This window comes from Mitsuaria sp. WAJ17 (assembly GCF_014174515.1).
Classification (GTDB): domain Bacteria; phylum Pseudomonadota; class Gammaproteobacteria; order Burkholderiales; family Burkholderiaceae_C; genus Roseateles_B.
Genome location: NZ_JACJUG010000019.1, coordinates 1 through 55,537, shown reverse-complemented (window position 1 = coordinate 55,537; position 55,537 = coordinate 1). Strand labels below are relative to the sequence as shown.

Below are 55,537 nucleotides of genomic sequence, written 5' to 3'. Positions count from 1 at the left end.
GCCTACAAGGACTCGATCGATGGGCTGAGCTGGATGTCGCCGGCCACCAAGGTCCAGGCCCAGGACAAGCTGTCCAAGTACATGACCAAGATCGGCTACCCCGAGACCTGGCGCGACTACAGCCGCCTGGTCGTGAAAGCCGGTGACGCGCTGGGCAACAACCAGCGTGCCGGCCGCAACGAGTGGCTGCGCATGGCCGCCAAGGCCGACAAACCCGTGGACCGCAAGGATTGGGGCATGACGCCGCAGACCGTCAATGCCTACTACAACCCCTCTCAGAACGAGATCGTGTTCCCGGCCGCCATCCTGCAGCCGCCGTTCTTCGACATGAACGCCGACGATGCCGTGAACTACGGCGCCATCGGTGCGGTGATCGGCCACGAGATCAGCCACGGTTTCGACGACCAGGGCAGCCAGTTCGACGGCGACGGCGTGCTGCGCAACTGGTGGACCCCTGAAGACCGCAAGGCCTTCGACGCCATCACTGCCCAGTTGGTCACTCAGTACAACGGCTACGAGCCCATTCCTGGCAAGCACGTCAACGGCCAGTTGACCCTGGGTGAGAACATTGCCGACCTGTCCGGCCTGCAGATCGCCTTCAAGGCCTACCAGCGCTCGCTGGCCGGTCAGCCCGCACCCGCGATCGGCGGCTACAGCGGCGAACAGCGCTTCTTCCTGGGCTGGTCGCAGTCCTGGCGCGTGAAGGCCCGCGAGCAGCGCCTGCTGCAGCTGCTGGTGATCGATCCGCACTCGCCTGGCGAGTACCGTGCCAACGGTGCGGCCATCAACCATGACGGCTTCCACCAGGCCTTTGGCACCAAGCAGGGCGACAAGATGTTCAAGCCCAGCGAGGAGCGGATCCGCATCTGGTAAGCCGGGCCGGCATCCCGCCGTACAGCCAAGGCCGCCTGCGGGCGGCCTTTTTCATGGGACGCACAAAAAAAAGCGCCCGGCAGGGCCGGGCTCAAGGGAGGACAAGGGAGGGCGGCGGCGGTAGGGCCGCCTGCCCTTGATCGGGACGCTTCGTGGGCCGCAGATCAGGCCTGCGGCGCGGCATCCTGGGCTGGCGTGGCCTGAGCCAGGCTCAGCGAGGGCAGTTGCATGGCCGGCGCACCCAGGCAAGGCTGACCACCGGTGGCATCGGCCTGGGCGAGCGTCAGGGACGCGGCGCTGGCGATGGCAAGAAGGGCGGTGAGCAGGGTCTTGGTGGCGGCTTTCATGGCATGTCCTCTGTGGCGTTTCGGTGTTGGCAGGCCTCATGGCTTTGTCGATGAGAGGAGTGTGCGCGGTGGCGGCCCGGGCTTCCAGGTGCCTGCGACGAACTGACGTCGTGGTGACGTGAACGGTCGCTGGCTGCGATCGATGCCGGGCCGGGGCGGCTCAGGCCAGGCTGGCCAGCCAGTCCTGCATGTGGGAGATCAGCCGCTCGGGTTGGTCCTTGTGCGGGCTGTGGCCGCAGTCGGGCAGGGCCAGCAACCGCGTGTCGGCGTGCAGTTTGGCGATGGCCTCAATCTGGCGCAGGCTGCCGTACTCGTCCTGCACGCCCTGGATCGCCAGCACAGGGCACTGCAGCCGGCCTTCCAGCTCCGCCTCGATGTTCCAGTCCTCGAAGCCTGGCCGCAGCCAGGCGTCGTTCCAGCCGTAGAAGGCCGAATCAGTGTCGGCGTGGTGGCGGGCCAGGGCCGTGCGCAGGGTGCCGCCCTGCTCGTAGGCCGTCCTGGCGGCATGCAGGCCCAGCAGGGTGATGGGCTCCACGAAGAGATGCGGCGCCATCGCCACCAGGCCCCGCAGCTGCTGCGGCGAATGAGCCGCGTAGAGCAGGGCAAGACTGGCGCCATCGCTGTGTCCAAAGAGCAGCAGCGGGCGATTGGACAGCCCGAAGGCCTCGAAGCAGGCCGGCAGCAGACCGCGGGCCTGGCGTTGAAGATAGTCCGGCGGCCAGGGGGCCGTGCGCGGCGTGCTCCGGCCATAGCCCGGGCGTGAGAACACGAGGCCGGGCAGTTGCAGAGCTTCGCACAGCCGCGCAGGGAAGTCCCGCCATTGGCTCAGCGAGCCCAGACCCTCGTGCAGGAAGACCAGCAAGGGCTGGCTCGCAGCCTGTGCGTCGCCCAGCCATTGCGATTCGATGTGCAGGGTCTCGCCGTCCAGCACCAGAGGCTGGAGGAAGGGCGGGCTCGGCGGCTGGGGGCTCGGCGTGCTCATGGCGGAATTCTGCCCCCATCGGAGCGCGGGCGGCGACGCTGCGATACTTCGCTCATTACAAGGAGTTTCACGGTGGAGACATTGCATATTGCGGTGGACGCTCGCGGCGTGGCGCGCGTCACCATGACCCGTCCGGAGGTGTTCAACGCCTTCAACGAGCAGATGATCGGCGAGCTGGACCAGGCCTTCGAGCGCCTCACCGCCGACCCCAAGGTCCGCGTCATCGTGCTGGCCGGCGCAGGCAAGGCTTTCAGCGCCGGTGCTGACATCCAGTGGATGCAGCGCGCCGCCCAGGCCAGCCAGGAATGGAATCTGCAGGACGCGCGGCGCTTCGCGGCCATGCTGTACCGCATCCAGTCCTGCCCCAAACCCACCATCGCACGTGTGCAGGGCGTGGCCCTGGGCGGTGGCGTCGGCCTGACGGCGGCCTGCGATATCGCGGTGGCCAGCCTGGACGCCCGCTTTGCGGTGAGCGAGGCACGCTTCGGCATCCTGCCCGCCGTGATCGGCCCCTATGTGGTCAATGCCGTGGGCAGCCGCCAGGCCCGCCGTCTGGCGCTGACCGGCAGCCGCATCCCCGCCAGCGAGGCGCTGGCTCTGGGGCTGGTGCACGAGGTCGCGGCACCCGACGCCCTGGACGAGGCCCTGGAGCGCTGGCTGACCGAGCTGCTGGCCAACGGCCCGCAGGCCCAGGCCGAGATCAAGCAGTTGCTGGGCCAACTGGCCGTCGGCGCGGTGACCGAGGAGGTGCGCGAGCTGACCGCCCAGACCATTTCCCGCGTGCGCGTGGGCGAGGAGGCGCGTGAGGGCTTCGCTGCCTTCATGGCCAAGCGGCCGGCAGCCTGGGTGCCGCAGGGGGAGGGCGCATGAGCGAGGTCCTTCAATGGGCGGTGGCAAGCAAGCCGGCCGCCGAGGCCCTGGTCGGCGTGATCGGCGCGGGAGTAATGGGGGCCGGCATCGCCCAGGTGGCAGCCCAGGCCGGCCATCCGGTGCGGCTGATGGACGTCCGCGAAGGCGCAGCCGCGGCGGCGCATGCCCAGATCGCCAAAGCCTTGGAGGGTCTGGTGGTCAAGGGCCGCATGGACGCGACCGAGCGGGAGGCCGTGCTGGCGCGCATCCACCCCGTGTCTGCCATGGCCGATCTGGCTGGCGCCGCCCTGGTGGTCGAGGTCATCATCGAGAAGCTGGAGCCCAAGCAGGCCCTGCTGCGCGAGCTGGACGCCCTGCTGCCGCCGGATGCCTTGATCGCCTCCAATACGTCCTCGATCAGCATCACCGCGCTGGCCAACGGCCTGCAGCGCCCTGGGCGGCTGGTGGGCATGCACTTCTTCAATCCCGTGCCGTTGATGAAGCTGGTGGAGGTGGTCTCCGGGGCGGAGACGCAGGCCTCGGTGGCCGATGCCATCTACGAACTCTCGCGGCGCTGGGGCAAGTCGCCCGTGCATGCGAAATCGACGCCGGGCTTCATCGTCAACCGCATTGCCCGCCCTTACTACGCCGAGACCCTGGCCCTGTTGCTGGAACAGGCCGGTACGCCGGCGCAGCTGGACCGAGCCCTGCGCTCGGTGGGCTTTCGCATGGGCCCCTGCGAGCTGATGGACCTGATCGGGCACGACACCAATTTCCTGGTGACCCAGTCCGTCTTCGAGGCCAACTTCGGCGACAAGCGCTACATGCCCTCCCTGGTCCAGAAGGCTCTGGTGGATGGCGGACGCCTGGGCCGCAAGGTCGGCAAGGGCTTCTACGAGGGCGTGCCCGCTGCTCCGGCGCCGGTCGAGCGCCAAGGGGCCGAGGACTTGCCGACAGTGCAACTGCTGGGCGAGGGCCTGCTGGTTGATGGTCTGGCACAGGCACTGCAGGCGGCGGGTGTCGCCTTCCAGCGCCAGGCGCAGGCTGTATGGGCGGGCCTGGCTCTGGGCGAGCTTCAGCTGCGCCTGAGCGACGGCCGCTGTGCCGCCGAGCTTGCTCAGCAGGCCGCCCATGCCGAGCTGGCCGTGATCGACTGGCCCGTGCAGGGCCCGCGCACCGAGGCCCTGGCCCTGGCCTTCGCCCCGCGCTGCAGCGAGTCCGGTCGGGCCCAGGCACTGCAGCTCTTCGCCGCCCTGGGCTGGGCGCCCCTGGTGCTGCGGGATGCGCCGGGCCTGGTGGTCGCCCGCACCCTGGCCATGCTGGTCAACGAAGGTGCCGATACCGTCTGGCAAGGCGTCTGCGACGAGGCCGCCGCCGACCAGGCCATGAAGCTGGGTGTCAACTACCCAGCCGGGCCTTTCGAGTGGCTGGCGCAGCTGAGCGTCGCCCGGGTGGTTCAGACCCTGGATGCGCTGTTCGAGGCCTGCCGCAATGAGCGCTACCGCGTCAGCCCGCTGCTGCGGCATCGCCTGTGGGCTGACTGAGCGTCGGCCACTGCAAAGGAAAAGCCGCCCTTGAGGCGGCTTTTTCCAGGGCGGTGACCCGTTCAGAGCAGCATGCGCAGGTGCTGCTGCGCCTGAAGCAGGGGAGGCAGTGCGTGCTCGACCAGTTGCTCCATGCTCATGCGCGAGGCGTGGATGGAGATGTTGAGCGCCGCGACCACGTCGCCCCGGTAGTTCTTCAGGGGCACGGCCAGGGTGCGCAGGCCCAGTTCCAGCTCCTGGTCCACGCAGGCGTAGCCCAGGGCTCGGGCGCGGGCGACCTCGGTGCGCAGGCGGTCCGGGTTGGTGATGGTGTGGGGGGTGACCGGCTCCAGCGTCTGGCGGGCGATCCAGGCGTCGGCATCCTCGGGGGCGAGCGCGGCCAGCAGGGCGCGACCGTTGGCGGAGCAGTAGGCCGGCACACGCCCGCCGGACTGCAGGTGCTGGGAGAGCACGCGGCCGGCGCTGGTGGCGGCGATGCAGATCACGTCATTGCCGTCCAGAACGCCGGCGGCGCTGGCTTCCTTCAGTGCAAAGGCCAGCTTGTGCAGCTCGGGTTCCACGATGCGGGGCAGGCGAGCCGAATGCATGTAGCTCTGGCCCAGGCGAAGCACCTTGGGTGTGAGGGCGAACATCTTGCGATCCTGGGAGACGAAACCCAGGTAGCTCAAGGTCAGCAAGTAGCGGCGGGCGGCCGCACGGGTCAGTCCGGTGCGGGCGGCCACCTCGCTGATGGTGAGGCGGGGGCGTTCCTGATCGAAGGCTTCGATCACGGCCAAGCCCTTTTCCAGGCCGGCCACGAGGTCACGTTTTAGCGGAGTTTGTGGTTCCTGCGAGACAGTCGGTGCCGGGCTGGGCGGAACTGCGACGGAGGCGAGATCATCAAGGGCGCGAGCAGCAGACATGGCGTTCCAGGGTCCGATGAGCGCCCAAAGAGGTCTGAGCGCGATCAATTCAAGCGCCGACTATAGAAGTCTGTCACTACAACGTGTGACGACTTCGCAAGCATTGGGCGACGAACGCACATGTATGCACCATTTTGGTGATTTTGAGGCGCGCGCAACTGACGGCCTGGTGCAGGTCGCTTCGAGCGGGCCCCAGTCACCTTGCGGCACCGGGTTGCGGATCATCCCCCTGTCTTGCTTCTTGTTTGCCGGCAAGTCTCGGGAGGGGCCTTGAACGTCCGCATATGACTTTCGACATATGTGTGATATATGGCCCCGTCAGACCCAGTATCACACGATCCCGGGCCGTGCAGATGTCCTGTCAGTCAGCCCAATGGGGGGGGGGCCCCAGGCCGGGCGTTCGCATAGCGGGCACCCGTCGCTGGAGACCTGTCCGCCAGGGGGGGGCGCCCGTCAGACCCGCTCGAGAACGAGGGCGATGCCTTGGCCGACGCCGATGCACATGGTGCACAGCGCGTAGCGACCGCCTGTGCGCTCCAGCTGGTTGGCGGCCGTGAGAGCCAGACGGGCGCCGCTGGCACCCAGGGGATGGCCCAGGGCGATGGCGCCGCCGTTGGGGTTGACGCGAGGATCGTCGTCCTGGAGCCCCAACTGGCGCAGCACGGCCAGGCCCTGGGCGGCGAATGCCTCGTTCAACTCGATCACGTCCATTTGCGCCAGGCTGAGGCCGGCGCGGGCGAGCACGGCCTGCGTGGCCGGGGCCGGGCCGATGCCCATGATGCGAGGAGCAACGCCCGCCGTGGCCATGGCCACGACCCGGGCACGGGGCGTCAGGCCGTGGCGCTGGACGGCCGCCTCGCTGGCCATCAGCAGCGCCACCGCGCCGTCATTGACGCCGGAAGCATTGCCGGCCGTCACCGAGCCCTCAGGCGTCACCACGCCCTTGAGCCGGGCGAGCGCCTCAAGGCTGGTGTCGCGTGGGTGCTCGTCCTGGCGCACCCACAGGGAGTCGCCCTTCTTCTGGGGAATCTCGACCGGGCAGATCTCGGCGTCGAAGAAGCCGGCCTGCTGGGCGGCCAAGGTCTTCTTCTGACTGGCCAGGGCCATGCGGTCCTGGGCCTCTCGCTCGATGCTGAATTCGCGGGCCACGTTCTCGGCGGTCTCGGGCATGGAATCGACGCCGTACTGGCTCTTCATCAGCTTGTTGATGAAGCGCCAGCCGATGGTGGTGTCGTAGACGGCGTTCTGGCGCGAGAAGGCAGCGTCAGCCTTGGGCATCACGAAGGGGGCGCGGCTCATGCTTTCCACGCCGCCGGCGATCAGAAGGTCCGCCTCTCCAGCCTTGATGGCGCGCGCAGCACTGCCCACGGCATCCAGGCCTGAGCCGCACAGCCGGTTGAGCGTGACGCCCGGGGCACTGAGGGGCAGGCCGGCCAGAAGGGCGGCCATGCGGGCCACATTGCGGTTGTCTTCGCCCGCCTGGTTGGCGCAACCATAGAAAACATCCTCCAGCGCCTGCCAGTCCAGCTGCGGGTGGCGGGCCATCAGGGCCTTGATGGGCAGGGCGCCAAGGTCATCGGCGCGTACGCTGGAGAGCGCGCCGCCATAGCGGCCGAAGGGGGTGCGTTGGCCGTCGCAGAGATAGGCAGTTTTCATGGGGTCCTCAAATGGCTTGAGCAATGGATCGGGCTTGCATCACCGGCAGCCGGGCAAGCGGGGTGGCATTTGACGATAGTTTGATGTGAAAAGTTCATTAATAGAACAATCGTTCATCAAATGAACATGCTAGGCCTGTGCGATCTTTCCAGTCAAGCGATGGCCTGTTGACGCACATACGTCAGTGAGGTGTATCCGTCCGTGTAAAGTTCCCTAGTGCGTCGCTCAAGTTCTCCGGACCCGCGGCCGATGCATCGCAAGAGGGCGCCCCGGGAGGAAAGGGCGTAGGACACGCATGAAGGACAACGCAACAGATCCGCTGATTGACGTGGCCCAGCTGAAGGTCGGGATGTTCATCCATCTGGACCTGGGCTGGATGTCGCACCCCTTTCCGCTGAGCAGCTTCAAGCTGAGCTCGGAGGACCAGCTGCTGGTGCTGCGCCGCCTGGGTCTCAAGCAGGTGCGCTGGAGTCCCGCCAAGAGCGAGCTGCCTGATGATGCGCCGCCGGCCCCGGCCGTGGTGGAGGCCAGCAATCCGGCGCTCAGTCCCGAGCAGCAGCTGAAGGAGGTCCATCGCAAGGCGCTGGCCGCCCAGCGCGAGGCGCTGTCGCTGTGCGAGAAGCAGTACGCCGAGGCCGCTGCGGCCTTCAAGAGCATTGTCGATCTCGTCCCCCGCGAGCCCGTCAATTCTCGGGACCAGTCCACGGCGCTGGTCAGCGCCCTGCTGGACAAGATGCTGGTGGAGGGCGATCTCAACATCCGCCTGCTCAACGAAGGCGCCGGCGACCGCGGCACGGCGCATGCGCTGAACGTGTCCATCATTTCCCTGCTGCTGGGCCGGGCCTTCGGTCTGGGGCGCGACGAGATGATGGACCTCGGTGTGGGCGCCCTGCTGCACGACATCGGCAAGCTGGAGTTGCCGCCGCGGCTGCGCCACCGTGACGAGGGCTTCACCTCCGCAGAGAGCCAGGTCTACCAGACCCATGTGGTCAAGGGCGTGGCCCTGGCCAAGCAGATGGACCTCGCGGCCGGGCCCCTGCTGGTGATCGCCCAGCACCATGAGAATGCTGACGGCACGGGCTTCCCCCAGCGCATCAATGTGGACCGCATGAGCGCGGCCTCGCGCATCGTGGCCCTGGTCAATCGCTTTGACGGTCTGTGCAATCCGCTGCTGGTTTCCAAGGCCATGACGCCGCACGAAGCTCTGTCCCTGATGTTTGCGCAAGGGCGCAACCGCTTCGACGCCACCATGCTCAACGCCTTCATTCGCATGATGGGCGTCTATCCGCCGGGCTCGACGGTGCAACTGACGGACGACCGCTATGCGCTGGTGGTGGCCGTCAACTCCTCTCGCCCGCTGAAGCCGCGGGTCATGGTGCATGACGCCAAGGTCGCGCGTGACGAGGCCCTGATCGTCAACCTGGAGGACCATCCCGACCTCGGCATCCGCCGCAGCCTGAAGCCCGGCGCGCTGCCTCGGGCCTCGCTGGATTACCTCAGTCCGCGCGCCCGTGTGGCCTATTTCTTTGAGTCCGTCGCTGCCACGCCGTCGGGAGAGGTGTCGGTGTGAGACCAGCCCGGCGGGAGACGCAGGCGAGCCAGACGGACGAGACGATTCCCGGAGCATTGAATGCGGCGCGGTATCGCAGCCTGCTGGACTCGCTGCAGGAGGCGGTCTGGCTGGTGGATGCCCATGGCCTGACGGTGCTGGAAGCCAACGAGGCGGCCCAGCAATTGCTTGGGTTGTCGTCGGATCAACTGGTCGGGCGGCGCATCGAGTCCCTGTGCGTCACGCCGGAGGACTTGCTGTTCTGGAGCGAAGTTGCGGGCGGTGCCTGCGAGGGCGTGCACACTGAGACGCTGATGCGTCATGCCGACGGCCATACCCTCTGGGTGGACCGCCGTGCCCGCCGCTTGCCGGCCGACGACGCCCATCCGCTTGGATCGGCCCTGTGGGTGGTCAGCATGCGGGACCTCAGCGCCCAGCGCCGGGGCGAGGAAGAGCGCGAGGCCCTGCTGGTGGACCTGCGCAGCACGCTGGAATCCACAGCGGACGGCATCCTGGTGACCGACTTGGCTGGACGCCTGCGCAACTTCAACCAGCGCTTCGCCACGCTATGGGGCATTCCCGAAGACCTGCTGCAGCAGCGCGATGACGCGGCTGTGCAGGCCTGGATGCGGCGCAGCGTGCCGGATGGTGTGGCCTATGCCGCGCGTCTGGCTGCCCTGCTGGATGCGCCGCTGCTGCAGAGCAGCGATGTGATCCAACTGCTGGACGGCCGCGTGCTGGAGCGCGTCTCGCTGCCGCAGTGGAGCCGCCAGCGGCCCGTGGGCCGGGTGTTCTCCTTCCGCGACCTCAGCGACCAGCTGGCGGCCAGCCAGCGCATCGAGGAGCTGTCCCACACCGATATGCTCACCGGCCTGCCCAACCGGCGCGCTCTGTCGCAGCGCGTGGAGTACGCCCGCGCCATCGCCAAGCGCGAGGCCTCGGGCTTTGCGATGCTCTTCGTCGATCTCGATCGCTTCAAACAGATCAACGACACCCTGGGCCATGCCTTCGGCGACCGCGTGCTGCGCGAAGTGGCGCAGCGCCTGCGTGACTGCTTGCGCGAGGTGGACACCGTTGCCAAGCTCTCGGGCGATGAATTCGCACTGCTGATCCATGAGGCCGATGCCCGCGGCGCCGAGCACACGGCGCGGCGCGTGCTGGAGGCCATGGGTCGCCCCTTCAGTTTCGACACCCTCAGCTTCACCGTGACGGCCAGCATTGGCATCGCCCTGTTCCCGGTAGACGGTGAATCGCTGGACGAACTGGCCTCCAGCGCCGAGCGCGCCATGCAGGGCGTCAAGGACAGCGGCCGGGCAGGCTTCCGTTTCCATCAGCCCCGCAAGGACGTCGATCTGCTGGCGCGTATGCGCCTGGATCACGCCATGCGCCAGGCCCTGCTGGAGGAGCGCTTCCGCCTGCACTACCAGCCGCAGTTGGATCTGGCGAGCGGGCAAGTCATCGGCGCGGAGGCCCTGATCCGATGGCAGGATCCGCTGCGGGGCGAGGTGTCTCCGGGCGAGTTCATCCCGGTGGCCGAGGAGAGTGGCTTCATCGTGGCTATCGGGGACTGGGTGTTGCACGAGGCCGTGACGCAGGCGGTGAGCTGGTGGCAGCAGGGGCGGCGCATGCCGGTCGCGGTGAACGTGTCGGCCCTGCAGTTCCAGCAGGCGCAGTTCGTGGACAGGGTCCGCCAGGTGCTGCAGTCGGCCGGCCTGCCGCCGGAGCTGCTGGAGCTGGAACTCACCGAGTCCATTCTGCTGCGGGATGCCGACGAGGCCCTGCGGCGTTTGCAGGCCCTGGCCGAGTTGGGCGTGTGCCTGTCCATCGACGATTTCGGCACCGGCTATTCCAGCCTGGCCTACCTCAAGCGCTTCCCCATCCAGCGGCTCAAGATCGACCGCAGCTTCGTCCAGGGACTGCCGGCGGATGCCAGCGATGCGGGCATCGTTCGTGCCGTGGCCCAGGTGGGACGGGCGCTGGCCCTGCAGGTCATCGCCGAGGGGGTGGAGAGCGAGGCGCAGCGCGCTTTCCTGCAGGAGGCCGGCTGTCATGAGTACCAGGGCTATCTTTTCTCCCCGGCCCTGGATGCGGCGGCCTTCGAGGCCCGGGTCTGGGGCGCGGAGCGGCCGGTCATTCGCCTGATCCGCGGTGGGGGCTCCTGAACCGGCATGGGCGAGGACCACAATAGGCCCTACTCTCTCTTGATCTTGACTGCGCCATTGCTGCGCTCCGGGGGGCCCATGTACCGATTCAAATCCAAGGCTGCGGCCGATGTGATCTACCTGCCGGAGGCTGCCAAGCAGGTGCTGGCGGCATTGGGCCGCGAGTCGTCACCACAAGGCATCATCGAAACGGCCGACCTCCCTGCGGCTCAGCAGGCCTTGCTTGCGGCTGTGGAGGCTGACGAAGCTGCCTTCGCAGCGCTGGTGGCCGAAGCCGAGGCGCAAGGCGAGGCTCCGCCTCGGCGCCAGGGCATCACCCTGAAGCAGCGGGTCTGGCCCCTGCTGGACATGCTGCGCCTCAGCGAAGCTGAGCGGGTCGATGTCGTCTGGCTGGGCTGAAGCCCCGTGGATGGACTGGATGAGGTCACCCGGCTGGTCTGCGTGCGCCACGGGCAGACGGACTGGAATGCACAGGGGCGCATCCAAGGGCAGTTGGACATCGACCTGAACACGCAGGGGCATGCCCAGGCCCAGGCCCTGGCCGCCGCCCTGCAGGACGAGGACTTCGACCAGGTGGTCTGCAGCGATCTGCAGCGCTGCCGCCAGACCCTGGCCCCGCTGCTGACACGGCGCGCCCTGCCCGTGCGGTGGCACGCCGGGCTGCGGGAACGCTCCTTCGGGGATTTCCAGGGACACACCTGGATAGAGCTCGGGGAGCGCGAACCCGAGGCGCTGCAGCGCTGGAAAGCCCGGGACCCGGAATTTGCGGCGCCCGGAGGCGAGTCGCTGCAGGTGTTCAGCGCGCGCGTGCTGGCCGTGGTTCGCGAGCTGGCGGCGGCGCATGCCGGGCAGGCCTTGCTGCTGGTGACCCATGGCGGGGTTCTGGATTGCCTGTACCGGGCCGCGTTGGGCCTGGATCTCCAGGCAGCCCGCAGCTGGCGGCTGGGCAATGCGGCCATCAACCGGCTGATGGTCTCTGGCGGGCGGCTGCACCTGGTGGGATGGGCCGATGAAGCCCATCTTCCGGCCTGACCTGACGCCCTGACGCGCCCCCGGCGACAAACCCCCCCGCCCGACCTGCCAGAAGTGACTGTTGCGAATTCGCGTCGCAGGGGCTTCGGTCAAACCCTAGGCCTCCTATACTGCCGCCACATTCCGCGTGACAAGACCGGGTGATTCAACCCGGCACAACCTCAACCTACAAAGGCAAATGATGAAGAAGATCGCTCTCGTCGCCGCTCTGGCCGCTGTGTCGGCTTCGGCTTTCGCTCAAAGCTCCGTGACCCTGTGGGGCCGCGCCAACGTGACCGTGGAAAGCCAGAAGGTCGGTACCGGCGACCGTAAGGTGGTGGTGCAAGACAACCGTTCGCGCCTGGGCGTGAAGGGCCAGGAAGACCTGGGCGGCGGCCTGAAGGTCAGCTTCGCTCTGGAGCATGGCCTGGACCTCGACACCGGCAAGCAAACCGGCGGCACCTTCTGGAACCGTGAATCTTCCGTGCAACTGAGCGGCGCTTTCGGTGCCATCCGTCTGGGCAACTGGACCAATGGTTCCTACTTCGCCACCGCTGACTACGTCAGCATGCACAACCACGACACCGGCACCTCCGACGACAAGCTGTACTCGGGCGCTGGCTGGACCTCGGTGAACAAGGTCGGCTACTTCACCCCGAACATCGACGGTTTCTCCGGCGAAATCACCATGCACGCTGGCGAAGGCGCTGACAAGCGCGCTTTCGACCTGTCGGGTAACTACGACCAGGGTCCTCTGCACCTGGGCGCCGGCTACAGCAAGCAAGACAACCAGAAGCAGTACGCTGCTCGCGCTCTGTACGAGCTGGGCGAGTTCACCGTCGGTGGCTACCTGCAGCGTGAAGACATCGCTGGTGCTACCCGCAACATCTGGCGTCTGGCCGGCATGTACACCATGGGCGCTTCCGAGTTCCACGTGAACTTCGGCGGTGCTGGTCGCAGCGCTGCTGGCGCCAAGGCCAACCAGTTCACCCTGGGCTACAACTACAACCTGAGCAAGCGCACCAAGGTGTACGGCTTCTTCACGAAGCTGGACAACAAGGACAACAACGCTGGCGACCTGAACAGCCTGGCTGCTGGTATCCGTCACAACTTCTAATCCCTCGGGATCAGAAAGTGCAAAAGGCGACCTTCGGGTCGCCTTTTTTCATTCTGCTTTTCGTTCTGTCGCGCCGTATGCAGCGGGGCGCTGATGTCCCCATGAGCGCCGCGGATCCGGCAAGGCATGCCGGATCCGCGGCGGTGCTATTCGTCGAACAGGCCCGCCGTGTTCTTCGGCGGCGCCACCCCCAGGTGCCTGAATGCCGCCAGCGTGGCGATGCGCCCGCGCGGCGTGCGCTGCAGAAAGCCCTGCTGGATCAGGTAGGGCTCGATGACATCCTCGATGGTGTCCCGTTCCTCGCCGATGGCCGCAGCCACGTTGTCCAGCCCGACCGGGCCGCCGTCGAAGCGGTGCACCACGGCCTCCAGCAACTTGCGGTCCATCAGGTCAAAGCCTTGCGGATCGACGTCCAGCATGGCCAGGGCCTTGTCGGCCATCAGCTTGGTGATGCGGCCGTCGCCCTTGACCTCGGCATAGTCGCGAACGCGGCGCAGCAGGCGGTTGGCGATGCGGGGCGTGCCGCGCGAGCGCCGGGCGATCTCCAGCGCGCCTTCCGGCGCGATGGGCGCATTCATCAGGCCGGCCGAGCGCGTCACGATGCGCTGCAGTTCGTCCGGCGTGTAGAACTCCAGCCGGGCCACGATGCCGAAGCGGTCGCGCAGCGGGTTGGTCAGCATGCCGGCGCGCGTGGTGGCGCCCACCAGGGTGAAGGGCTGCAGGTCCAGCTTGATCGAACGGGCTGCGGGGCCTTCGCCGATCATGATGTCGATCTGGTAGTCCTCCAGTGCCGGGTAGAGGATTTCCTCGACCACGGGCGAGAGGCGGTGGATCTCGTCGATGAAGAGCACGTCGTTCTTCTCGAGATTGGTCAGGATGGCCGCGAGGTCTTTGGGCTTCTCCAGCACCGGCCCCGAGGTCTGGCGCAGGTTCACGCCCAGCTCGGCCGCGATGATGTGCGAGAGCGTGGTCTTGCCCAGGCCCGGCGGGCCGAAGAGCAGCACGTGGTCCAGGGCTTCCTCGCGCTTGCGGGCGGCGCCGATGAAGATCTCCAGCTGCTCGCGGGCTTTGGCCTGGCCCACGTACTCGTCCAGCAGCTTGGGCCGCAGGGCGCGCTCCAGGGCCTCTTCATTAGGATTGCCCGGGGAAGCGCTGACCACGCGGGGCGGCTGGGGAGCGAAATCGTCGGTCTGGATGGGCATGGCAGCTCAGGAGGGGGCGAGGGCGGGTTCAGCGGTTCAGGGACTTCAGAGCCAGCTTGATGCCCTCGCTGACGCCCACATCGGCGGGCAACTGCTTGAGCGCGGCGGCGGCTTCCTTGTCGCTGTAGCCCAGGGCCTGAAGGGCCTGGAGGATGTCGGCCTGACTGTCATTGGCCACGCTGGCGGGAAGTGCGAGGTCGGGGCCCAGCTTGCCCTTGAGCTCCAGCAGCAGGCGCTCGGCGGTCTTCTTGCCGATGCCCGGCACCTTCACCAGGCGGCCGGCCTCCTGCAGGCTCACCGCCTGAGCCAGGTCGCTTACGCTGAGGCCAGAGAGTATGGAGAGGGCGGTGCGCGGCCCCACGCCGCTGATCTTGATCAGCTGGCGGAAAGTGGCGCGCTCCTCGGGGCTGAGGAAGCCGAACAGGATCTGAGCGTCCTCGCGCACCACGAAGTGCGTCAGCAGGCTCACCCGCTCACCCAGATTGGGCAGGTTGAAGAAGGTGCTCATGGGCACGTCGACTTCATAGCCGACGCCCTGCACGTCAATGAGCACGAGCGGGGGCGATTTTTCCGCGATGACGCCGGTGAGCCTTCCAATCATCAGGAGATTATCGGCGGCTTCCGGCCCGGGGCCGACCGGGGATGAGGATCCGGTCAGTTCCGGCCGAACAGGCCCAGGCGCTGCGCCTCCAGCGCGGCCTCGGCCCGCGATGAGACGTTGAGCTTGCGGTAGATCTGCTTGACGTAGTCGGCGATGGTGTGGCGGGACAGGCCCAGCTGCACGCCGATCTCAGGCAGGGTGAAGCCCTTGGCCACGCGCAGCAGCACCTCGGTCTCGCGCTCGGTGAGGGAGACCTCGATCAGCTGTGGCGAGGCCTGCGGGCGGCGCTGTGAGTTGAAATGGGCGATCACCTTGCGGGCGATGGAGGGCGACAGTGGCGGCTCACCCTGGCTGATGCGCTGCAACTGCTCCACCAGCAGCTCGCGAGCCTGTTCCTTCAGTAGATAGCCGAAGGCACCGGCCTGCAGCGCGGGGAAGATGTGCTCGTCATCGTCATGGATGGTGACGATCACCGACTGCACCTCAGGTTGCTTTTCGCGCAGGGCGGCAACCACGTCCACGCCTGAACCGTCCGGCAGGCCCAGGTCCAGCAGGGCCAGGGTGAAGCGCTGGCTGTTGATGTGCTGCAGGGCGTCCTGCACCCGCGAGCATTCGGTGATCACGGCATTGGTGAAGACCTGGCTCACCAGGGTCTTGAGCCAGGCGCGGATTTCCGGAATGTCTTCGAGCAGCAGGATGTTGTTCATGATGTTTTCTAGGTGTTGGCGGGCACTGTGCGTGTCCCGGGCCTGACGATCTGGCAACAGTATGCCTTTTGGCGGGCGGGCGCCAGTCCCGGGCAGGCCCTGAGGGGTGGATCAGAGCGGAATCGTCAAGCGGATGATGGTGCCCAAGCCCGCTCCGGATTCCACCAGGCACTGGCCCTGCATCTGCTTGGCACGGGCCTTCATGCTGGCCATGCCGTGGCCCTTGTCCAGGCGTCCGTCCAGCTCCATGGGGATGCCCTGGCCATTGTCCTGGATGATCACTTGGAAGTCGCCGCCCTGCACATTGCAGCTGACGGTGCAATGCGTGGCGCCGCTGTGCTTGATGATGTTGCTGACGGACTCGCGCAGGATGCGGGTCGTCTGCACATAGGCTCGGGCAGGTAGCGTGTGCTCCACGTCCTCGGCGGGGGATTTCCATTCGGCATTGATATTGGCCTGGCCCAGGCGCGAGACCAGCTCGGCCCGCCAGTCGCCCAGGGCGTCCAGCAGATGCACGGGCTTGCCGGTGAGACCGCGCACCGAGAGCCGCATCTCCTCCAGCGCCTCGCGTGCCAAGGTGGAGATGCGGTCGGACTCGCTGGTGTGGACAATGGTCAGCAGCTTGGCGCCCAGGTCATCATGCAGGTCGGCTGCGATGCGCTTGCGCTCGCGCTCGGTGACCTGTTCCAGCTTCTGCTCGGCCATCAGCGCATAGCTGCGCTCGATCTCGGCCAGTTTCTCAGCCATGCGCTGCTCCAGCTGCACATGCTTGTGCTCGGCGACCTTGCGGGCGCGGGCCACGCAGACGGTGGCATGCAGGCCCAGGCCCATCATCAGCAGCGGGACGGCCAGCGGCGTCATCGGCACGATCAGCGGTGCCTGCAGCTGCGAGAGCAGCAGCTCCAGCAGCACCGCCGCGATGGCCAGGGCCAGCAGGGTGCAGACCACGGCGAAGTCGCGGCGCTGCACGCTGCTGTCCAGCGGACGGGCTTGCACGGCCTTCCAGCGCAGCCACAGATGAAAGCCCATGCCAGCCGTCAGCTCGGCGGCCAGCAGAGCTGTCCAGAGGCTCGCCACGATGAAGTGCAGCGTGGGGCCGACCGCGGCGAGGCTCAGGGGCACCAGGGCGCACTGGGCCAGCAGGGCGGCGTTGAGCCTGGCATTGCGCCAGCCCATCTCCCTCAGCAGGAACTGCAGCGCGAACAGCGTGATGAGGGGCAGGCAGGTGGACAGGCCGATCTCCAGCCAGTGACGCTGCAGGGGTAGCGAGCCGATCCAGAAACGGGTGGACAGCAGCACCCAGACCAGCATCAAGCCCGAGAGGAAGAGCAGGTGCCGCTCGCGGCGGTACAGGATGGCCAGCACGCCGGTGGTGACGGCCATCATGACCAGCATGGCATTGAGTGCCTTGGGCAGCCCCTGGCGCCAGAAGCTGGCGCGAGTATGGCGCTGGGCCAACTGCTCGAGCGGGCCGATCTCTATCTCGCTCAACCTGGCGCTGCGCTGGCTGGAGTTGAGTTGCTGGCGGGCATAGCCGGCCAACTGGACGTCCAGCAGATTGCCCTGCGGCCTCAGTAGTTCGGGGGGCAGGGGCACCAGAAGGGGTTCGTAGCAGTGGTCGGTGATGGGATCCATCATGCGGCCCTGAGCCAGCAGGCTGATGCCGTTGAAGCGCACCCGCACATTGCTGCAGGCCTGGGCGATGTAGACCGCCATCGGCCTGGAGTCCTGGGCGGTGAGCAGGTCGAAGGCCATCCGATACCACAGCGGATGCTGCGCGTACTGTGAGGGTGCTTCCTGGCGGCTCTGGTGCCAGTCATGCGGCAAGGCCTGGAGGGAGAGGGCGGCCTGCTCGGGGAACTGCGTCTCGCTGCCTTCGGCCACCAGGGCCTGCTGGAGAACCAGGTTCTGGGCCTGGGCCTGGGCCGGCAGCAGCCCCGGCAGCAGGCTCAGCAAGGCTACGCCCAGCAGGAGAGGAAGTCGCAGGAGGAAGGGGTGGATGCTCATGGGTGGTTGAGGGCGTGCCAGGGCTGGGCCGGGACCGATTGTGCCGAAGCTCCGGCGACAGCCACCGGGCCGTCCTCCGACATGGGGGCAAGGGCGGACGCAAGGCCGGCAGGAGCGCGGCGACAATAGCCGCCTGATTCCGATCGCGACAGAGGGTCCGTCTTGATACTGCGCCACGTTTTTACCCCCGCCGACAACAAACGTCTCTCCCATCTGTGCGGGGGGCTGGACGACCACCTGCGCCAGGTCGAGGCCGCCATGGATGTGCGCATCACACGCCGCGGCGAGGCCTTCCGCATCGAGGGGCACAAGGCTGCGGCCGAGCACAGCCTGCAGCTGCTGCAGAGCCTCTATGACGCCGCCCGCAAGCCCATCGCCCCGGAAAGTCTGCAGCTGGCCCTGCTGGAGGCGACGCAGCAGCTCGCCGAGGCCCTGGGCGCCCGCAAGCCGCGCCGCGCCGAGTCGGCCGAGGCCCTGCCGGACCCGCAGGGCGTGGTGTTGCGCACGCGCCGCGCTGACCTGGCCGGTCGAACGCCCAACCAGCACGGCTACCTGCGCAACATCCTCAACCACGACATCACTTTTGGCCTGGGCCCGGCTGGCACCGGCAAGACTTTTCTTGCCGTGGCCTGCGCAGTGGACGCGCTGGAGCGCTCCCAGGTGCAGCGCATCATCCTGACCCGCCCAGCCGTTGAGGCTGGCGAGCGCCTGGGCTTCCTGCCCGGCGACCTGACCCAGAAGGTCGATCCCTATCTGCGCCCGCTTTACGATGCGCTCTACGACCTGATGGGTTTCGACCGCGTCAGCAAGGCCTTCGAGAAGGGCCAGCTGGAGATCGCGCCCCTGGCCTTCATGCGAGGCCGCACGCTGAATCACGCCTTCGTGATCCTGGACGAGGCCCAGAACACCACGCCTGAGCAGATGAAGATGTTCCTCACCCGCATCGGCTTCGGCAGCAAGTGCGTGGTGACGGGCGATACCAGCCAGATCGACCTGCCCAAGGGCACGCTCAGTGGCCTGGTCGATGCCGAGCGGGTGCTGAAGAAGGTGCGCGGCATTGCCATGACGCACTTCACCTCGGCCGACGTGGTGCGCCACCCGTTGGTCGCCCGCATCGTCGAGGCCTACGAGGCACGCACCAAGGCTGAGAACAGGAAGCAGGCCGCCGCCGGCAGCCATGGAGCCCGCGCATGAGCCGCCCTGACCTGAGCCTGTCCCTGCAGTTCGCCGACGCCCGCCACCGCGAGCAGCTGCCGCGTCACAAGGTGCAGCGCTGGATCCGCGCGGCGCTGGAGCTGCCGGGCGAGATTGCCGTGCGCATCGTCGATGCCGAGGAAGGCCGCCAGCTCAACAAGGAATTCCGCGGCAAGGACTACGCCACCAATGTGCTGACCTTCGACTACAGCCACGAGCCCGTAGTGGGCGCCGACCTCGTCATCTGCGCCGAGGTGGTCGAGCGCGAGGCCCGCGAGATGGGCCTGGACCTGGTCGCGCACTACGCCCACATGCTGGTGCACGGCACCCTGCATGCGCAGGGCTACGATCACGAAGAAGACGACGAGGCCGAGTGCATGGAAGCCCGGGAGACCGAGATCCTGCTGGCCCTGGGCTTCGCCGACCCCTACCAGCGCTGAGGCGGCGGCGACCTCAGCTCTGGCTGCTGAGGTAGCGCTTGCGCCAGAAGAAGAGGCCCAGCCCCAGGCCCACGCCGCACATGACGCCCACCGCGATCCAGAAGCCGGTGGCCTTGTGGATCAGGGGCAGGGTATCGAAGTTCATGCCGAAGATGCCGGTGATCAGGTTCAGCGGCAGGAAGATGGCGGTGAGCACCGTCAGCGTCCGCATGATGTTGTTGGTGCGGTGCCCCAGGGCCGAGAAGTGCATCTGCACGGCGGACTCCGCCGAGCTCTCCAGGCGCCGCACATGGCTCAGCACCCGTTCCACATGCTCCAGTACGTCTCGCGAGCGCACACGCAGCAGCTCGCGCTCGCGCTCGGCGCGGGCGTCGTTTTCCGGCGGCCATTCGGCGAGGGCGTCCAGCCATTCCTGCACGGCGCTGCGCTGGTCCTCGCAGATGTCTTCGAGCCTGTGGAGCGTGTCCCGGGCGGTCAGCAGGGCCGGCCATTCGCGAAAGTTGCTGTGGGGGTCGAAGAGCTGGCGCTGCAGGCCGGTCAGCTGGCGCGTCAACAGGCGGCGCAGATCCAGGTAGCTGTCGACCATGTGATTGAGCATGCGCAGCATCAGCTCGGCCGGGCTGGCGGGCAGGCGGTTGCTGCCGCGCAGATCGCGGCCTTCGTGCATCTGACCCAGGCGGTTGGCAAAGAAATCGCGCACCTGGCAGTCGCCGGGATGCACGCTCAGCAGCACGCGGTCGAAGACGGCGAAGCCCACCGGGCTGGTGTCGATAGCCTGCAGCGAGCGCTCGATGACCGCGGCCGAGACGGGGGCCTCCTCGTCAGGCGTCTCCGTGCCTGGCATGGTGGCCAGGCGGCGGAAGATCATCAGGTCGTACCAGGAGGTGTAGTCGAAGTGCGAGGGGAGCTGGGCGTTGAGCAGGTCCGAAACGTGCAGGTCCACCAGCGGCGCGCCGCACCAGCGCTGCAGGGCCAACTGCAACTCCAGGCTGCGCAGGCTGAATTCCTCGCGGCTCAGGCCCACCCACAGATAGCCTGAGGCAGGCAGGTCTTGGGGCAGTTGGGCGAGCTCGCTGAGTTGCTCGCCGTTGAGCAGGAAGAGACGCAATTGCGGGCCTATGGGCGAGCGATGGCGTTCACTTCTTTAGCAGCCGTGCGGCATCGAGGGCGAAGTAGCTGAGCACGCCATCGGCGCCTGCGCGCTTGAAGGCCAGCAGCGACTCCATCATCACCACGTTATGGTCCAGCCAGCCGTTGGCGGCCGCAGCCTTGAGCATGGCGTACTCGCCGCTGACCTGGTAGGCAAAGGTGGGCACGCGGAACTCGTCCTTCACGCGGCGCACCACATCCAGGTAGGGCATGCCGGGCTTGACCATGACCATGTCGGCGCCCTCGGCCAGGTCCATGGCGACCTCGCGCAGGGCCTCGTCGCTGTTGCAGGGATCGACGTAGTAGGTGTTCTTGTCGGCCTTGCCCAGGGCGCTCCTGGAGCCCACGGCGTCTCGGAAGGGGCCGTAGAAGCCGCTGGCGTACTTGACGCTGTACGCCATGATGCGGGTATGGATGTGGCCCGAGCCTTCCAGCGCGTCGCGGATGGCGCCGATGCGGCCGTCCATCATGTCGCTGGGGCCGACCATGTCGGCGCCGGCATCGGCTTGCGTCAGCGCCTGGCGCACCAGCAGTTCCACGGTCGCGTCATTGATCAGGTAGCCGGTCTCGTCGGGCAGACCGTCCTGGCCGTGGCTGGTGTAGGGATCCAGGGCCACATCGGTCAGCACGCCCAACTGCGGGAAGCGTGACTTCAGCGCGCGCACGGCGCGCGGAATCAGGCCCTGCGGATTGAAAGCCTCGGCGCCGTCGATGGCCTTCAGGCTGGGGTCGATGGCGGGAAAGAGAGCGATCACCGGGATGCCCAGAGAGACCGCTTCCTCGGCCGTGCGTAGCAACTGCTCGATGGGCAGGCGCGACACGCCGGGCATGGAGTCGATCGGATGGGGCTGGCTGCCCTCGTGCACGAAGACCGGCAGGATGAGGTCGGAAGCGTCGAGGCGGGACTCGCGGACCAGGGCTCGGGTGAAGGGATCGCGGCGCAGGCGGCGCGGGCGTGCCGCGGGAAAGGGGGCGCTGAGGGTGCGGGACAAGGCGGACTCTCCGAGGCAAACCCCCTCAATCTAGGGGTTTGGTTGTGGGGCCGCCAAAAACGTGCAGTTCTACGCAGTGACCCGTAGAGACGGCCCGGTGGCGGCTCTGTTAAACTGGTTCCCGAATGATAGCCGCAAGGTGGTCATTCCCTGCTTTTCCTCCCTGAGCAGGAGCCTTAACGTGATGACAGCGATAAGGCTTTCCCGCCCCAGCCCATTGGCTGGGGTTTTTTTTGTCGAATCGTTGTTGCCGGCCCGTTTCGCGTCCTTCGCCCATGTTCCTGGTCGGAGGGGGCCTGGTTCAGGCCTGGATCATGCCCAGGCGCTTCAGCACCAACTGGGCGCACAGCAGATCGGCCAGCGCCGTGCCCACGGATTTGAACAGGGTGATGGATCCCGGCGCACGCACCGGGGGCAGGGTCATGCGGCACAGGTCCGCCAGCTCACCCAGGATTCGATGCACTTCAAGATGTCCTTGTTGCATGGGGATGATCAGCTCGCCGGCCTCGCGCAGCGCGTTGGCCCGGCTGTCCACGTAGACGCGCGCCCGCTGCACGAGTGCGGTGTCACATTCGCGCTGGTCGGGGCGGTGGTTGCCCAGCAGATCGACGTGGCAGCCCGGTGGCAGGAGCTCGCCGAACACCAGGGGCTCGCCGGAGCCCGTGGCCGCCACGATGATGTCCGCGGACTGCTGGGCCGCCTTGAGGTCCTCGGCGGCGGCCAGGCGTGCCCTGCAGCCCCGCGCCCGCAGGGCCTCGATGCGTGCCTGCACCTGCGCCGGGCGGCGGCCCCAGATCAGCACCTCCTCCAGCGGGCGCACGCTCAGGTGTGCCTGGACCAGGGGGCAGGCCAACTCACCCGTGCCCAGTAGCAGCAGGCGGCGGGCGTCCGGGCGGGAAAGCAGGCGAGAGGCCAGGGCCGAGACCGCCGCCGTGCGCCAGCGCGTGAGGCTGCGACCCTCCAGTTGGGCCAGGGGCCGGCCATCTCGGCGATCGAAGACCAGCACCTGGGCATGCAGCACGGGGGTCCCGCGGGCCGCGTTGCCGGGCAGGTAAGTGAAGGCCTTCAGGGCGATCAGGCGCTCGGTCCAGGCCGGGAGCAGGCCCAGGCAGTCATGGCCCTGCTCCGGCGCGAGCTCCAGCATCTGCCGGGCCGGCATCTCGAAGGGGGCGGCGAAGCCTGCGGACAGGGCATCGACGAGATCGGGAAAGTTCAGGGCGGCATCGACCTGTTCGGCGCTGATCACTTGCATGGGGAAGGCGTCCTGTGGAGGGGATTCAGAGCGCGAGTTCGAAGTCGCGATGGGCGCGGCTCAGGATCTCATGGCCACCGTCCTGCAGCAAGGCGTCGTCCTCGATGCGAAGGCCGCCCTGGCCGCGGATGTAGATGCCGGGCTCGATGGTGACGACCTCGCCCTCCCGCAGCACGGCCTCGCAGGCCGTGTTCATGAAGGGCTGCTCATGCAGGACCAGGCCTACGCCATGGCCCAGGCCGGGGCCGGCATGCTCGGCGAACTCGCTGGACGCCAGCACGGTGCGGGCCGCCTCGTTGAGCGTCCGTCCGCTGACGCCGGGCTTCAGCAGGGCCAACGCCGCCTGCTGGGCGGCGCTGACCGTGTCGTGCATGCGCTGCTGCCAGGGTTGGGCGGCGCCGGCCACATGGCTGCGCGTCATGTCCGAGCGGTAGCCGTTCACCACGGCGCCGAAGTCCAGCACGATGAGGTCGCCTCGTTGCAGCGGGCGGTCGGAGGGCGCGCTGTGCGGCAAGGCCGAGCGCGGTCCGAAGCCCAGGATGACGGGGAAGGACAGGCCCTGCGAACCCAGGGACTGCAGCAGCTGCTCCAGGCGTGTGGCCAGATGCCGCTCGCTCAGGCCGAGTCGGATCTCCGGGCGCAGGGCCTCCAGCGCGGCATCGGCCAAGGCCGCGGCCTGACGCATCTGCTGCTGCTCCCAAGCGTCCTTGACCCGGCGGGCCTGCACCAGGAAATCGCTGGCAGGAAGCAGGGTCAGTCCAGCCAGGTCGGCACCGATCTCCATCCATTGGGCCACGCTGACGTGGCTGGCCTCATAGCCCAGGCGCTTGGCGCCAAGGTCCGAGAGCAGCCGGCCCAGCACCTGCCCCAGGCGCTCGTGCTGTCGGTCGCGGCACAGCAACTCGGTCGCCACGCCCTGGCGCCACTCGTGCTGCAGGCACTCCTCCTCGGCCTGCTCGATGAAGCGGTAGTCGGTGATCAGGCAGCTGCCACGTGCGCTGACCAGCCCGCAGGCCGCTTCACCGCTGTAGTTGAACAGGTAGCGCAGGTGTTCGGGGGCGAAGACCAGCCAGGCGTCCAGGCCGCTCTCCGCCATGTGCGAGCGCAGCCGTGCCAGGCGCTGGGCAAATAGGGGTTGCAGGGCTTGGTGGATTTGGAGTGGGGCGTTCATCGCAGCAGGAATCCTTTGACCAGGGGATCGTCGGGGTAGAGAAGGAACTCGTGGCGGCCAGTGACGTGGGCCTCGCCCTCGATGCCTGGCACGATGGCGCGGTGGCGGCCGCAGCGGGTCTCCCGTTCGGACCAGACCTCGAAGCGCGAGCCCAGCACGCTCTCAATCGCCAGCCGCCGCCCGCTGGGCAGTTGGCCACGCGCATGCAGCAGCGCGGCGAAGCCGGAGACGCCGCTTCCGGTGGGGCTGCGGTCCAGCTCGCCGTCGGCGAAGACGCAGACATTGCGGTAATCCGCCCCCGGCTCCAGGGCTGTGCCGGTGAAGATGGTGCCGTAGAGGAAGCCCAGGTCCGGGCTGTCGGGATGGACGATGTCGTCCCTGGCGCGCGCGATGGCATTCTTGATGGCCCGCCCCACCTCGATCAGCCGGGCATGGTTGCTGGTGGCCAGGGACAGGCCCAGCGAGGCTGCATCCACATACGCATAGAAGGCGCCACCATAGGCCAGGGCATAGTGCACCAGGCCCAGACCCTCCACGGGCAGGGTCTGGCGGTCGGCCAGCACGAAGGAGGGCACGTTCCAGAATCGCACCCGGCCCACGCGCCAGGCCTGGTCCTCCCCTTGCACGCAGTCGGCCTCAAGCCGGATCTGGCCGCAGGGGGCGTCGATGCTGAGGCGGGTTCGCGGGCCGGTGGCTGCTACCCACCCGCTCTCGATGGCCAGTTTGGCCAGTGCGGGCATGGCATGGCCGCACATGGTGCTGTAGCCCTCGTTGTGCAGGAAGAGTGCTCCAAAGGCGCTGTCTTGGCGCTCCGGCGGGGTGATCACTGCGCCGTACATGTCCGCGTGGCCGCGCGGTTCCCACATGAGGGCCTGGCGCAGGCCGTCGAAGCGCGCCTGGCAGTCGCGCCGGCGCGCCAGCATGGTCTGCCCCCGCAGGTCCGGAAAGCCCTCGACGATCACCCGCAGCGGTTCGCCGCCGGTATGGCAGTCGATGCTGCGCAGGCGCAGGGCGTCTGCAGCGGGCTGCCAGCGCCCAAGGGGCGACCCTCCGGGTTCATGCCTTGCGCGGTTCATCATTTAAGAAATATCATAGAGATTCTTGAAATATATTAACAGAGGAGATGCTGATCATGGGGATGAAGACGAGGAGCCGCTCCGGCCTGCTGGGAATCGGTCTGCCGTTGGTTCTGGGACTGGCGGCCTGTTCCGGGCGCCCGGCCCTCAGCGAGGATGCCGTCCAGCGCGTGCTGGGCCACGAGCACCGCTGTGGCTCCAGCCTGGTGCTGCGCTCGCAGGCCCTGAACAGCGAGCAGGAGGCGCGCATCTGCCAGGATCTGGGGGCCGTCGAGCAGCGCTTCCACGCCCTCTTCGGCACCGCCGGCCGTCCGGTGGCGCACGATGGCAACGAGGCCTTGCGGGCCAATATCTACCGCAATGTGCAGGAGTTCAAGCGCTGGGCCGGCAAGCACTTCGACATGCCCGTAGACAACGGCGGCATGTACCTCGAAGGCCTGCCAGACAAGCCCGGCAACCAGGCCGAGTTCGTGGCTTACCAGCAGGCCAGCGGCGCGGTCCACAACCTGGCCCACGAGTTCACCCACTACCTGGACGGGCGCTTCAATCTGCAGGGTGACTTCTGCGCCAACCTGCATGACTCGCACTCGCCGCCCGAGAACTGTGCCCAGCCCACGCCGCTGCGGCCCTTCCTGGTCTGGTGGACCGAGGGCGTGGCCGAGTACGTGGCGCATGGCGAAGCGCATCCGCGTCTGAAGCAGATCGCCCAGGCCCAGCAGCTGCCGCTCAGCGAGCTGTTCAACACCGGTTACGAGACCCAGGGCGGCACCGAGCGCATCTATGGTGGCGGCTACCTGGCTGTGCGCTTCATGATGGAGAGGCAGCGCGCCCGCATCGACCAGATGCTGGTCCTGACCCGTGCGGGCGACTTCCCCCGCTACCAGGCCCTGGTGCGCAGCTGGGGGCAAGACATGGACGCCGACTTCGCCGCCTGGCTGGCAACGCTGCGCACCTGAGCCGGGGCGAGGTCAAGACCTGACCCCGCCCGGCGCCGGGAACCCGGCCCGAGCGCGCTGTGTCAGGGTCGCCAGTCCATAATCCCCGCATGCTCTGGATCAAAGCCTTCCACATCGTCTTCGTGGCCTCCTGGTTTGCGGGCCTGTTCTACATGCCGCGCATCTTCGTCAACCTGGCTGCGGTGCCGGCGGACAGCCATGCCGAGCGCGAGCGCCTGCTGCTGATGGGGCGCAAGCTCTATCGCTTCATGAGCCTGTTGATGATCCCGGCTCTGGCCCTGGGCCTTGTGCTGTGGCTGTATTACGGCATTGGCCGGGGGCCCGGCCAGTATTGGATGCATGCCAAGCTGACCGTGGTCATTGGCGCCGTGGGCTACCACCACGTCTGCCGCAGCCTTCTGCGGCAGTTCGAGGCCCTGGCCAACCGCCGCAGCCACCGCTGGTACCGTGTGTTCAACGAGGTCTCGGTGCTGCTGTTCATGGCCATCGTGATCCTGGTTGTGGTCAAGCCCTTCTGATCCATGGGGCGGCGCAGTTCGGCCAGCTGGCTGGCCCTGATCTATGCGCTGCTGGTGGTCTACGCGAGCCTGTACCCCTTCTGGCCCTGGCGCTGGCCGGCTGGGGTGCAGGGGCTGGGCGTCCTGGTGCTGCACTGGCCCCGCTACTGGCTGAGCTTCGACATCTGGGCCAATGCCCTGGGTTATGCGCCCTTCGGCCTGCTGCTGTTCGCCGCCGTGGTGCGCAGCGGCGGCACGGAGCGTGCCGCCTGGCTGGCCGTGCTGCTGGGCCTGCCGGCGGTGCCCTACTTGATGGAGACGCTGCAGTACTTCCTGCCCGGGCGTGTGCCCTCGCTGGCGGACTGGTGTCTCAACAGCGCCGGCGCTGTGGCGGGGGGCGTGCTGGGCTGGCTGCTGCATCGCCTGGGAGGGCTGGCGCGCTGGCATGGCTGGCGCGAGCGCTGGTTCGTGCCGCAGAGTGCCGGTGCCCTGGCCCTGCTGGCGCTGTGGCCCGTGGGCCTGCTGTTCCCTGCGCCTCTGCCCCTGGGCCTGGGCCAGTGGCTGCCTCGCCTGCGGGAGCTGAGCGCCCAGGCCTTGGACGGCACGCCCTGGGCCCTGCAGGACACCGATTTCGCCAACCTGGTCGAACTGCCCCTGCCGCCAGGGCAGGAGGCGATCGCGGTCGCGCTGGGGCTGCTGGGGCCGGTGCTGCTGGCCCTGTCGGTGGCGCGGCCGGGATGGCGCCGCCTGCTGCTGGTGCTGGGGGCCACGCTGACGGGCGCGCTGGTCACGACGCTCTCCACCGCGCTGAACTTCGGCCCCCAGCATGCGTGGGCCTGGATCGGCCCCACCGCCTGGCCCGGCCTCTGCGCGGGCCTGGTGTTGAGCCTGCTGGCCTGCCTGATGTCGCGCCGGGCCAATGCGGCCTGGGGCCTGGTGGCGCTGACGGTGCTGATCGCCCTGATCACGGAAGCGCCCACGGACCCCTACCTGGCCCAGACCCTGCAGACCTGGGAACAAGGGCGATTCATCAACCTCTACGGGCTGGCGCAATGGGTGGGCTGGGTCTGGCCCTTCGCGGCCATCGCCTGGCTGCTGTGGGGCGTGACGCAGCGCGAACGCTGAAATGCCAGGCGCCATCGGGGCAAACCCGCGCGGCCTACAATCCCTCGCCATGAGCTATTACGAGCGCCACATCTTTTTCTGCCTCAACCAGCGGGACAACGGCGACAACGCCTGCGCCCAGCATGGCGCGCAGGCGGCCTTCGATCACTGCAAGAACCGGATCAAGGCCGAGGGCCTGGCCGGCAAGGGCGGCGTGCGCGTCAACAAGGCGGGCTGCCTGGACCGCTGCGCTGGCGGACCAGTGGCCGTGGTCTATCCAGAGGCCGTCTGGTACAGCTTCGTGGACAGCACGGACATTGACGAGATCGTCGAATCCCACCTGAAGAAAGGCCAGGTTGTCGAGCGCCTGGTGCTGCCCGAGTCCGTGGGGCGCTGAGGCGCTGGAGCACAATGAATTCTCAGACTCGGAAAGTGCTGATCGATGGTCCTGCAGGCCCGGTCGAGTGCGCCATCGACCAACTGCTGGGCCTGCAGGCCCCGCGCGGCACGGCGGTGATCTGCCATCCCAATCCCACCCAGGGCGGGACCATGGACAACAAGGTGGTCCAGACCCTGGCCCGTGCCTTCGTGCAACTGGGCTACCAGGTGGTGCGCTTCAACTTCCGCGGCATCGGCCAGTCCGGCGGCGGCTGGGACGAGGGGCGCGGCGAGGTGGACGATGCGCTGGCCGTGGTCGCGCACTTCCGCCAGGCCGGCCTGCCCCTGGTGCTGGGCGGCTTCTCCTTCGGCGGCTACGTGGCCTCGCGCGCCGCGCAGCGCCTGGAGGGCGAGGCGGCGCCGGAGCGCCTGGTGCTGGTGGGCCCGGCGACCTCACGCTTTGACATGGCGACGGTGCCGGCCGATTCGCTGGTGATCCACGGCGAGGTGGACGACGTCGTGCCGCTGAGCTCGGTGCTGGACTGGGCTCGTCCGCAGCACCTGCCTGTCATCGTCGTGCCCGGCGTGGGCCATTTCTTCCATGGGCAGCTCACCCTGCTCAAGAACCTGGTGCTGCGCAGCTGGCATTGAACCGCCCGGCCGCGCCGCACGTCTTCCTCCCTTTTCCGCATCCCCATGAAACGACTGATTGCCCTGGCCCTGGCTGGCGTGGCCTGCGTGTCCGCGCAGGCCCAGGCGCCACAAGCCCCCGAGATCGCCGCCCGCAGCTATGTGCTGCTGGACATGACCACCAACCGCATCCTGGCCGAGCGCGAGGCCGACGTTCCCAACGACCCGGCCTCGCTGACCAAGCTGATGACGGCCTACCTGACCTTCCAGGCGCTGAAGGAGAAGCGCCTGACGCTGGAGCAGGAACTGAGCGTCTCCAAGCGCGCCTGGGACGAGCGCAAGGGCGATCCCTCGCTGATGTTCATCGACACCACCATGCGCCCCAAGGTGGATGAACTGCTGCGCGGCCTGATCATCCAGTCGGGCAATGACGCCTCGGTGGCCCTGGCAGAGGGCGTGGGTGGCACGCTGGACCAGTTCGTCGCAATGATGAATCGTCAGGCCCAGGCCTGGGGCCTCAAGAACACCCGCTTCAGCAATGTCACCGGCCTCAGCGAGGCCGGCCACAAGAGCAGTGCGCGTGACATCGCGGTGATCGCCTCGCACATCATCCGCGACTTCCCGGAGTACTACCCCTACTATTCGCAGCGCGAGTACACCTTCAACAAGATCCGCCAGCACAACCGCAACCTGCTGCTGACCCGCGACCCCAGCATCGACGGCATGAAGACCGGCTTTACTGACGCCGCAGGCTACTGCCTGGTGGCCAGCGCCCAGCGCGACTTCCCCAACGGCAAACGCCGCCTGCTGAGTGTGGTGATGGGCACGGCTTCCAAGGAAGCGCGGGCCAACGAGAGCCAGAAGCTGCTGAACTGGGGCTACTCGGCCTATGACGCCGTCAAGCTCTTTGACGCTGGCCAGGCGGCCAGCACGGTCAAGGTCTGGAAGGGCGCAGTGCCCGAGGTCAAGCTGGGCGCCGAAGGCCCCGTCTTCGTGGCCGTGCCGCGCGGCGAGGGCGGCAAGCTGCAGACGCAGGTCCAGCGCACCGACCCGCTGGTGGCGCCGCTCAACAAGGGCCAGCGCGTGGGCACCATCAAGGTGACGACCACCTCGGGGGCGGCCGTTGCCGAGGTGCCACTGGTCGTGCAGGAGGGCGTGGAGCAGGCCGGTATCCTGGGGCGCGCCTGGGACTCCATCCGTCTCTGGATCAAATAAGCCGGTCTTTGCGCAGGCCCGGGCTGCCCAGTCCGGGTGCGGAGGCGTAAGCTGCGCGGATGCAGGCCAGTCTGCAAGGAGCCCGCGATGAAGCTGATGCCGCCCGGAATCTGTTATCTGAACGGCGCGATGCTGCCTCTGGCCGAGGCGCGCATCTCGCCCCTGGACCGGGGCTTCCTGTTCGGGGACGGGGTCTACGAGCTGGTGCCGGTCTATGGCGGGCGCATGTTCCGCGTCGAGGACCACCTGGAACGCCTGGACCGCAGCCTGGCCCGCCTGCGCATCGCCAACCCGCTGAGCCGCCAGGAATGGCAGCAGTTGGGGCGCAGCCTGATCGAGCAGGCCGGTGGTGGGGACCAGTGGTGGTATCTGCAGGTCACCCGGGGCGAGGCCCCGCGGGACCACGTCATGCCGCCAGACATCACCCCCACCGTCTTCAGCTACTGCATGCCGCCTGTCTGGCCCACGGCCGAGCAGCGGCACCATGGCGTGGCCTGCATCACGGCGCGCGACTTCCGCTGGCAGCGCGGAGACATCAAGAGCATCTCCCTGCTGGGCAACGTGCTGGCGCGCCAGATCAGCGCGGACCAGGGCGCACAGGAGACCATCCTCTTCCGCGATGGCTTCCTGACCGAGGCCTCGGCGTCCAATGTCTGGATCGTCAAGGAAGGCGCGCTGCTGGGCCCGCCGCGCTCAGAGCTGCTGCTGGAGGGCGTGCGCATGGGGCTGCTGCATGAGTTGTGCGAGGAGCTGGGCATCGGCTATAACCTGCGGCCCATCGCGGAGGCCGAGGTTTTTGCGGCGGACGAGGTCCTGTTGAGCTCCGCCACCAAGGAGGTCCTGCCGGTGACGCGCCTGGACCACGAGCCCGTTGGCCACGGGGCGCTGCATGGCAAACCGGGGCCGGTCTACGCCAGGCTGCACGAGGCGTATCAACGGGCCAAGGCCTTGCAGTCCGTCTGACAGGCCTCACCTGAGATTGAGTTTTTGAAGGAGGGCGCATGGCGCCGACGATTCCCCCCGAGCAGTCCCTGATCGAGTACCCGTCCAAGTTCCCCATCAAGGTGATGGGCGCGCATGTCGAGGGCTTTTTCGAGGCCATCGTGATGGTGGCCCAGCAGTTCGATCCGGACTTCGACGCCGGCACTGTGGAGCGCCGCCCCAGCAGCAGCGGCAACTACCTGGGGCTGACCATCACCATCACCGCCACCAGCCGCGAGCAGCTGGACGAGCTCTATCGCACCCTCAGCACGCACCCGATGGTGAAGGTCGTGCTCTGAGCTTCAGGCGCCGTCCTGCAGCTGCCGATCGGATTCGATGCGCACATCGATCTCCTTCAGCTTGAAGGGCGCGGCTTCGTCGCCGTTGCGGGCGGCCATGTCGTACCAGTAGCGCGCCAGGCGCAGGTCGCGCGGCACGCCATCCCCGTGTTCATAGAGCGAGGCCAGCAGGTACTGGGCACCGACGTCTCCGCCGGTGGCCGCCTCGCGGAACCAGCGCGCGGCCTGGGCCATGTCCTTGGGGGCGCCCCGACCCAGGAAGAAGGCGGTGCCAACCGCCACCTGACCGTCCACGCTGCCATGCTCCGCCGCGCGCATGAACCAGCGCTGGGCCTGGGCCAGGTCCACGCGCCCCAACCGGCCTTGCTCGTGCAGCTCGCCCAGGGCCAGCTCGGCGCGCACGAAGCCCTGGCCGGCCGCCCGCTCCAGCAACAGCCGGGCGGCCTGGACGCTGCTGCGCGGCAACTCATCGCGCAGGTGCATCATCGCCAGGTTGTAGCGGGCGAGGGCGTTGCCCTGCGCCGCGAGCTGCTGGAAAGCTCTCGCTGCCTCGGGCAGGCGGCCTTCGGCATAGGCGGCGATGGCGCGGTCCACAGGCGCGGCGGGCGGCGCGGCCGCTGAGCAGAGCAGGGGCAGGGCGAGCAGGGCGGCCATCAGGAGGGCGTGTGCATTCATGGTCGATTCATCCGTACTGTGCGACTTGTAGCGCAATCTCCGTCGTGCCCGGGGCGTGGGGCCTTACAGGCGCGGCGCTACCATCTCGACCATGCTGATCAAGACCCTGGGCCGCATCGACTATGCGGCCACCCTGGCCGCCATGCAGGCCTTCACCGCGGAGCGCGGCCCGGACGCGCCGGACGAGCTCTGGCTCTGCGAGTTCGATCCCGTCTACACACAGGGCCTGGCTGGCAAGGCCGACCACGTGATCGATCCGGCCGGCATTCCCGTGGTCCAGACCAACCGCGGCGGACAGGTGACCTACCATGGCCCAGGCCAGGTGGTGGCCTACCCCCTGGTGGACCTGCAGCGCCTGGGCATCTATGTGCGCGAGTACGTCTTCCGCCTGGAGGCGGCCGTGATCCAGACGCTGGAGACCTTCGGCATCACCGGCCACCGGGTGAGCGGCGCGCCGGGCATCTATGTGCGCCTGGACGATCCGTCCTCGCATGCCGCGCTCACGGGCCCCGCCGATCCCACGGACCCGTTCAAGGGCCTGGGCAAGATCGCGGCACTGGGCATCAAGATCAGCCGGCACTGCAGCTACCACGGCGTGGCGCTCAATGTCGGCATGGATTTGCACCCTTTCGATGGCATCAACCCTTGCGGATACGCAGGACTGAAGACGGTGGACCTCGCTACACTTCGGGTTTTCTCCGACTGGACCACCGTGGCCCAGCGATTCGGCGAACGGCTGGCCGCCCAGCTCACGCCATGAAGCTGCACTGAGCCTGCAGCGAGCCAGCCCTGAGGACGAGGCGCCATGCCCACCGAGAACATCACCCACGAAGCCAAGACCGGCGAAGCCTACGACGCCAGCGCCAAGCAGAAAGCCCAGGCCAAGACGGCGCGCATCCCCATCAAGATCGTGCCGGCCGAGACCCTGAAGAAGCCGGACTGGATCCGTGTGAAGGCCGGCTCGCCGAGCACCCGCTTCTACGAGATCAAGCAGATCCTGCGCGAGCACAAGCTGCACACGGTCTGCGAGGAAGCCTCCTGCCCCAACATCGGCGAGTGCTTCGGCCACGGCACGGCCACCTTCATGATCATGGGTGACAAGTGCACCCGTCGCTGCCCCTTCTGTGACGTGGGGCACGGCCGCCCGGACCCGCTGGATGTCAATGAGCCCGAGAACCTGGCCAAGACCATCGCCGCGCTGAAGCTCAAGTACGTGGTGATCACCAGCGTGGACCGCGACGACCTGCGCGATGGCGGGGCCGGCCACTTCGCCGCCTGCATCAGCAAGGTCCGCGAGCTGAGCCCCTCGACCCAGATCGAGGTCCTGGTGCCCGACTTCCGCGGCCGCATGGACCGCGCCCTGGACATCCTCAAGGCCGCACCGCCCAACGTGATGAACCACAACCTCGAGACCGCGCCGCGCCTCTACAAAGAAGCGCGCCCGGGCTCGGACTACGAGTTCAGCCTCAACCTGCTCAAGCGCTTCAAGGAAGAAGTGCCCGGCGTGCCGACCAAGAGCGGCATCATGGTGGGCCTGGGCGAGACCGACGAGGAAGTGCTGCAGGTGATGCGCGACATGCGTGCCCACAACATCGACATGCTCACCATCGGGCAATACCTGGCCCCCTCCGGCCACCATCTGCCGGTGCGCCGCTATGTGCACCCGGACGTCTTCAAGATGTACGAGGCCGAGGCCTACAAGATGGGCTTCACCCACGCAGCCGTCGGCGCCCTGGTGCGCTCCAGCTACCATGCGGACAAGCAGGCTGCGCAGGCGGGCGTCGGCAGCGCCTGACGGCCCATCGCGCCAGGCAAAAGGCCCGCAGAAGTTCGCTTCAGCGGGCCTTTTGCATTGGTGGGCGCTCGTTCAGAACAGCGCCATCGACAGCTTGCGACGGTATTGGTCCAGCAGCGGGTCCGCGGGCGCGACCGTCGCGTGGCCGGCCAGTTGCAGGCTGCCCTTGGGCTCACCGGCGGCCGGCGCGCTGGCCTTGGGCTGGGGCTTGGTCAGGATCTCCAAGATGGCGACGTAGGTCTTGCGGGCCAACTCGCCGTTCCAGGCCTTGTCGCGCATGATGATTTCCAGCAGCTCCTCCATGGCGTCGGTGAAGCGGCCGGCAGCGAAGTGCAACTGGACGAGGCCGTAGCGGGCGTCGAAGTCGCGCTTGTTGGCGGCGATGGCTGCCTGCAGGACGCTGGCGTCCAGGCCGCGCTGCGCGGCCTCGGCGGCCTGCAGCCACAGGGCCAGGGCGGCGAAGCGGGCGTGCGGGGTGATGGTGTCGGCGGCCTGCGCGGCCACCGGCTCGAAGGCTGCACGCGCCTCGGCCACGCGGCCGGATTCCAACAGCGCCTTGACCAGGTCGAAGCGGGCGGCCTCGTTGGTGGGATCCGCTTCCAGGGCGGCGATGAACTTGGACAGGGCGGCGTCGGCATCGCCGTCGGCCATCAGGTCCTCGCCCTCGGCCAGGTCCTGCTCGGCCTCCAGTTCGCCGGCCTCGGGCACATGCTTGGCCAGGAACTCGCGGATCTGGGACTCGGGGATGGCCCCCACGAAGCCGTCCACCGGCTGCCCGCCCACGAACATCACGCAGAAGGGGATGCTGCGTACACCGAAGGCCTGGCTCAGTTGGCTGGCGATCTCGGGCTGCTCGTCGCTGTTGAGCTTGGTCAGCAGGAAGCGGCCGCCGTAGTCGGCCTCCAGGCGTTCGAGGATGGGGCCCAGGCTCTTGCACGGGCCGCACCAGGGCGCCCAGATGTCCAGCAGCACCGGCTGTTGCATGGAAGCCTGCAGCAGCTCGGTCTCGAAGTTCTGAAGAGTGATATCGATCATGGTGTGGGGTGTGTTCTTGCCGGATGTCGGCGCCTCATGGTCCGGCCGTCCGGCGGCAGATGGGGCGCGCCGCCTACAATTCAAGGTTTTCCAGCCTATGGAGCGAGCCGTGAGCAGCGCCTCTCCCCTGATCGGCGTGGTGATGGGATCCAGTAGTGACTGGGAGACCATGAAGCACGCCGCAGACATTCTCTCCGAGTTCGGGGTGCCCTTCGAGGCGCAGGTGGTCTCCGCCCACCGCATGCCGGACGACATGTTCGCCTACGCCGAGCAGGCCCAGGCCCGCGGCCTGCGCGCCATCATCGCCGGTGCGGGTGGTGCGGCCCACCTGCCGGGCATGCTGGCGTCCAAGACCCTGGTGCCCGTGCTGGGCGTGCCGGTGGCCAGCCGCCATCTGCAGGGCGTGGATTCGCTGCATTCCATCGTCCAGATGCCCAAGGGCATTCCCGTGGCCACCTTCGCCATCGGCACGGCCGGCGCCGGCAACGCGGCGCTGTTTGCCGTGGCTATGCTCGCCCAGGACGACGCCGCCCTGCGCGAGAAGCTGGCGGCCTACCGCCTGCGCCAGACCGAGCATGCCCGCGGCATGAGCAAGGACCTGATCTGATGGCCAAGCGTCTGGAAGCCGGCACGGCCACCCTGGGCGTGATGGGCGGGGGCCAGTTGGGCCGCATGTTCGTGCACGCGGCCCAGGCCCTGGGCTACCGCACCGTGGTGCTGGATCCGGACCCGGAAAGCCCGGCCGGCCTGGTCGCTCATGAGCATCTCCAGGCCGATTACCTGGATGAGGCCGCACTGGACCGCTTGGCAGCGACCTGCGACGCCATCAGCACCGAATTCGAGAACGTGCCTGCCGAGGCCCTGCGCCGCCTGGCGCAGCGGCGCTTCGTGGCGCCGGCCGGCGACTGCGTGGCCATCTGCCAGGACCGGGCCGATGAAAAGGCGCATTTCCAGCGCAGCGGCGTGGCCTGCGCGCCCTATGCCGTGATCCGCAGCGAGGCGGACCTGGCTGCGGTGCCCGCGAGCCTGCTGCCCGGCATCCTCAAGACGGCCCGCATGGGCTATGACGGCAAGGGCCAGGTCCGAGTCAGGACGCTGCAGGAGCTGGCCGAGGCCTTCCGTGACCTGAAGGGCGTGCCCTGCGTGCTGGAGCAGATGCTGCCCCTTCAGCTGGAGTTGTCCTGCATCGTCGTGCGGGGCGATGACGGCGAGATCGTGCACTTCCCCGTGCAGCAGAACCTGCACCGCGACGGCATCCTGGCCGTCACTCAGGTGCCGGCGCCGGCGGTGTCGGCGGCGCTGCAGCAGCAGGTCGTGGAGTCGGCCTCGCGCATTGCGGCCGAGATGGGCTATGTGGGCGTTCTGTGCGTGGAGTTCTTCCTGCTGCAGGATGGTTCCCTGGTAGTCAACGAGATGGCCCCGCGGCCGCACAACTCCGGTCACTACACGATGAATGCCTGCGATGTCTCGCAGTTCGAGATGCAGGTCCGCGCCATGGCCGGCCTGCCGCTGCGTCTGCCGCGCTTGCATTCGGCGACGGTGATGCTGAACCTGCTGGGCGACCTCTGGTTCGATGCCGCCGGCGCCGAGCGCACGCCGCCGTGGGGCGAGGTGCTGGCCCTGTCGGGCACGCATCTGCATCTCTACGGCAAGCAGAGCGCCCGCCCGGGGCGCAAGATGGGCCACCTGAACATCACGGCCGCGACGCCCGAGGCCGCCGAGGACTTGGCCCGCGCCGCCGCCCGCCTGCTGGGCCTGCCGGATTCGTGGTGAACCTGCCTGCGCCGGAGCTGAAGCCATGCTGCTGAACGGAGCCGATCCCGCCGCCGTGCGCCAGGCCGCCGAGGCCCTGGCCCGGGGCGCCCTGGTCGCCCTGCCCACCGAGACCGTCTACGGCCTCGGTGCCCGGGCCGACGATGACACGGCCGTCGCCCAGATCTTTGCCGCCAAGGGACGCCCCGCGGACCATCCGCTGATCGTCCACGTGCCGGACATGGCCGCGGCCGAGCCTTTCGCTGCGCGCCTGCCGGAATCGGCGCGCAGGCTGATGCAGGCCTTCTGGCCCGGCCCGCTGACCGTCATCGTGCCGCGAGCCGAGGGCATGGCCGCCGCCGCTGCAGGCGGGCAGGACACCGTGGGCCTGCGCTGCCCCGCGCACCCGGTGGCCCAGGCCTTGCTGCGCGAGGCCCTGCGCCTGGGCGTGCGTGGCGTGGCCGCCCCTAGCGCCAACCGCTTCGGGCGGGTGAGCCCCACGCATGCGGCCCATGTCCGCAGTGAATTCGACGAGTCCCTGATCATCCTGGATGGCGGGGACTGCGAGGTGGGCATCGAATCCAGCATCATCGATTGCAGCCGCGGCCATCCCGTGCTGTTGCGCCCCGGGGTGCTGACTCAGGCACAGATCGAGGCCGTGCTGGGCGAGCCCCTGCGCGCGCGCGATACCGCCGCGCCGCGCGCCTCGGGCACGCTGGCTGCCCATTACGCACCGAGTGCGGTGGTGCGCCTGCTGAGCCTGACGGCCATCGAATCGGGCCTGGCTCAAGAAGCGCCTAAGGGTGTGGCGGTATATTCGCGCACCATGCCGGCCCGGTCTCCCGAGGTCTGGCGCCCCATGCCCGATGATGCGCGTGCCGCTGCACACGACCTGTTCGCCGTGCTGCGCGAGCTGGATGAGGCTGGGGTGCGCGAGATCTGGGTGGAGGATCCCCCCCAGGGCGCAGCCTGGGATGGCGTTCGCGACCGCCTGTCGCGTGCTGCCGCGGCTTTCGCCACTGGGGCTGGCAATTGATTTCCCGTGATGGAGTGTTCATGAAGAGTTTGAAGCAAGCTGCACGAGGCAGCGCCCGTGCCCTGCTGATGAGCCTGGTGGCCGCGGCAGCCCTGGCCGGTTGCGGAGGGGGCAGCGAGCCCATCGAGGCTTTTGCGCCGACCCGGCTGGTCGCCTTTGGTGATGAGGCCAGCGTCCTGACTGCGGACGGCCGCAAGTACAGCGTCAACGCGATCAACTCCGTCAGCAATACGGTGGACTGCGCCAGCAATCCCCTGTGGATCCAGGCCCTGGCCAATCGCTATGGCATGGTGTTCCCGCAGTGCAATCCCAGCAACCTGGCCGCGCCGCAGGGGCGCATCATGGCCGCCGTCGGCGCCAAGGTCGATGACGTCCGCGCGCAGCTGGACCGTTATCTGGCCAGCGACGTGATGACGGAACACACCCTGGTGACCCTGTTCGTCGGCACCCACGACATCCTGGGCCTGTACGCGCAATACCCGGCGCAGTCCGAGGCTGACTTGATGAAAGCCGCGGGCGATGCCGGCCGCCAACTGGGCGAGTTGGCCGTGCGCATGATGCGCACGGGCGGCCGCACGCTGGTGGTGTCGCTGCCTGACGTCGGTGCCACGCCCTTTGCCTTCCAGGAGCGCAACAACCGTCCGCCGGTACGCGAAGGGCTCAACCGCGCCCAGTTCCTGACGGCCCTGACGACGGCCTTCAACACCGAGCTGTACCGCGCGCTGGGCGCCCTCAACGACGGTCGCCTGGGCGCGCTGGTGCTGGGCGACGACATGTCGACATCCCTCACGAAGTACCCCAGCCAGTACGGCCTCACGGACATCATGAACCCGGCCTGCCAGGCCTCGGTGAGCCTGCCCAACTGCTCGATGAGCACACTGGTCGGCGGGGCAACGGTCCAGACCTATCTGTGGGCCGACGACCGCCGCTTCGGCCCGGCCGGGCATTCCACCCTGGGCAACCTGGCGCTGTCCCGCGTGCTCCGCAATCCGCTCTGACGGCAGCGTAGGCACTCCCCGTTGGCGCGGCCTCCAGGCCGCTCAGCAGGGCATCCTCAAGTTCGCTGATTCCGCCCCGACACCGGCAACGGTGTCGGGGTTTTTACTTCTTAGGCTCGTGATCCGGGCAGCCTATAGTGCTCGACATTAAAAGCGAACGATCGTTCGTTTTTGTTCTTGAATCCCGATCCATGCCATTGCAGAGGTACGCACGATGAGCAAGTTCAATTTGGCGATGCTGGCAATCAGCGTCGCAGCCCTGTCCGCCTGTGGAGGCGGCACCAGCGAGAACCGCGATGACCCGCCCGCCGCACGCGGCACCATCATCTACGGCACGCTGGCGGGCCATGCCACGCAGGCGCAGATTGACGCCGGTACCTCCGCCAGCGGCCTGCAGCCCCTGTCAGGCAAGGCCAAGTGCGAGGTTGACGTGCGCTATGTCTACTACATGACCCGCGACCCGCAAGGCCAGCCGGCCACGGCCTCCGCGGGCGTCCTGGTGCCCACCGGCAGCGATTCCGCCTGCTCGGGCAGCCGCCCCGTCCTGCTGTACGCCCATGGCACCGCCACGCAGAAGAGCTACAACCTGGCTGACGTCGCCAACAATCGCGAAGCCTCGCTGATGATGGCCATGTACGCCGCCCAGGGCTTCATCGTGATCGCTCCCAACTACCTGGGCTACGAGCGCTCCAGCCTGGGCTACCACCCCTACCTGAACGCCGAGGCGCAGGCCGTGGACATGGTGGACGGCCTGCGCGCCGGCCTGGCTCACCTGAAGGCCGAGAGCAGCACCAAGCCCTCCGACAAGCTGCTGATCTCCGGCTACTCGCAAGGCGGCCATGTGGCCCTGGCCACGCACAAGATCATCGAGAGAGACTACGGCAGCGAGTTCAAGGTCACGGCCTCCGCGCCCATGTCCGGTCCCTACAACCTGGTGGGCTTCGGTGACGCCGTGGTCAACGTGCAAGCCAATGCCGGCGCCACGATTTTCTCGGTGCTGCAACTGACCAGCTACCAGAAGTCCTACGGCAACATCTACGCCACGCCCGGCGAGGCCTACCAGGCGCCCTTCGATGCCTCAGCCGAGACCCTGCTGCCCACGGACACCCCCATCGCTGACCTGATGGCCTCCGGCAAGCTGCCCGCCGATCCGACCTTCACCAAACTCTTTGGCGCGGGCGGCCTGCTCAAGGACAGCTTCAAGGCCAGCTACGCCACCTCCAACTTCCGCAAGGCCCTGCAGACCAACACCCTGCTGGGCCTGAACACCAAGCGCCCCATCGCCCTGTGTGGCGGCAAGGCCGATCCCACGGTGTTCTACGACCTCAACACCAGCGTTGCGGCGGCTGACCTCAAGGCCCGTGGCATGCCCCTGATGGGCACCTATGACCTGGAGAACCTCAGCAGCCTGCCCGCTGGCGTCGCGGGCCAGACCGTTTACTACGGCTTCCAGCAGGCCAAGGCAGCGGCCGGCGCCTCGGCCCAAGCCCAGTACCACGGTGCGCTCGTGCCGCCGTTTTGCAACGCCCTGGCACGCGGCTTCTTCCAGCAAGTGATGGCCGCCGGCATCTGAAGACGACATCCAGGAGCATCAAGACATGAAAGCAAACCACATCCTGTGTGCCGGCCTGCTGGCCTTTGCAACTGCGGGCGCCCAGGCTCAGCACACCGTTTACCTCGGCGGCGCGCACGTCGACGTCGATGCCACCATGCCCCCGCTGTCCGGCGGCCCGGTCATCCCCTCGCCGGGTGCCCTGCTGCGCATCGGCTCGGCTGAGACCCTGGGCTTCGGCTACACCTACCGCTACTCGCCTGAATGGAGCGCCGAGCTGGCGCTGGGCCTGCCGCCCTCGCACAAGGTCTATGGCGTCGGCTTCATCCAGGCCTTCGGCCAGATCTCGGTGGTCGAGCAGATGCCCCCCACGGTGTTCGCCAACTACCACTTCGTGAACCTGTGGCAGCGGGTCCAGCCTTTCGTGGGCCTGGGGATCAACTACACCCGCTTCACCAGGACGCGCAGCACCCCATCGGGCGATGCGGCATCCGGTGGCCCGACCCGCATCAAGCTTTCGGACTCCTGGGGTCTGGCCGGCCATGTGGGCCTGACGGTCCTGTACGACAAGCACTGGTCCTTGGTCGCCACCGTCGCCCGGGCCGACGTCAAGAGCGACATGACCGCCGTGACCCAGACCCGCGAAGGCGAGATCACCCGCAGCACGCGGATCAACTTCCGCCCCACGGTCTACTGCTTGTCGCTGGGTTACAGCTTCTGATCGTGTCCTGAGCCCGGAGGCGCCGCCCGCCGCGGCGCCCATCCCCTGACGATGGGGGAGGCGGCCTGCTTCGGGAGAGGTGGGCCGCTACACTGCATCCATGTCTTCTCTGCTGGCTCTGGATAGTTCCACCGAAACCCTGGTCGTGGCCTTGAGCCTCGAGTCCGGGCTGCACGCCCATGAAAGCGAGGGGGGGGGCCGCGCCAGCGAGCAGATGGTGCCGCAGGCCATGGCCCTTCTGGCTCAGGCCGGCCTGGAGCTGGCGCAGCTGGATGCCATCGCGTTTGCCGCCGGCCCTGGCGCCTTCACCGGCTTGCGCACCGCCTGCGCCGTGGCCCAGGGGCTGGCCTTTGGTGCTGCCAGGCCCGTCATCCCCGTTGACAGCCTCCTGCTGGTGGCCGAGGACCTCCGCCTGCAGCAGGGCCCTGCTGGCCTCCCGGGCATCTGCTGGGTGCTGATGGACGCTCGCATGAACGAGGTCTATGCCGCCGCCTATTGCTGGCAAGGTGATCGCTGGGATACCTTGCGTGCACCGGCCCTGTATGGCCTGCCGGCCTTGATCGAAGCCCTGCGCGATCTGCCGCCGCAGGCTGCCGCCGGCAATGCGCTGACCGTCTTTGCCCAGGAGCTGGCACCGGTACTGCCGGCCGGCCTTGTGCAGGCCTCGCAGGCGCGTTCGCGCGCCGCAGCCCTGGGCTCGCTGGCCCGCCAGGCCTTCCTGGCTGGCACTGCGATCGACGCCGCCGAGGCCGTGCCGGTCTATGTGCGAGACAAGGTCGCCCAGACCACCGCCGAGCGCCAGGCCGCCAAGGGGGTGGCATGAGTTCCCGCCTGGACAGGCCGCGGCTCGCCGAGGGCGTGGAGGCTCGCACGTGAGCGCCTGCCTGGCCGCGTCGCCTGCGCCCTTGCTGCGACGCATGCAGATCCCTGACCTGGACGCGGTGCTGGCCATCGAGAACCAGGTCTATGAGTTCCCCTGGACCCGCGGCAACTTCATCGATTCCCTCGTAGCCGGCTATGAGGCTTGGCTGCTGGACGACGGTGATACGGCGGCGGGCTATTTCCTGGCCCTGCAGGGCGTGGACGAGATGCATCTGCTGAACATCAGCGTGGCGCCCGCAGCGCAGGGGCGCGGCCATGCCCGCCAAATGCTGGACGCCCTGTGCCGGCTGTGCCGCCAGTCCGGCTGCCTGCAGCTGTGGCTGGAGGTGCGGCAGGGCAATGAGCGGGCGCGCCAGCTGTATCGCCGCTACGGCTTTGCCGAGGTCGGCCAGCGCCGCGCCTACTACCCCGCCGCACAGGGCCAGCGCGAAGATGCCGTGCTGATGAGCCTGCAGCTGGCCGCACAGCCCCTGAATCCGGAGGCGCAGCCTTGAGACTTGCCGCCCGCCAGCCCGCCTCACACCTGCCCCGTGCCGCGCTGAGGGCCCGCCTGTGAGCTGGGATGCCCGTCAACGCGCAATGCTGGAGGCCATGGGCCTCAAGGTCTGGATGCCGCTGCCCGACGCCTTGAGCGATCCGGCCCCGGCTTCGGAGCAGCCCCTCGCCGAGCGCCCAGCGCCGTCTCGAACGCTGCGCGAGCCGGCGCTGGAGGCTGCCGGTGGTGGTGGTGGTGCCCGCCAGGCCGCGCCCGCCCGCCCGGTGCTGGCGCCAGCCCCCGCGCCCATGCCAGCGCCGGCCGAGCCGCCGGCTGCGAGCCCTCTGCAGACCCTCCTGCCTGCAGCGTTGGTTGCGGCGCAGGGCGAGCGCGCCCATGCCATCCAGACCATGGACTGGGTCCAGCTGCGCGACAGCGTCGCGTCCTGCCGCGCCTGCGGGCTTTGCGAAGGACGGCAGCGGACGGTCTTCGGCGTGGGCCACGAGCAGGCCCACTGGATGATCATCGGCGAGGCCCCTGGCGAGCAGGAGGACCTACAGGGGGAGCCTTTCGTCGGCCAGGCCGGCAAGCTGCTGGACAATATGCTGCGCGCCCTGGGCCTGGGCCGCGGCAGTGCCGAGGCGCCGCAGCAGGTCTTCGTCGCCAACACCCTCAAGTGCCGACCGCCGCGCAACCGCAATCCCGAGCCTGCCGAGCTGGCCCAGTGCCTGCCCTATCTGCAGCGCCAGATCGAGCTGGTGAAGCCCCGCATCATCCTGGCGCTGGGTCGCTTTGCCGTGCAGACCCTGCTTCAGCGCAGCGAAGCCATTGGCCGGCTGCGTGGGCAGGTGCATGACTACCAGGGCATCCCCGTGGTGGTCAGCTACCACCCGGCCTACCTCCTGCGCAACCTGCCCGACAAGGCTCGGGCCTGGGAGGACCTGTGCCTGGCCCGCATGGTCTACCAGCAGCGGCTGGGCGAGACGGGAGCAGGCTGATGGCCGAGGGCGACACGGCACTGGACGAGCTGCAGCGCGCCCTTCGCGGCGCTCTCGAAGAGGCGCAGATGCTGCGCCTGCTGGCCGACAACGTGCCCGTGCTGATGGCGCTCTACGAAGCCCGCACCTTCCACTGCCGCTTCGCCAACCTCGCCTATGCCCGCACTTTCGGCCACAGCACCCAGTCAGTGCTGGGGCGGACCTTTGCCGAGGTCATCGGCGAGGAAGCCGCGCGCCAGATTCAGCCCTATGTGGACCAGGTCATGCAGCGCGGCGAGGCCGTGCGCTACGAACGGCAGATGCAGGCGCCGGACGGTCGCCCGCGTTGGCTGGAGGTCAATCTGCTGCCGCAGTTCGCGCCGGGGCAGGGGCCGGGCAGTCCGATCATCGGCGCTTTCGTGCTGATCAATGACATCAGCGAGCGGCGCTGCGCCGAAGCTGCCATGCGCGAATCCGAGGCGCGCCTCGACAAATTCATGCAGGCCACGGTGGAGGGCATCCTCTTCCACAAGGGCGGCATCATCACCGACGCCAATCCGCCGCTGTGCGAGCTGGTCGGCTACCGGCTGGACGAGCTGGTCGGGCAGCCGGCCCTGGACTTCGTCGCGCCGGACATGCGGCCCAAGGTCAGCAGCGTGATGATGGCTGGCCAGGAGCTGCGCTATGAATCCGCCATCCTGCATCGCAGCGGCGAGCGCATCCCGGTGGAATTCATCGTGCGTACGCTGGAGCGCCAGGGCGAGCGCCTGCGCATGACCATCATCCGCGACATCCGCGAGCAGCTTGCCACGCAGGCCCGCATCCACCACCTGGCCCATCACGATCCCCTGACCCAGCTGTTGAACCGTGCCGCCTTCATGGAACGCATGCAGGCCCGGCTGGACGACGCCCATGTGCCGCAGCGCTCGCTGGCCCTGCTCTTCATCGACCTGGACAACTTCAAGCGCGTCAACGACTCGCTGGGCCACCTGGAGGGCGATAAGGTCCTGGGCACGGTGGCCGATCGCGTCAGTGCCTGCCTGCGCAGCACGGACCTTGTGGGCCGCTTTGGCGGCGATGAATTCGTGGTGCTGCTGGCCGATGTCCGCAGCCGTGCCGACGTGCAGGCCGTGCTGTCCGCCCTGCTGGCGGTGGTGGAGGTGCCGGTGCAGGCGGATGGGCGCGACCTTTCGGTGACACCCTCCATCGGTGTGGCCATGTATCCCGAGCACGGCTCCAGTGCCGAGGAGCTGATCCAGCATGCGGACGCCGCCATGTACCTGGCCAAGGCCAGCGGTCGCGCCAACTACCGCTTCTTTGAGCCCGAGCTGGCCGAGCGCGCCTATGCCGACCTTGTGCTGGAGGCCGAGCTCGCCCTGGCCCTCACCCGCGACGAGTTCCAGCTCTTCTACCAGCCCCAGGTCGATGCACGCACCGGCCAGCTGCGGGGAGCCGAGGCCCTGCTTCGCTGGCGCCATCCGCAGCGCGGCCTGCTGACGCCCGAGGCCTTCATCGATGTGGCTGAGCGCCATCGCCTGATGTTGCCGCTCAGCGAATGGGTGATGCGCGAGGCTGCGCGCCAGAGCCGGGACTGGCATGAGCGTGGTGTCGCTGCGGTGCCCATCGCGGTCAACCTCAGCAGCATGCAGTTCCGCCTGGAAGACTTCGACCGCGTCGTGGCCCTGGTCCTGCAGGATGCCGGCGTGCCGGGAACGTGGCTGGAGCTGGAGCTCACGGAACGCATGCTCATGGACGACATCGAGCGTGTGCCGGCCTTGCTGCAGGCGCTGCGCGCCCAGGGGCTGAGCATCTCGGTGGATGACTTCGGGACGGGCTACACCTCGCTGTCCCACCTGGGCCGGCTGCCGGTGGACAAGCTCAAGATCGACCAGAGCTTCGTGGCCGGCCTGCCCGGTGATGGCAAGGCCGAGGCCATCACCCGAGCCATCGTGCAGATGGGCCTGGGCCTGGGCCTGCAGGTCAGCGCCGAGGGCGTGCGGGACCCCGCGCAGGCGCGCCTGCTGGGTGATTGGGGCTGCCACAGCCTGCAGGGCGAGCTCATCGGCCCGCCCATGCCTGCGACTGACTTCGAGCGCTGGCTGGGCCTGCGCCGCGCCGCCCCCTGAAGGACAGGCGCGCAGCAAGCGGCCCGGTCCCTACAATGCCCGCATGTCAGCGAACGATAGCTCCAGGCCGCAGGGCGCCGAGACCGGCTCGCCCCTGCAGCACCTGATCCGTGAACGCCTGGCCAGCGAGGGCTGGTGGCCCTTCGACCAGTTCATGAGCACGGCGCTCTACGCGCCGGAGTATGGCTACTACAGCGGCGGTCGCCAGAAATTCGGTCTGCTGCCTGACGGCGGTTCCGACTTCGTCACCGCGCCGGAGCTGTCACCGCTCTTCGGCCAGGCGCTTGCCGCCCAGGTGGCTCAGGCCTTGAGTCAGACCGCCACCGACGAGGTCTGGGAGTTCGGCGCCGGCACCGGCGCACTGGCGGAGCAGCTGCTCTCGACGCTGGGCGAGGCCGTGCGCCGCTATGTGATCGTGGACCTCTCTGGCACGCTGCGTGCGCGCCAGGCCGAACGTCTGAAGCCCTGGGCCCACAAGCTGGTCTGGCTGGACGCGCTGCCCGATCGCTTCAGCGGCGTGGTGGTGGGCAACGAGGTGCTGGACGCCATGCCTGTGCAGCTCATCCGTTTCGACGGCAGCCGGTGGCTGGAACGCGGCGTGGTGTGCGAGGGCGAGGGCCTGGGCTGGGCCGACCGCCCAACAGCCCTGCAGCCCCCCTGTGCGCCGCCGGACGGCTTCGTTCCGGGCTTCCTGACCGAGCTGCACGCCCAGGCCGAGGCCTTTGTACGGACCCTTGCGGCGCAGCTGGAGCGCGGCGCCGCCTTCTTCATCGACTATGGCTTTCCCGAGGCCGAGTACTACCACCCTCAGCGCAGCGGCGGCACGCTGATGTGCCACTACCTGCACCAGGCCGACCCCGACCCGCTGCAGCGCGTGGGCGACAAGGACATCACCGCCCACGTCAACTTCACCGGCGTCGCCTTGGCTGGGCAGGACGCCGGCCTGCAGGTGCTGGGCTACACCAGCCAGGCCAATTTCCTCATCAACTGCGGCCTGATCGAACTGATGGCGCAGGCCTCTCTGCCCGCGCGCACCATGGCGCACAAACTGCTGGCCGAACACGAGATGGGCGAGCTGTTCAAGGTGATCGGCTTTGTGGCGGGGCCGGAGTTCGAGGCCATCGGCTTCACCCGCGGAGACCGAAGCCACACGCTCTGATGACAGGGCTGGCATGTGGCGCATCGCGCCCGCGTCTGTGAGGGAGGCAGGCCTTGGTGCGCTCGGGCGACCGGCCAGTCAAGGCCTGACCCCAGGTCGGCGGAGGTTCACCCGGCCTGCTTCAGGGCCGCCAGGCGCGCGTGCCGGATGGCCTGGCCGATGCTTGGCCCCTTCAGGCCACGGGCGAGGGCGTCGGCACTGATGGCCGCCTGGTCCAGGGCCAGCAGGCGCCGCAGGTCGGCGCTCAAGCGTTCCCGCTGCGGATAGGGGCGATCCTCCAGGCCGGTGCGGCCGCGGGCATCGCATTCGCAGGCCAGCAACAGGTGCTCGATGCGCTCCGGGCGGCGCCAGGCGTCGCAGCGATCCAGCAGCCGCAGACGGGCCTCGGCGCTGAAGCCTTCGCTCTGGTGGACATGGGTATGTTCGCGCGCGACCAGCTCGGCCAATTCGCGGGCTTCGTTGGGGACGCGCCAGCGCTCGCTCAAGGTTCGGCTGAGGAGTTCGCTGCGACCCTCGTGGCCGATGTGGCGCGGCCATTCCTCGACAGGCGTCATGCCCTTGCCCAGGTCGTGGCACAGGCAGGCGTAGCGCACGCTCAGCGGGGCGTCCAGCGCGGCGCATTGGTCCAGCACCAGCAGCAGGTGGGCACCCGTGTCGATTTCCGGATGGTGCTGCTCGGGCTGCGGCACGCCAAAGAGGCGATCCAGCTCCGGTGCCAGGCGGGCTAGGGCACCGCAGTCCCGCAGGACCTCGATCATGCGCGAGGGCCGCGCCTCCATGAGCCCGCGCGCGAGCTCCTGCCAGACGCGCTCGGCGACCAGGGCATCCACCTCGCCGGCCCCGACCATGGCGCGCATCAGGGCGAGGGTCTCGGGCGCAACGCTGAAGTCATGGAAGCGGGCCGCGAAGCGCGCCAGGCGCAGGATGCGCACAGGGTCCTCGGCAAAGGCGGGTGAGACGTGGCGCAGGCAGCGTGCCGCGAGATCACGCTGGCCGCCATGTGGATCGATCAGCAGCCCCTGCGCATCCCGGGCCATGGCATTGATGGTGAGGTCGCGCCGGCTGAGGTCCTGCTCCAGCGTGACGTCGGGCGCCGCATGGACGCTGAAGCCGTGGTAGCCCGGCGCCGTCTTGCGCTCGGTGCGCGCCAGGGCGTATTCCTCGTGGCTCTGGGGGTGCAGGAAGACCGGGAAGTCTTTGCCCACGGGCTGGAAGCCGCGGTCCAGCATGTCCTGCGGGGTGGCTCCCACCACGACCCAATCATGGTCGCTGACCGGGCGGCCCAGCAGGCTGTCCCGGACGGCGCCGCCGACTTCGTAGATCTCCATGGCGACGCGGATCAGCCCTGCGCCAGCAGCTTCTCGATCAGGGCATGCAGCGCGGCGAAGTCCGGCTCGCCGACGAAGCGCTTGATGATCTCGCCCTGCTTGTTGATCAGCACGGTGGTGGGGGTCAGGCGTACGTCACCGAACCGACGGGCGATCTCGCCGGTGTTGTCGATGGCGACGCTGAAAGGCAGCTGACGGGTCTCGGCAAACATGGAGACATAGGCCGGCGGGTCATAGCTCATGGCCACGGCCAGGGTGTCGAAACCGCGCTGCTTGAACTTTTCGTGGGTGGCGATGATCTGCGGCATCTCGCGCACGCAGGTCGTGCAGCTGGTGGCCCAGAAGTTCACCAGCATGACCTTTCCCTGCCAGCTCGCGGAGTTCAGCTTCTGGCCGTTCAGCAGCACATAGCTGACCTCGGGTGCTTTCTGGGTCGAGAGCAGGCTCTGGTAAGCCAGCACACCGCCTGCAGCGAGGGCGACGGCAACAAGGGCGGGAATGAGGAAGCGGCGCATGGCAGGCGGCAACTGGGAAGGCAGGCGCCAAGTGTAGGTCAGCAGGGAGCAGCCCCGCCCTGCGCAGGGGCAAGCAATGCATCGCCGGCGGCGCGCCGGGCGGGCTCAGGTTTACAGGGACTTCGACAGCTCGAACAGCAGCATCGCCGGCAGGGCCTCGGCCAGGCTGCTTCGGGCGATGCGGGCCATGCCATCGGCCGTGGCGCTGGAGAGCTGGGTGAGATGGGCGCTCTCCTGCACCTCGATGAAGCAGAAGTCGGCCACCTCGCGGACGATGCCGGTCTTGAGTGTTTCGAGGTCGCTGCCGCGCTGCGAGCTCTCGAAGATCACGGCGTGCGGCAGGCCCTCCATGCAGAAGTGCTGGGCCTCGGCCATGGTGTTGACCACGTCGATGATCAGGCCCATGTGCCGCACGGCGTCCTGGATCTGCCCGCGCAGCTCGCGCCGCGGCGAGACGATCAGCAGATGGCTGCCCGCCAGCGGTTTGGAATTGGAGGAATTCGCGAACTCCCGCGCGTCAGGCATGCCCCAGCCTTCGGGCTGTTCGGGCTGAGGCGCGCCGGGCTCGTCCAGCAGGGTGTGCGGGAACTCCAGGGTCAGCTCGGTGATGCCGGCCTCATGCTCGCGCAGGGGCTGCAGGCCCATGGTCAGGGCGGTCTGCTCCAGCAGGCGCCAGGCCAGGGAATTCAGCGCCGCCGGCAGTTCCTCGTCCTGAGCCTCATCGACCAGGTCCAGGGAGCGGTGGGCGAAGCGGCAGCTCAGCCGGGCGCGCGCCGGCCAGGGGCTGAGGTCCAGGCGGAAGTCCACCGAGGAATGGGTGCAGGCCAGCGCCCAGTCCAGCAGGGCGTTGAGCAGGGCGAAGAGCAGGGCGCCGTCGCCCAGCACATCGGCCGGCCTGAGTACCTGGCGGATCTGGATGCCGCGGGCCAGGGCCTCGCGGCCGCGGTGGGCCAGCACGCCGCGCAGCATCTGGGTGAGCTGCAGGCGTTCCTTGGAGAGGCGAAGCTTGCCCGAGGCCAGGCGCGCCAGCTGCTGCCCCATCATGCCGGCCTCGCGGGCTTGACTGACACCCTCTCGCAGGGCGCGCAGGCTCTGGCGGTCGATCTGGCCGGTGGCGATGAGCGTGTGGATGCGTTCCAGGGCCTGGCTCAGCGGGCCGGCGATCTCGGCTCCCAGCTGCTGCACGATGTCCGCCCAGGCCGCGGAGTCGGCGCTGGCCGTCGCGGCGTGGGAGAGGGACTGCGGGCTGTGCTGCATGAAGGCTGGGGCTGGATTTCTGCGGATGACGGAAGTCAATCCGGTCTGGCCTGCCATGGTTGGCAGTCTGGCCTGCAGCGTCCATCCCGTGACTCGGGGGCGAAGCCGCAGGCCCAGGTGCTGGATTGTGAAAGCGGTCGCCGTTGGCAGGGCTGGGGTCTGCCCTTCCCTCAGCCTGGGGGCTGCGTCACGAATTGGTGCGATCCTGCGCCGCGGACAGCAGGCAGGCCAGCAGGGCCTCGGGGGCACTGATCATGGCGTCGTGCCCCGTGGCGATCTCGTCGATGATCCAGCCCGCCTCGTTGCGCACCCGCTGGCGGCTGGCAGCGATGGTGGCCAGCGCGGGCTCGGTGCAGTCGATGAAGCGCCGCGGCAGGCGGGCCCAGCGCTCGGCGTCGTAGGACAGGGCCTGATCGTAGACGCCGCCGGGGTGGGCGGTCTGGCGGCGCTCCACCCAGGCGGCATCCTCGGCTTGCAGGCCGAAGAGGCTGGGCGGCGCCGGCGGCAGCACACCCTGCTGGGCGATGAGGGCGCGGCGCTGGTCCTGAGTCTCGGGGCTGTGGCGGCTGGACCAGGCATCGCCCGGCCAGGGCACGACCGCATCCAGGTAGACAAGCTGGCCGATGCGCTCGTGCAGCCGATCCGCCACGCCGGTGATCACCATGCCGGCATAGCTGTGGCCGACGAGGATGCAGCGCTGCAGTTCCTCGGCCTCGATCACGGCGGCCACGTCCAGGATGTGCGTGTCCAGGGTGATGCCCGCCGGCCCGAGGTGGGCACGCTCGCCCACGCCGCTGAGGCTCACGGCAAAGGCCCGGTGGCCGGCCTTCCACAGCGCTGGCAGGATGCGTTTCCAGCACCAGGCACCATGCCAGGCACCGTGGACCAGGACAAAGTCACTCATCCGATCACTCCTTGTTCGCGCAGGGCCTGGACCTCGGCAGGCGACATGCCCGCCTCTCCCAACAACTCGTCCGTGTGCTGACCCAGCAGGGGCGGCGGGCGGCGGTACTGCACCGGCGTGGCCGACAGCTTGATGGGATTGGCCACCAACTGGAGCTGGTCGCTCAGCGGGTGAGCCATGGGCACAGTCATGCCCCGGGCCTGGACCTGGGGATCGGCGAAGACCTCGTCCAGGTTGTTGATCGCGCCACAGGGCACCTTGGCGGCCTCCAACTGGCTCAGCCAGTGCTGCCGCGGCTGCTGGCGCAGAACCTCGGCGATCAGCGGGACCAGTTCGGCGCGATGGCGCACGCGGTCCGCATTGCGCAGGAAACGCGGGTCCGTGGCCCACTCCGGGCGGCCGGCGATCTCGCAGAACTTGGCGTATTGCTTGTCATTGCCCACGGCCAGGATCAGGTGGCCATCACGGGTCTCGAAGACCTGGTAGGGCACGATGTTGGCGTGCGCATTGCCCATGCGGCCCGGCGCTTTGCCAGTGCAGAGGTAATTGGAGCCGAGGTTGGCCAGCATGGCCACCTGGGCATCCAGAAGGGCCATGTCGATGACCTGGCCCTGGCCGGTGAGGTCCCGGTGTCGCAGCGCGGCCAGGATGGCTACCGTCGAGTAAAGCCCGGTGAACAGGTCGGCCACCGCCACGCCCACCTTCTGCGGCCCGCCACCGGGTAGATCGTCGCGCTCACCGGTCACGCTCATCAGGCCGCCCATGCCCTGGATGGCGTAGTCGTAGCCGGCGCGGTCGCGGTAGGGGCCGGTCTGGCCGAAGCCGGTGATGGAGCACACCACAAGCCCCGGCTTGAGCGCCAGCAGGCTTTGCGCATCGAGCCCGTAGCGGGCGAGGTCGCCCACCTTGAAGTTCTCGACCAGTACATCCGCCTGCATCGCGAGCTTGCGAACCAGTGCCTGGCCCTCCGGATGGGCGATGTCAATGGTGATGGAGCGCTTGTTGCGGTTGGCGCCCAGGAAATAGGCAGCTTCGCTGCTGTCCTGGCCGTCCGCGGTCTTGAGGTAGGGCGGGCCCCAGGCGCGGGTGTCGTCGCCGCTGTCGGGGCGCTCGACCTTGATGACGTTGGCGCCGAGGTCGGCCAGGGTCTGGGTGCACCAGGGGCCTGCCAGCACGCGGGACAGGTCCAGCACGGTGACGCCGCTGAGGGCGCCGGGCGGCAGGGCCGCCAGGGAGGGGGTCGGGTCTTGCATGGGCGGATTGTGACCCCGGGACGGGGCGCCGCCACCCCTCGATAATGCGAGGATGACGCTGCTCAAGACGCTCCCGCACGCCGGCCTGCTGGTTGCCCTTCTTCTGCTGGCGGCCTGCGCGCCGTCCCAGAACTGGCGTGAGGTCCGCCCTGAGGGCAGCGGCGCCGAGCTGATGTTCCCCTGCAAGCCCGATCAGGCGCACCGCCCTGCGAGCGCCCAGGAGCCGGCCATGGGCCTGGCGGTGTGTCGAGCAGGTGGCTTGAGCTTCTCCCTCAGTTGGTCCGAGATGCCTCGGCCTGACATGCTCGGCCCGGCCTTGCTGGCCATGGGCGAGGGCCTGCGCCAGCGGTTGAAGGCCCCGGAAGCCGTCTGGCAGGCCGTGCAGGTTCCGGGCATGACGCCGCGCCCGGAGTCGGGTCAGCAGGCCTTGGCCGGCCCGGGGCAGCAGGCGCGCCAGGCCCTGTTCTCGCGCGGCCTGAAGGTCTACCAACTGGTCATGCTGGGCCCCAGGGATGACGAGCCCGCCTGGCAGAACTTCGTCGCATCGGTGAGATTGCCGGAGTGAGGGGCTTGTCCCAAGCGCGCGCCGCCTCCTTGCCCGCTGATAATGGCCTCATGACCGGCTTGCTGCTCATTGCCCACGCTCCGCTGGCCTCGGCCCTCAAGGCCGTGGCGGAGCACACCTTTCCGCATTGCGCCAGCCAGCTGTCCGTGCTGGACGTGACGACGGATATGTCGGCCGATGATGTCGAGCAGCGTGGCCGCGCCCTGATCCTGCAGGCTGGCCACGAGGATGTGCTGGTGCTGACCGACGTCTATGGCGCGACGCCCAGCAACGCCGCCCAGCGCCTGGCCGATGCCCAGGGGCATGTGCGGGTGCTCAGCGGTGTCAACGTCCCCATGCTGTGGCGCAGCCTCTGCTATGCCCATGAGCCGCTGGCGGCGCTCGTGCAGCGCGCCAGCCAGGGTGCCACGCAGGGCGTGGTGCTCAGCGAATTGCCCTCCAACCCCGCGGACCGATGATCAAGACGACCCTCACCATCAGCAACAAGCTGGGCCTGCATGCCCGCGCATCGGCCAAACTGACCAAGCTGGCAGGCGCTTATCAATGTGAGGTCTTCCTGAGCCGCGGCAGCCGCCGCGTCAATGCCAAGAGCATCATGGGCGTCATGATGCTGGCCGCAGGGATTGGGTCCCAGGTCGAGCTGGAGACCGACGGACCGGATGAGCAGGCCGCCCAGGACGCCATCACCGCCCTGGTCAACGACAAGTTCGGCGAAGGCGAGTGAGGCCCCGGTGTCCGGCCAGGCAGGACGCCGTGTCGAACGAGCTCAGGACGCCGCGCCCAGGAAGTGGCGGCGGTAGCGGGCCGGCAGGTCGTCGATGCGCATGAGCATGGGCAGGTCGGCCGTGTTGAAGTCCGGATCCCAGGCCGGGCGCCCCAGGATGCGCGCGCCGCAGCGCAGATAGCCCTTGATCAACGGCGGCGGCTCCACTGCCAGGTCCTGGCGCAGCTCATCCACCGGCAATGCCAGCTTGGGCGTTACCTGCCATTGCTCGGGCGCCATGTGGCTGCCCTTGAGCTGGTGCCAGAGGCTGGCGGCGTAATGCCCGCCGTCGCGCATGCTGACGCTGGCGCAGCCGATCATGGTGTCCAGTTGGTTGCGCACCATGAACTCTGCCAGGGCGCCCCAAAGAGCCATGATGGCGCCGCCGGAGCGGTGCTCGGCATGCACGCAAGAGCGGCCCAACTCCACCATGCGGGGGCGCAGAGCCTGCAGGGGCGCAAGGTCGAATTCCGTCTCGCTGTAGAGGCCTCCGGCACGCAGGGCCGCTTCCGGCGTCAGCACACGGTAGGTTCCGATGACCTGGGCGCTGTGGCCGTCCGCGGAGATGGCACGCACCAGCAGGTGCTCGCAAAAGGGGTCGAAGGCGTCGATGTCGTGGGCGGCGGGAGCCTCGGCAGGCGGATTGAGCCGGGCGCCCATCTCCTCGATGAAGACCTCGTACCTCAGGCGCTGGGCGGCACGGACCTCGTCGGGCGTGCACGCCCAGGCCACGTCCAGGCGAGGCTTGCCCTCACCCGTGCCTGCAGTCGGCTGCGCAGCGTCTGGAAGTGACCTCCGTTCCGCCTTGGGCGGCCGGATTTCCGAGAAAGGCAGGGTGGGCAGGGGGATGTCCCTCATGGGTGGCCTCGTCGTGCTGTGACGGTCGCCATGCTCGACGCTGGGCATGACGTGCCCGTGACCGCTTCTTGACGTTGACATGACAGGCTCGAAGCGGCACTTTGCCCGTTTGGCCCAGGAAGCCGGCTGCTACAGTCGGCGCATGAGCTTTCAGGTCTTCGGCATTCCCGTGTCTCGGGGTGTGGCCATCGGCCGCGCCGTGCTGGTGGCGTCCAGTCGTGTGGACGTGGCCCACTACTTCATCGACCCCGCCCATGTGCCTAGCGAGATCAAGCGCGCGCTGCGCGCACGCGACGAGGTCGCCCGCGAGCTGGAGTCGCTCAAGGAAGACATGCCCGAGGATGCGCCCCACGAGCTTGCGGCCCTTCTGGACGTGCACCTGATGCTGCTGCACGACGAAGCTCTGCTGGGGGCGACGCGGCAGTGGATCGTCGAGCGCCATTACAACGCCGAGTGGGCGCTTTCGGCCCAGCTGGAAGTACTGGCGCGGCAGTTCGATGAAATGGAAGACGACTACCTGCGCGAACGCAAGGCAGATCTCGAGCAGGTGGTGGAGCGCCTGCTGGGGGCCATGGCTGCCGAGCAGGGCCAGACCAAGGTGGGTGCGGCCCAGGTGGTGCAGCGTGACTTCGCTGGCGAGGATCCGTTGCTGCTGGTCGCGGCCGACATCGCCCCGGCCGACATGATGCAGTTCAAGCGCAGCGTGTTTCATGGCTTCATCACCGACATCGGCGGCAAGACCTCGCACACGGCCATCGTGGCGCGCAGCATGGACATCCCGGCGGTGGTTGGCACTCGCGAGGCCTCTCGGCTGATCCGCCAGGACGACTGGGTCATCATCGACGGCGACAGCGGCGTGGTCATCGTGAACCCCTCGCCCATCGTGCTGGAGGAGTACCGGTTCCGGCAACGCCAGAGCGAGCTGGAGCGAGCTCGCCTGGCCCGCCTGCGGCACACCCCGGCCGTCACGCTGGACGGCGAGCGCGTCGAGCTGCATGCCAACATCGAGCTGCCGGTCGATGCGGCGGCGGCCGTGGAGGCTGGTGCAACGGGTGTGGGCTTGTTCCGCAGCGAGTTTCTCTTCATGAACCGCGACGGCGAACTACCCAGCGAGGAAGAGCAGTTCCAGGCCTACAAGGCGGCCGTCGAGGCGATGCGGGGTATGCCGGTGACCATTCGTACGGTGGATGTGGGGGCCGACAAGCCCCTGGACCGCATGTCCGCCAATGAATTGCGGCACGAGCACGTGCTCAACCCGGCCATGGGCCTGCGCGCCATCCGCTGGAGCCTGGCCGAACCCAGCATGTTCCGCCAGCAGCTGCGTGCCATCTACCGGGCCAGCGCCTTCGGCAAGATCCGCCTGCTGATCCCCATGGTCGCTCACCTGAGCGAGATCCGGCAGATCCAGGAGACCCTCAAGCGCGTCAAGCAGCAACTGGATGACAACGGGCAGGCCTACACGCAGGTGGATCTGGGCGTCATGATCGAGATTCCGGCCGCAGCAGTGATGCTGCCGCTGTTGCTGCCGCATGTGGACTTCGTCTCCATCGGGACCAACGACCTCATCCAGTACACCCTGGCCATCGACCGCGCGGACGAGGCGGTTGCTCATCTGTATGACCCCTGGCATCCGGCGGTGCTGCAGCTGATCGCCAGCTCGATCTCGCAGGCGCGTGCGGCGGGCAAGTCGGTCAGCGTCTGCGGCGAGATGGCGGGCGACGCGGTCTTCACCGATCTCCTCCTGGCCATGGGCTTGCGCAGCTTCTCCATGCATCCGTCCCAGATTCCTTCGGTCAAGCAGCGCATCCTGCGCGCTGACTCCCAGAAGCTGAAGGGGGCGCTGCCGGTCATCCTTTCTAGTGAGGACCCGGAGAAGACGGCGAGTTTGGCCTTCGCGGCGAGCTCGCAGCGCATGCATTGAGGGCCCGCCCTGGGCCTCAGCAGGAATTTCTCTCGAATCTCTTGCGCAGGCCGAAAAAGCTGTGCTACAGTCTAAGGCTTCGCTGCTGATGCAGTGCTTTGAAACGAAGCGCGAACAGAGGCAGTGAAGACGCAAAAGGATTTCGAT

General features: G+C 68.2%; 56 protein-coding genes (1 of these 56 cut by a window edge). 35 read left to right on the top strand and 21 right to left on the bottom strand.

The window, feature by feature from the left end; all coding sequences use genetic code 11:
* A protein-coding gene (locus H5407_RS15895) for a M13 family metallopeptidase (protein ID WP_183105447.1) crosses the window boundary here: on the top strand, positions 1-873 show its 3' end. Its footprint begins 1,149 nt before the window's first position; only the last 873 of its 2,022 coding nucleotides appear in the window; the start codon falls outside the window, past its left edge; its stop codon occupies positions 871-873.
* A 164-nt stretch (positions 874-1,037) separates the two neighbouring features.
* On the opposite strand, the gene H5407_RS15890 is transcribed toward H5407_RS15895, so the two are convergent.
* Together H5407_RS15890 and H5407_RS15885 are read right to left on the bottom strand one after the other, a co-directional pair.
* Positions 1,038-1,220 carry a hypothetical protein gene (locus tag H5407_RS15890; RefSeq protein WP_183105446.1) on the bottom strand — a complete coding sequence of 61 codons (183 nt, stop codon included), beginning with the start codon at positions 1,218-1,220 and terminating at the stop codon, positions 1,038-1,040.
* Between the two features lie 160 nt (positions 1,221-1,380).
* A complete protein-coding gene (locus H5407_RS15885) occupies positions 1,381-2,202 on the bottom strand; it encodes an alpha/beta fold hydrolase (RefSeq protein WP_183105445.1) in 822 nt (273 codons plus the stop codon).
* A 72-nt stretch (positions 2,203-2,274) separates the two neighbouring features.
* Between H5407_RS15885 and H5407_RS15880 the strand changes: the two genes are divergently transcribed.
* Positions 2,275-3,072 carry an enoyl-CoA hydratase-related protein gene (locus tag H5407_RS15880; RefSeq protein ID WP_183105444.1) on the top strand — a complete coding sequence of 266 codons (798 nt, stop codon included), beginning with the start codon at positions 2,275-2,277 and terminating at the stop codon, positions 3,070-3,072.
* Positions 3,069-4,595, top strand: a complete 1,527-nt coding sequence (locus tag H5407_RS15875; protein WP_183105443.1) for a 3-hydroxyacyl-CoA dehydrogenase — start codon at positions 3,069-3,071, stop codon at positions 4,593-4,595. Before H5407_RS15880 ends, H5407_RS15875 begins: the two co-directional genes overlap by 4 nt.
* A 62-nt stretch (positions 4,596-4,657) precedes the next feature.
* Here H5407_RS15875 and H5407_RS15870 read toward each other — a convergent pair whose 3' ends face one another.
* A complete protein-coding gene (locus H5407_RS15870) occupies positions 4,658-5,497 on the bottom strand; it encodes an IclR family transcriptional regulator C-terminal domain-containing protein (RefSeq protein WP_183105442.1) in 840 nt (279 codons plus the stop codon).
* Positions 5,498-5,950: 453 nt separating this feature from the next.
* Positions 5,951-7,153, bottom strand: coding sequence for a 3-oxoadipyl-CoA thiolase (pcaF, locus tag H5407_RS15865; protein ID WP_183105441.1), 1,203 nt, complete (start codon positions 7,151-7,153; stop codon positions 5,951-5,953).
* A gap of 295 nt (positions 7,154-7,448) precedes the next feature.
* Here pcaF and H5407_RS15860 point away from each other — a divergent pair, with 295 nt between their 5' ends.
* From H5407_RS15860 to H5407_RS15840, 5 genes are all read left to right on the top strand, one after another.
* Positions 7,449-8,723, top strand: coding sequence for a DUF3391 domain-containing protein (locus H5407_RS15860; RefSeq protein ID WP_183105440.1), 1,275 nt, complete (start codon positions 7,449-7,451; stop codon positions 8,721-8,723).
* Complete coding sequence (locus H5407_RS15855) at positions 8,720-10,864, top strand: EAL domain-containing protein (RefSeq protein ID WP_310737661.1); 2,145 nt, start codon at positions 8,720-8,722, stop codon at positions 10,862-10,864. The genes H5407_RS15860 and H5407_RS15855 overlap by 4 nt, the downstream gene beginning before the upstream one ends.
* A gap of 78 nt (positions 10,865-10,942) precedes the next feature.
* Positions 10,943-11,263: a DUF1840 domain-containing protein gene (locus tag H5407_RS15850; RefSeq protein WP_183105439.1), complete on the top strand. Its 321-nt coding sequence runs from the start codon at positions 10,943-10,945 to the stop codon at positions 11,261-11,263.
* A gap of 6 nt (positions 11,264-11,269) precedes the next feature.
* A complete protein-coding gene (locus H5407_RS15845; RefSeq protein ID WP_310737660.1) occupies positions 11,270-11,896 on the top strand; it encodes a histidine phosphatase family protein in 627 nt (208 codons plus the stop codon).
* A gap of 181 nt (positions 11,897-12,077) precedes the next feature.
* Positions 12,078-12,992: a porin gene (locus H5407_RS15840; protein WP_183105490.1), complete on the top strand. Its 915-nt coding sequence runs from the start codon at positions 12,078-12,080 to the stop codon at positions 12,990-12,992.
* Positions 12,993-13,138: 146 nt separating this feature from the next.
* On the opposite strand, the gene ruvB is transcribed toward H5407_RS15840, so the two are convergent.
* From ruvB to H5407_RS15820, 4 genes are all read right to left on the bottom strand, one after another.
* Positions 13,139-14,194: a Holliday junction branch migration DNA helicase RuvB gene (gene ruvB, locus H5407_RS15835; protein WP_183105438.1), complete on the bottom strand. Its 1,056-nt coding sequence runs from the start codon at positions 14,192-14,194 to the stop codon at positions 13,139-13,141.
* A 28-nt stretch (positions 14,195-14,222) separates the two neighbouring features.
* A complete protein-coding gene (gene ruvA / locus H5407_RS15830; RefSeq protein WP_183105437.1) occupies positions 14,223-14,795 on the bottom strand; it encodes a Holliday junction branch migration protein RuvA in 573 nt (190 codons plus the stop codon).
* 53 nt (positions 14,796-14,848) lie between these two features.
* On the bottom strand, positions 14,849-15,502 hold the full coding sequence (locus H5407_RS15825) for a response regulator transcription factor (protein WP_183105436.1): 654 nt from the start codon (positions 15,500-15,502) through the stop codon (positions 14,849-14,851).
* A gap of 111 nt (positions 15,503-15,613) precedes the next feature.
* Positions 15,614-17,509: an ATP-binding protein gene (locus tag H5407_RS15820; protein ID WP_183105435.1), complete on the bottom strand. Its 1,896-nt coding sequence runs from the start codon at positions 17,507-17,509 to the stop codon at positions 15,614-15,616.
* Positions 17,510-17,671: 162 nt separating this feature from the next.
* Between H5407_RS15820 and H5407_RS15815 the strand changes: the two genes are divergently transcribed.
* A complete protein-coding gene (locus H5407_RS15815) occupies positions 17,672-18,703 on the top strand; it encodes a PhoH family protein (RefSeq protein WP_183105434.1) in 1,032 nt (343 codons plus the stop codon).
* Entirely contained in the window at positions 18,700-19,143 is a 444-nt protein-coding gene (gene ybeY / locus H5407_RS15810; protein ID WP_183105433.1) for an rRNA maturation RNase YbeY, read from the top strand. The genes H5407_RS15815 and ybeY overlap by 4 nt, the downstream gene beginning before the upstream one ends.
* A gap of 13 nt (positions 19,144-19,156) precedes the next feature.
* Here ybeY and H5407_RS15805 read toward each other — a convergent pair whose 3' ends face one another.
* The 5 genes from H5407_RS15805 to H5407_RS15785 form a co-directional block, all read right to left on the bottom strand.
* Positions 19,157-20,251 (bottom strand): magnesium transporter CorA family protein, encoded by a 1,095-nt coding sequence (locus H5407_RS15805; RefSeq protein ID WP_183105432.1) that lies wholly within the window; start codon positions 20,249-20,251, stop codon positions 19,157-19,159.
* A 28-nt stretch (positions 20,252-20,279) separates the two neighbouring features.
* Positions 20,280-21,284 carry a porphobilinogen synthase gene (hemB, locus tag H5407_RS15800; RefSeq protein WP_183105431.1) on the bottom strand — a complete coding sequence of 335 codons (1,005 nt, stop codon included), beginning with the start codon at positions 21,282-21,284 and terminating at the stop codon, positions 20,280-20,282.
* Between the two features lie 301 nt (positions 21,285-21,585).
* Entirely contained in the window at positions 21,586-22,536 is a 951-nt protein-coding gene (locus tag H5407_RS15795; protein ID WP_183105430.1) for an ornithine cyclodeaminase family protein, read from the bottom strand.
* Positions 22,537-22,561: 25 nt separating this feature from the next.
* Complete coding sequence (locus tag H5407_RS15790) at positions 22,562-23,707, bottom strand: Xaa-Pro peptidase family protein (protein WP_183105429.1); 1,146 nt, start codon at positions 23,705-23,707, stop codon at positions 22,562-22,564.
* On the bottom strand, positions 23,704-24,786 hold the full coding sequence (locus H5407_RS15785) for a proline racemase family protein (protein WP_220800636.1): 1,083 nt from the start codon (positions 24,784-24,786) through the stop codon (positions 23,704-23,706). Before H5407_RS15785 ends, H5407_RS15790 begins: the two co-directional genes overlap by 4 nt.
* 59 nt (positions 24,787-24,845) lie before the next feature.
* Between H5407_RS15785 and H5407_RS15780 the strand changes: the two genes are divergently transcribed.
* The 8 genes from H5407_RS15780 to H5407_RS15745 all read left to right on the top strand — a co-directional run bounded on the left by H5407_RS15780 (position 24,846) and on the right by H5407_RS15745 (position 30,843).
* A complete protein-coding gene (locus H5407_RS15780) occupies positions 24,846-25,739 on the top strand; it encodes a collagenase (protein WP_183105428.1) in 894 nt (297 codons plus the stop codon).
* Positions 25,740-25,828: 89 nt separating this feature from the next.
* Positions 25,829-26,257 carry a CopD family protein gene (locus tag H5407_RS15775; protein WP_183105427.1) on the top strand — a complete coding sequence of 143 codons (429 nt, stop codon included), beginning with the start codon at positions 25,829-25,831 and terminating at the stop codon, positions 26,255-26,257.
* A 3-nt stretch (positions 26,258-26,260) separates the two neighbouring features.
* Positions 26,261-27,361, top strand: a complete 1,101-nt coding sequence (locus H5407_RS15770; RefSeq protein WP_183105426.1) for a VanZ family protein — start codon at positions 26,261-26,263, stop codon at positions 27,359-27,361.
* Positions 27,362-27,410: 49 nt separating this feature from the next.
* The gene (locus tag H5407_RS15765; RefSeq protein WP_183105425.1) at positions 27,411-27,737 is read left to right on the top strand and encodes a ferredoxin; all 327 of its coding nucleotides are present in this window, start codon (positions 27,411-27,413) and stop codon (positions 27,735-27,737) included.
* Between the two features lie 14 nt (positions 27,738-27,751).
* On the top strand, positions 27,752-28,369 hold the full coding sequence (locus H5407_RS15760; protein ID WP_183105424.1) for an alpha/beta hydrolase: 618 nt from the start codon (positions 27,752-27,754) through the stop codon (positions 28,367-28,369).
* A gap of 45 nt (positions 28,370-28,414) precedes the next feature.
* Entirely contained in the window at positions 28,415-29,563 is a 1,149-nt protein-coding gene (locus H5407_RS15755; RefSeq protein WP_183105423.1) for a D-alanyl-D-alanine carboxypeptidase family protein, read from the top strand.
* Between the two features lie 87 nt (positions 29,564-29,650).
* Positions 29,651-30,526 carry a D-amino acid aminotransferase gene (locus H5407_RS15750; protein WP_183105422.1) on the top strand — a complete coding sequence of 292 codons (876 nt, stop codon included), beginning with the start codon at positions 29,651-29,653 and terminating at the stop codon, positions 30,524-30,526.
* A 38-nt stretch (positions 30,527-30,564) separates the two neighbouring features.
* Positions 30,565-30,843, top strand: a complete 279-nt coding sequence (locus H5407_RS15745) for a DUF493 family protein (protein WP_183105421.1) — start codon at positions 30,565-30,567, stop codon at positions 30,841-30,843.
* A gap of 3 nt (positions 30,844-30,846) precedes the next feature.
* Here H5407_RS15745 and H5407_RS15740 read toward each other — a convergent pair whose 3' ends face one another.
* On the bottom strand, positions 30,847-31,518 hold the full coding sequence (locus H5407_RS15740) for a tetratricopeptide repeat protein (RefSeq protein ID WP_183105420.1): 672 nt from the start codon (positions 31,516-31,518) through the stop codon (positions 30,847-30,849).
* Positions 31,519-31,609: 91 nt separating this feature from the next.
* On the opposite strand from H5407_RS15740, the gene lipB reads away from it, so the two are divergent.
* On the top strand, positions 31,610-32,278 hold the full coding sequence (lipB, locus tag H5407_RS15735; protein WP_183105419.1) for a lipoyl(octanoyl) transferase LipB: 669 nt from the start codon (positions 31,610-31,612) through the stop codon (positions 32,276-32,278).
* Between the two features lie 45 nt (positions 32,279-32,323).
* Positions 32,324-33,313: a lipoyl synthase gene (gene lipA, locus H5407_RS15730; RefSeq protein WP_183105418.1), complete on the top strand. Its 990-nt coding sequence runs from the start codon at positions 32,324-32,326 to the stop codon at positions 33,311-33,313.
* A 72-nt stretch (positions 33,314-33,385) separates the two neighbouring features.
* Here lipA and H5407_RS15725 read toward each other — a convergent pair whose 3' ends face one another.
* Positions 33,386-34,348, bottom strand: a complete 963-nt coding sequence (locus H5407_RS15725) for a tetratricopeptide repeat protein (protein ID WP_183105417.1) — start codon at positions 34,346-34,348, stop codon at positions 33,386-33,388.
* Positions 34,349-34,490: 142 nt separating this feature from the next.
* On the opposite strand from H5407_RS15725, the gene purE reads away from it, so the two are divergent.
* The 11 genes from purE (at position 34,491) to H5407_RS15670 (ending at position 46,026) form a co-directional block, all read left to right on the top strand.
* Positions 34,491-34,955, top strand: a complete 465-nt coding sequence (gene purE, locus H5407_RS15720) for a 5-(carboxyamino)imidazole ribonucleotide mutase (RefSeq protein ID WP_183105488.1) — start codon at positions 34,491-34,493, stop codon at positions 34,953-34,955.
* Positions 34,955-36,121, top strand: coding sequence for a 5-(carboxyamino)imidazole ribonucleotide synthase (locus H5407_RS15715; RefSeq protein WP_183105416.1), 1,167 nt, complete (start codon positions 34,955-34,957; stop codon positions 36,119-36,121). The genes purE and H5407_RS15715 overlap by 1 nt, the downstream gene beginning before the upstream one ends.
* Positions 36,122-36,146: 25 nt before the next feature.
* Positions 36,147-37,136, top strand: a complete 990-nt coding sequence (locus tag H5407_RS15710; protein ID WP_183105415.1) for an L-threonylcarbamoyladenylate synthase — start codon at positions 36,147-36,149, stop codon at positions 37,134-37,136.
* A 20-nt stretch (positions 37,137-37,156) separates the two neighbouring features.
* Complete coding sequence (locus H5407_RS15705) at positions 37,157-38,134, top strand: SGNH/GDSL hydrolase family protein (protein WP_183105414.1); 978 nt, start codon at positions 37,157-37,159, stop codon at positions 38,132-38,134.
* Between the two features lie 214 nt (positions 38,135-38,348).
* Positions 38,349-39,707, top strand: a complete 1,359-nt coding sequence (locus H5407_RS15700; protein ID WP_183105413.1) for a S9 family peptidase — start codon at positions 38,349-38,351, stop codon at positions 39,705-39,707.
* Between the two features lie 25 nt (positions 39,708-39,732).
* Entirely contained in the window at positions 39,733-40,407 is a 675-nt protein-coding gene (locus H5407_RS15695; RefSeq protein WP_183105412.1) for an OmpW family protein, read from the top strand.
* A 100-nt stretch (positions 40,408-40,507) separates the two neighbouring features.
* Positions 40,508-41,230: a tRNA (adenosine(37)-N6)-threonylcarbamoyltransferase complex dimerization subunit type 1 TsaB gene (tsaB, locus tag H5407_RS15690; protein WP_183105411.1), complete on the top strand. Its 723-nt coding sequence runs from the start codon at positions 40,508-40,510 to the stop codon at positions 41,228-41,230.
* A gap of 94 nt (positions 41,231-41,324) precedes the next feature.
* On the top strand, positions 41,325-41,783 hold the full coding sequence (rimI, locus tag H5407_RS15685) for a ribosomal protein S18-alanine N-acetyltransferase (protein ID WP_183105410.1): 459 nt from the start codon (positions 41,325-41,327) through the stop codon (positions 41,781-41,783).
* A 58-nt stretch (positions 41,784-41,841) separates the two neighbouring features.
* Positions 41,842-42,762: a uracil-DNA glycosylase gene (locus tag H5407_RS15680; RefSeq protein ID WP_310737659.1), complete on the top strand. Its 921-nt coding sequence runs from the start codon at positions 41,842-41,844 to the stop codon at positions 42,760-42,762.
* A complete protein-coding gene (locus tag H5407_RS15675; RefSeq protein WP_183105409.1) occupies positions 42,762-44,867 on the top strand; it encodes a bifunctional diguanylate cyclase/phosphodiesterase in 2,106 nt (701 codons plus the stop codon). Before H5407_RS15680 ends, H5407_RS15675 begins: the two co-directional genes overlap by 1 nt.
* A gap of 43 nt (positions 44,868-44,910) precedes the next feature.
* Entirely contained in the window at positions 44,911-46,026 is a 1,116-nt protein-coding gene (locus H5407_RS15670) for an SAM-dependent methyltransferase (RefSeq protein WP_183105408.1), read from the top strand.
* Between the two features lie 107 nt (positions 46,027-46,133).
* Here the strand turns inward: H5407_RS15670 and H5407_RS15665 are convergent, their stop codons facing one another.
* From H5407_RS15665 to H5407_RS15645, 5 genes are all read right to left on the bottom strand, one after another.
* Positions 46,134-47,354: a multifunctional CCA addition/repair protein gene (locus H5407_RS15665; RefSeq protein ID WP_183105407.1), complete on the bottom strand. Its 1,221-nt coding sequence runs from the start codon at positions 47,352-47,354 to the stop codon at positions 46,134-46,136.
* Between the two features lie 11 nt (positions 47,355-47,365).
* The gene (locus H5407_RS15660; RefSeq protein ID WP_183105406.1) at positions 47,366-47,869 is read right to left on the bottom strand and encodes a TlpA disulfide reductase family protein; all 504 of its coding nucleotides are present in this window, start codon (positions 47,867-47,869) and stop codon (positions 47,366-47,368) included.
* 111 nt (positions 47,870-47,980) lie between these two features.
* Positions 47,981-49,126: a hypothetical protein gene (locus H5407_RS15655; protein WP_183105405.1), complete on the bottom strand. Its 1,146-nt coding sequence runs from the start codon at positions 49,124-49,126 to the stop codon at positions 47,981-47,983.
* Between the two features lie 187 nt (positions 49,127-49,313).
* On the bottom strand, positions 49,314-50,030 hold the full coding sequence (locus H5407_RS15650; RefSeq protein WP_183105404.1) for an alpha/beta fold hydrolase: 717 nt from the start codon (positions 50,028-50,030) through the stop codon (positions 49,314-49,316).
* The gene (locus H5407_RS15645; RefSeq protein ID WP_183105403.1) at positions 50,027-51,283 is read right to left on the bottom strand and encodes a CaiB/BaiF CoA-transferase family protein; all 1,257 of its coding nucleotides are present in this window, start codon (positions 51,281-51,283) and stop codon (positions 50,027-50,029) included. Before H5407_RS15645 ends, H5407_RS15650 begins: the two co-directional genes overlap by 4 nt.
* Positions 51,284-51,335: 52 nt before the next feature.
* Here H5407_RS15645 and H5407_RS15640 point away from each other — a divergent pair, with 52 nt between their 5' ends.
* From H5407_RS15640 to H5407_RS15630, 3 genes are read left to right on the top strand one after another with little or no spacing between them, the layout of a single operon-like run.
* Positions 51,336-51,848 carry a hypothetical protein gene (locus H5407_RS15640; RefSeq protein WP_183105402.1) on the top strand — a complete coding sequence of 171 codons (513 nt, stop codon included), beginning with the start codon at positions 51,336-51,338 and terminating at the stop codon, positions 51,846-51,848.
* A 50-nt stretch (positions 51,849-51,898) separates the two neighbouring features.
* A complete protein-coding gene (locus H5407_RS15635; RefSeq protein WP_183105401.1) occupies positions 51,899-52,306 on the top strand; it encodes a PTS sugar transporter subunit IIA in 408 nt (135 codons plus the stop codon).
* Positions 52,303-52,572 carry an HPr family phosphocarrier protein gene (locus H5407_RS15630; RefSeq protein ID WP_183105400.1) on the top strand — a complete coding sequence of 90 codons (270 nt, stop codon included), beginning with the start codon at positions 52,303-52,305 and terminating at the stop codon, positions 52,570-52,572. The genes H5407_RS15635 and H5407_RS15630 overlap by 4 nt, the downstream gene beginning before the upstream one ends.
* A 42-nt stretch (positions 52,573-52,614) precedes the next feature.
* Here the strand turns inward: H5407_RS15630 and H5407_RS15625 are convergent, their stop codons facing one another.
* Positions 52,615-53,469, bottom strand: coding sequence for a GNAT family N-acetyltransferase (locus H5407_RS15625; protein ID WP_183105399.1), 855 nt, complete (start codon positions 53,467-53,469; stop codon positions 52,615-52,617).
* Between the two features lie 142 nt (positions 53,470-53,611).
* On the opposite strand from H5407_RS15625, the gene ptsP reads away from it, so the two are divergent.
* Positions 53,612-55,390, top strand: a complete 1,779-nt coding sequence (gene ptsP, locus H5407_RS15620; protein WP_183105398.1) for a phosphoenolpyruvate--protein phosphotransferase — start codon at positions 53,612-53,614, stop codon at positions 55,388-55,390.
* Positions 55,391-55,537 lie beyond the last annotated feature (147 nt).

Coding starts and splice junctions, on each gene's coding strand:
- H5407_RS15890 (WP_183105446.1), bottom strand. CDS start 1,220: ATGAAAGCCGCCACCAAGACCCTGCTCACCGCCCTTCTTGCCATCGCC.
- H5407_RS15885 (WP_183105445.1), bottom strand. CDS start 2,202: ATGAGCACGCCGAGCCCCCAGCCGCCGAGCCCGCCCTTCCTCCAGCCT.
- H5407_RS15875 (WP_183105443.1), top strand. CDS start 3,069: ATGAGCGAGGTCCTTCAATGGGCGGTGGCAAGCAAGCCGGCCGCCGAG.
- H5407_RS15870 (WP_183105442.1), bottom strand. CDS start 5,497: ATGTCTGCTGCTCGCGCCCTTGATGATCTCGCCTCCGTCGCAGTTCCG.
- pcaF (WP_183105441.1), bottom strand. CDS start 7,153: ATGAAAACTGCCTATCTCTGCGACGGCCAACGCACCCCCTTCGGCCGC.
- H5407_RS15860 (WP_183105440.1), top strand. CDS start 7,449: ATGAAGGACAACGCAACAGATCCGCTGATTGACGTGGCCCAGCTGAAG.
- H5407_RS15850 (WP_183105439.1), top strand. CDS start 10,943: ATGTACCGATTCAAATCCAAGGCTGCGGCCGATGTGATCTACCTGCCG.
- H5407_RS15840 (WP_183105490.1), top strand. CDS start 12,078: ATGAAGAAGATCGCTCTCGTCGCCGCTCTGGCCGCTGTGTCGGCTTCG.
- ruvB (WP_183105438.1), bottom strand. CDS start 14,194: ATGCCCATCCAGACCGACGATTTCGCTCCCCAGCCGCCCCGCGTGGTC.
- ruvA (WP_183105437.1), bottom strand. CDS start 14,795: ATGATTGGAAGGCTCACCGGCGTCATCGCGGAAAAATCGCCCCCGCTC.
- H5407_RS15825 (WP_183105436.1), bottom strand. CDS start 15,502: ATGAACAACATCCTGCTGCTCGAAGACATTCCGGAAATCCGCGCCTGG.
- H5407_RS15820 (WP_183105435.1), bottom strand. CDS start 17,509: ATGAGCATCCACCCCTTCCTCCTGCGACTTCCTCTCCTGCTGGGCGTA.
- ybeY (WP_183105433.1), top strand. CDS start 18,700: ATGAGCCGCCCTGACCTGAGCCTGTCCCTGCAGTTCGCCGACGCCCGC.
- H5407_RS15795 (WP_183105430.1), bottom strand. CDS start 22,536: ATGCAAGTGATCAGCGCCGAACAGGTCGATGCCGCCCTGAACTTTCCC.
- H5407_RS15790 (WP_183105429.1), bottom strand. CDS start 23,707: ATGAACGCCCCACTCCAAATCCACCAAGCCCTGCAACCCCTATTTGCC.
- H5407_RS15785 (WP_220800636.1), bottom strand. CDS start 24,786: ATGATGAACCGCGCAAGGCATGAACCCGGAGGGTCGCCCCTTGGGCGC.
- H5407_RS15780 (WP_183105428.1), top strand. CDS start 24,846: ATGAAGACGAGGAGCCGCTCCGGCCTGCTGGGAATCGGTCTGCCGTTG.
- H5407_RS15775 (WP_183105427.1), top strand. CDS start 25,829: ATGCTCTGGATCAAAGCCTTCCACATCGTCTTCGTGGCCTCCTGGTTT.
- H5407_RS15770 (WP_183105426.1), top strand. CDS start 26,261: ATGGGGCGGCGCAGTTCGGCCAGCTGGCTGGCCCTGATCTATGCGCTG.
- H5407_RS15765 (WP_183105425.1), top strand. CDS start 27,411: ATGAGCTATTACGAGCGCCACATCTTTTTCTGCCTCAACCAGCGGGAC.
- H5407_RS15760 (WP_183105424.1), top strand. CDS start 27,752: ATGAATTCTCAGACTCGGAAAGTGCTGATCGATGGTCCTGCAGGCCCG.
- H5407_RS15755 (WP_183105423.1), top strand. CDS start 28,415: ATGAAACGACTGATTGCCCTGGCCCTGGCTGGCGTGGCCTGCGTGTCC.
- H5407_RS15750 (WP_183105422.1), top strand. CDS start 29,651: ATGAAGCTGATGCCGCCCGGAATCTGTTATCTGAACGGCGCGATGCTG.
- H5407_RS15745 (WP_183105421.1), top strand. CDS start 30,565: ATGGCGCCGACGATTCCCCCCGAGCAGTCCCTGATCGAGTACCCGTCC.
- H5407_RS15740 (WP_183105420.1), bottom strand. CDS start 31,518: ATGAATGCACACGCCCTCCTGATGGCCGCCCTGCTCGCCCTGCCCCTG.
- lipB (WP_183105419.1), top strand. CDS start 31,610: ATGCTGATCAAGACCCTGGGCCGCATCGACTATGCGGCCACCCTGGCC.
- lipA (WP_183105418.1), top strand. CDS start 32,324: ATGCCCACCGAGAACATCACCCACGAAGCCAAGACCGGCGAAGCCTAC.
- H5407_RS15725 (WP_183105417.1), bottom strand. CDS start 34,348: ATGATCGATATCACTCTTCAGAACTTCGAGACCGAGCTGCTGCAGGCT.
- purE (WP_183105488.1), top strand. CDS start 34,491: ATGGGATCCAGTAGTGACTGGGAGACCATGAAGCACGCCGCAGACATT.
- H5407_RS15715 (WP_183105416.1), top strand. CDS start 34,955: ATGGCCAAGCGTCTGGAAGCCGGCACGGCCACCCTGGGCGTGATGGGC.
- H5407_RS15710 (WP_183105415.1), top strand. CDS start 36,147: ATGCTGCTGAACGGAGCCGATCCCGCCGCCGTGCGCCAGGCCGCCGAG.
- H5407_RS15705 (WP_183105414.1), top strand. CDS start 37,157: ATGAAGAGTTTGAAGCAAGCTGCACGAGGCAGCGCCCGTGCCCTGCTG.
- H5407_RS15700 (WP_183105413.1), top strand. CDS start 38,349: ATGAGCAAGTTCAATTTGGCGATGCTGGCAATCAGCGTCGCAGCCCTG.
- H5407_RS15695 (WP_183105412.1), top strand. CDS start 39,733: ATGAAAGCAAACCACATCCTGTGTGCCGGCCTGCTGGCCTTTGCAACT.
- tsaB (WP_183105411.1), top strand. CDS start 40,508: ATGTCTTCTCTGCTGGCTCTGGATAGTTCCACCGAAACCCTGGTCGTG.
- rimI (WP_183105410.1), top strand. CDS start 41,325: ATGCAGATCCCTGACCTGGACGCGGTGCTGGCCATCGAGAACCAGGTC.
- H5407_RS15675 (WP_183105409.1), top strand. CDS start 42,762: ATGGCCGAGGGCGACACGGCACTGGACGAGCTGCAGCGCGCCCTTCGC.
- H5407_RS15670 (WP_183105408.1), top strand. CDS start 44,911: ATGTCAGCGAACGATAGCTCCAGGCCGCAGGGCGCCGAGACCGGCTCG.
- H5407_RS15665 (WP_183105407.1), bottom strand. CDS start 47,354: ATGGAGATCTACGAAGTCGGCGGCGCCGTCCGGGACAGCCTGCTGGGC.
- H5407_RS15660 (WP_183105406.1), bottom strand. CDS start 47,869: ATGCGCCGCTTCCTCATTCCCGCCCTTGTTGCCGTCGCCCTCGCTGCA.
- H5407_RS15655 (WP_183105405.1), bottom strand. CDS start 49,126: ATGCAGCACAGCCCGCAGTCCCTCTCCCACGCCGCGACGGCCAGCGCC.
- H5407_RS15650 (WP_183105404.1), bottom strand. CDS start 50,030: ATGAGTGACTTTGTCCTGGTCCACGGTGCCTGGCATGGTGCCTGGTGC.
- H5407_RS15645 (WP_183105403.1), bottom strand. CDS start 51,283: ATGCAAGACCCGACCCCCTCCCTGGCGGCCCTGCCGCCCGGCGCCCTC.
- H5407_RS15640 (WP_183105402.1), top strand. CDS start 51,336: ATGACGCTGCTCAAGACGCTCCCGCACGCCGGCCTGCTGGTTGCCCTT.
- H5407_RS15635 (WP_183105401.1), top strand. CDS start 51,899: ATGACCGGCTTGCTGCTCATTGCCCACGCTCCGCTGGCCTCGGCCCTC.
- H5407_RS15630 (WP_183105400.1), top strand. CDS start 52,303: ATGATCAAGACGACCCTCACCATCAGCAACAAGCTGGGCCTGCATGCC.
- H5407_RS15625 (WP_183105399.1), bottom strand. CDS start 53,469: ATGAGGGACATCCCCCTGCCCACCCTGCCTTTCTCGGAAATCCGGCCG.
- ptsP (WP_183105398.1), top strand. CDS start 53,612: ATGAGCTTTCAGGTCTTCGGCATTCCCGTGTCTCGGGGTGTGGCCATC.